Source organism: Lutibacter holmesii (genome assembly GCF_042679665.1).
Lineage (GTDB): Bacteria > Bacteroidota > Bacteroidia > Flavobacteriales > Flavobacteriaceae > Lutibacter > Lutibacter holmesii.
The window spans coordinates 173,014-230,684 of record NZ_JBHTMV010000001.1; the positions used below are offsets into that span (position 1 = coordinate 173,014).

At 29.7% G+C, this 57,671-nt stretch carries 55 protein-coding genes (2 of these 55 only partly in view); 31 read left to right on the forward strand and 24 right to left on the reverse strand.

The window, feature by feature from the left end:
* The 7 genes from ACFQ5N_RS00730 to ACFQ5N_RS00760 all read left to right on the forward strand — a co-directional run.
* Positions 1-474 carry the 3' portion of an ATPase gene (locus ACFQ5N_RS00730; RefSeq protein WP_386806900.1) on the forward strand. The gene continues 267 nt to the left of window position 1, outside the view, so 474 of the gene's 741 nt are visible here — the last part of the coding sequence; its start codon lies off the left edge, out of view; the stop codon is at positions 472-474.
* A gap of 611 nt (positions 475-1,085) precedes the next feature.
* Positions 1,086-1,883 carry a DUF1269 domain-containing protein gene (locus ACFQ5N_RS00735; protein ID WP_386806901.1) on the forward strand — a complete coding sequence of 266 codons (798 nt, stop codon included), beginning with the start codon at positions 1,086-1,088 and terminating at the stop codon, positions 1,881-1,883.
* A gap of 85 nt (positions 1,884-1,968) precedes the next feature.
* Positions 1,969-2,871 carry a phosphatase domain-containing protein gene (locus ACFQ5N_RS00740; protein ID WP_386806903.1) on the forward strand — a complete coding sequence of 301 codons (903 nt, stop codon included), beginning with the start codon at positions 1,969-1,971 and terminating at the stop codon, positions 2,869-2,871.
* A 24-nt stretch (positions 2,872-2,895) separates the two neighbouring features.
* The gene (locus ACFQ5N_RS00745; RefSeq protein ID WP_386806905.1) at positions 2,896-3,792 is read left to right on the forward strand and encodes a diacylglycerol/lipid kinase family protein; all 897 of its coding nucleotides are present in this window, start codon (positions 2,896-2,898) and stop codon (positions 3,790-3,792) included.
* Positions 3,793-3,798: 6 nt separating this feature from the next.
* On the forward strand, positions 3,799-5,532 hold the full coding sequence (locus ACFQ5N_RS00750; RefSeq protein WP_386806906.1) for an alkaline phosphatase family protein: 1,734 nt from the start codon (positions 3,799-3,801) through the stop codon (positions 5,530-5,532).
* A 6-nt stretch (positions 5,533-5,538) separates the two neighbouring features.
* Positions 5,539-6,306 (forward strand): porin family protein, encoded by a 768-nt coding sequence (locus ACFQ5N_RS00755; protein ID WP_386806908.1) that lies wholly within the window; start codon positions 5,539-5,541, stop codon positions 6,304-6,306.
* Entirely contained in the window at positions 6,293-7,048 is a 756-nt protein-coding gene (locus ACFQ5N_RS00760) for a patatin-like phospholipase family protein (RefSeq protein ID WP_386806909.1), read from the forward strand. Before ACFQ5N_RS00755 ends, ACFQ5N_RS00760 begins: the two co-directional genes overlap by 14 nt.
* A 41-nt stretch (positions 7,049-7,089) precedes the next feature.
* On the opposite strand, the gene ACFQ5N_RS00765 is transcribed toward ACFQ5N_RS00760, so the two are convergent.
* The 11 genes from ACFQ5N_RS00765 to ACFQ5N_RS00815 all read right to left on the reverse strand — a co-directional run bounded on the left by ACFQ5N_RS00765 (position 7,090) and on the right by ACFQ5N_RS00815 (position 21,060).
* Complete coding sequence (locus ACFQ5N_RS00765) at positions 7,090-7,824, reverse strand: DUF2490 domain-containing protein (protein ID WP_386806910.1); 735 nt, start codon at positions 7,822-7,824, stop codon at positions 7,090-7,092.
* A gap of 173 nt (positions 7,825-7,997) precedes the next feature.
* Entirely contained in the window at positions 7,998-9,515 is a 1,518-nt protein-coding gene (locus ACFQ5N_RS00770; protein WP_386806911.1) for an arylsulfatase, read from the reverse strand.
* A 264-nt stretch (positions 9,516-9,779) separates the two neighbouring features.
* Positions 9,780-10,982 (reverse strand): sodium/glutamate symporter, encoded by a 1,203-nt coding sequence (gltS, locus tag ACFQ5N_RS00775; protein ID WP_386806913.1) that lies wholly within the window; start codon positions 10,980-10,982, stop codon positions 9,780-9,782.
* A 564-nt stretch (positions 10,983-11,546) separates the two neighbouring features.
* A complete protein-coding gene (locus tag ACFQ5N_RS00780) occupies positions 11,547-14,207 on the reverse strand; it encodes a tetratricopeptide repeat protein (protein ID WP_386806915.1) in 2,661 nt (886 codons plus the stop codon).
* 64 nt (positions 14,208-14,271) lie between these two features.
* Complete coding sequence (locus ACFQ5N_RS00785) at positions 14,272-15,921, reverse strand: ABC1 kinase family protein (RefSeq protein WP_386806917.1); 1,650 nt, start codon at positions 15,919-15,921, stop codon at positions 14,272-14,274.
* A 148-nt stretch (positions 15,922-16,069) separates the two neighbouring features.
* Positions 16,070-16,756 (reverse strand): Bax inhibitor-1/YccA family protein, encoded by a 687-nt coding sequence (locus ACFQ5N_RS00790; protein ID WP_386806919.1) that lies wholly within the window; start codon positions 16,754-16,756, stop codon positions 16,070-16,072.
* Positions 16,757-16,881: 125 nt separating this feature from the next.
* Positions 16,882-18,291 (reverse strand): M48 family metalloprotease, encoded by a 1,410-nt coding sequence (locus ACFQ5N_RS00795; RefSeq protein WP_386806921.1) that lies wholly within the window; start codon positions 18,289-18,291, stop codon positions 16,882-16,884.
* 32 nt (positions 18,292-18,323) lie between these two features.
* On the reverse strand, positions 18,324-18,884 hold the full coding sequence (locus ACFQ5N_RS00800) for an HdeD family acid-resistance protein (RefSeq protein WP_386806922.1): 561 nt from the start codon (positions 18,882-18,884) through the stop codon (positions 18,324-18,326).
* A 36-nt stretch (positions 18,885-18,920) separates the two neighbouring features.
* Positions 18,921-19,628, reverse strand: a complete 708-nt coding sequence (locus tag ACFQ5N_RS00805; protein WP_386806924.1) for a DUF308 domain-containing protein — start codon at positions 19,626-19,628, stop codon at positions 18,921-18,923.
* A gap of 43 nt (positions 19,629-19,671) precedes the next feature.
* A complete protein-coding gene (locus ACFQ5N_RS00810) occupies positions 19,672-20,034 on the reverse strand; it encodes a CsbD family protein (protein ID WP_386806926.1) in 363 nt (120 codons plus the stop codon).
* A gap of 264 nt (positions 20,035-20,298) precedes the next feature.
* On the reverse strand, positions 20,299-21,060 hold the full coding sequence (locus ACFQ5N_RS00815; protein WP_386806928.1) for a hypothetical protein: 762 nt from the start codon (positions 21,058-21,060) through the stop codon (positions 20,299-20,301).
* A 150-nt stretch (positions 21,061-21,210) separates the two neighbouring features.
* Here ACFQ5N_RS00815 and ACFQ5N_RS00820 point away from each other — a divergent pair, with 150 nt between their 5' ends.
* The 3 genes from ACFQ5N_RS00820 (at position 21,211) to ACFQ5N_RS00830 (ending at position 25,849) form a co-directional block, all read left to right on the forward strand.
* Positions 21,211-24,750 (forward strand): sensor histidine kinase, encoded by a 3,540-nt coding sequence (locus ACFQ5N_RS00820; protein WP_386806930.1) that lies wholly within the window; start codon positions 21,211-21,213, stop codon positions 24,748-24,750.
* A gap of 10 nt (positions 24,751-24,760) precedes the next feature.
* Positions 24,761-25,417 carry a response regulator transcription factor gene (locus ACFQ5N_RS00825; RefSeq protein WP_386806931.1) on the forward strand — a complete coding sequence of 219 codons (657 nt, stop codon included), beginning with the start codon at positions 24,761-24,763 and terminating at the stop codon, positions 25,415-25,417.
* Positions 25,418-25,504: 87 nt separating this feature from the next.
* Complete coding sequence (locus ACFQ5N_RS00830) at positions 25,505-25,849, forward strand: hypothetical protein (protein ID WP_386806933.1); 345 nt, start codon at positions 25,505-25,507, stop codon at positions 25,847-25,849.
* A 1,229-nt stretch (positions 25,850-27,078) separates the two neighbouring features.
* Here the strand turns inward: ACFQ5N_RS00830 and ACFQ5N_RS00835 are convergent.
* Positions 27,079-27,210 (reverse strand): hypothetical protein, encoded by a 132-nt coding sequence (locus ACFQ5N_RS00835; protein WP_386806934.1) that lies wholly within the window; start codon positions 27,208-27,210, stop codon positions 27,079-27,081.
* 274 nt (positions 27,211-27,484) lie between these two features.
* Between ACFQ5N_RS00835 and ACFQ5N_RS00840 the strand changes: the two genes are divergently transcribed.
* The 7 genes from ACFQ5N_RS00840 to ACFQ5N_RS00870 all read left to right on the forward strand — a co-directional run bounded on the left by ACFQ5N_RS00840 (position 27,485) and on the right by ACFQ5N_RS00870 (position 31,516).
* Positions 27,485-27,889, forward strand: coding sequence for a DUF6943 family protein (locus ACFQ5N_RS00840; RefSeq protein ID WP_386806936.1), 405 nt, complete (start codon positions 27,485-27,487; stop codon positions 27,887-27,889).
* A 125-nt stretch (positions 27,890-28,014) separates the two neighbouring features.
* Positions 28,015-28,365, forward strand: a complete 351-nt coding sequence (locus ACFQ5N_RS00845; RefSeq protein WP_386806938.1) for an SLOG family protein — start codon at positions 28,015-28,017, stop codon at positions 28,363-28,365.
* Between the two features lie 179 nt (positions 28,366-28,544).
* Positions 28,545-29,168: a hypothetical protein gene (locus ACFQ5N_RS00850; protein ID WP_386806939.1), complete on the forward strand. Its 624-nt coding sequence runs from the start codon at positions 28,545-28,547 to the stop codon at positions 29,166-29,168.
* 3 nt (positions 29,169-29,171) lie between these two features.
* Positions 29,172-29,567 (forward strand): hypothetical protein, encoded by a 396-nt coding sequence (locus ACFQ5N_RS00855; protein WP_386806940.1) that lies wholly within the window; start codon positions 29,172-29,174, stop codon positions 29,565-29,567.
* Between the two features lie 20 nt (positions 29,568-29,587).
* Positions 29,588-29,854, forward strand: a complete 267-nt coding sequence (locus ACFQ5N_RS00860; protein WP_386806942.1) for a hypothetical protein — start codon at positions 29,588-29,590, stop codon at positions 29,852-29,854.
* Positions 29,855-30,081: 227 nt separating this feature from the next.
* Positions 30,082-30,795 (forward strand): hypothetical protein, encoded by a 714-nt coding sequence (locus ACFQ5N_RS00865; RefSeq protein WP_386806943.1) that lies wholly within the window; start codon positions 30,082-30,084, stop codon positions 30,793-30,795.
* A complete protein-coding gene (locus ACFQ5N_RS00870; RefSeq protein WP_386806944.1) occupies positions 30,788-31,516 on the forward strand; it encodes a hypothetical protein in 729 nt (242 codons plus the stop codon). Before ACFQ5N_RS00865 ends, ACFQ5N_RS00870 begins: the two co-directional genes overlap by 8 nt.
* Before the next feature lie 171 nt (positions 31,517-31,687).
* Here the strand turns inward: ACFQ5N_RS00870 and ACFQ5N_RS00875 are convergent, their stop codons facing one another.
* The 4 genes from ACFQ5N_RS00875 to ACFQ5N_RS00890 are packed head-to-tail and all read right to left on the reverse strand — an operon-like array spanning position 31,688 to position 33,244.
* Positions 31,688-31,861 carry a hypothetical protein gene (locus ACFQ5N_RS00875; protein WP_386806945.1) on the reverse strand — a complete coding sequence of 58 codons (174 nt, stop codon included), beginning with the start codon at positions 31,859-31,861 and terminating at the stop codon, positions 31,688-31,690.
* On the reverse strand, positions 31,848-32,090 hold the full coding sequence (locus tag ACFQ5N_RS00880; protein WP_386806946.1) for a hypothetical protein: 243 nt from the start codon (positions 32,088-32,090) through the stop codon (positions 31,848-31,850). The genes ACFQ5N_RS00875 and ACFQ5N_RS00880 overlap by 14 nt, the downstream gene beginning before the upstream one ends.
* A 3-nt stretch (positions 32,091-32,093) precedes the next feature.
* Complete coding sequence (locus ACFQ5N_RS00885) at positions 32,094-32,489, reverse strand: DUF5675 family protein (RefSeq protein WP_386806948.1); 396 nt, start codon at positions 32,487-32,489, stop codon at positions 32,094-32,096.
* Entirely contained in the window at positions 32,489-33,244 is a 756-nt protein-coding gene (locus tag ACFQ5N_RS00890; protein WP_386806950.1) for a hypothetical protein, read from the reverse strand. The genes ACFQ5N_RS00885 and ACFQ5N_RS00890 overlap by 1 nt, the downstream gene beginning before the upstream one ends.
* A 512-nt stretch (positions 33,245-33,756) precedes the next feature.
* Here ACFQ5N_RS00890 and ACFQ5N_RS00895 point away from each other — a divergent pair.
* The 6 genes from ACFQ5N_RS00895 to ACFQ5N_RS00920 all read left to right on the forward strand — a co-directional run bounded on the left by ACFQ5N_RS00895 (position 33,757) and on the right by ACFQ5N_RS00920 (position 42,028).
* Entirely contained in the window at positions 33,757-34,194 is a 438-nt protein-coding gene (locus ACFQ5N_RS00895) for a GbsR/MarR family transcriptional regulator (protein WP_386806952.1), read from the forward strand.
* 7 nt (positions 34,195-34,201) lie between these two features.
* Positions 34,202-36,547 (forward strand): TolC family protein, encoded by a 2,346-nt coding sequence (locus ACFQ5N_RS00900; protein WP_386806953.1) that lies wholly within the window; start codon positions 34,202-34,204, stop codon positions 36,545-36,547.
* 5 nt (positions 36,548-36,552) lie between these two features.
* On the forward strand, positions 36,553-37,653 hold the full coding sequence (locus tag ACFQ5N_RS00905; protein WP_386806955.1) for an efflux RND transporter periplasmic adaptor subunit: 1,101 nt from the start codon (positions 36,553-36,555) through the stop codon (positions 37,651-37,653).
* 12 nt (positions 37,654-37,665) lie between these two features.
* Entirely contained in the window at positions 37,666-40,779 is a 3,114-nt protein-coding gene (locus ACFQ5N_RS00910; protein WP_386806957.1) for an efflux RND transporter permease subunit, read from the forward strand.
* A 317-nt stretch (positions 40,780-41,096) separates the two neighbouring features.
* On the forward strand, positions 41,097-41,495 hold the full coding sequence (locus ACFQ5N_RS00915) for an ion channel (protein ID WP_386806958.1): 399 nt from the start codon (positions 41,097-41,099) through the stop codon (positions 41,493-41,495).
* Positions 41,496-41,638: 143 nt separating this feature from the next.
* A complete protein-coding gene (locus ACFQ5N_RS00920; protein WP_386806959.1) occupies positions 41,639-42,028 on the forward strand; it encodes a hypothetical protein in 390 nt (129 codons plus the stop codon).
* A gap of 48 nt (positions 42,029-42,076) precedes the next feature.
* Here ACFQ5N_RS00920 and ACFQ5N_RS00925 read toward each other — a convergent pair whose 3' ends face one another.
* The 3 genes from ACFQ5N_RS00925 to ACFQ5N_RS00935 are packed head-to-tail and all read right to left on the reverse strand — an operon-like array spanning position 42,077 to position 43,121.
* Positions 42,077-42,385 carry a hypothetical protein gene (locus tag ACFQ5N_RS00925; protein ID WP_386806960.1) on the reverse strand — a complete coding sequence of 103 codons (309 nt, stop codon included), beginning with the start codon at positions 42,383-42,385 and terminating at the stop codon, positions 42,077-42,079.
* An 8-nt stretch (positions 42,386-42,393) separates the two neighbouring features.
* Positions 42,394-42,903 carry a DUF4251 domain-containing protein gene (locus ACFQ5N_RS00930; RefSeq protein WP_386806961.1) on the reverse strand — a complete coding sequence of 170 codons (510 nt, stop codon included), beginning with the start codon at positions 42,901-42,903 and terminating at the stop codon, positions 42,394-42,396.
* 44 nt (positions 42,904-42,947) lie between these two features.
* Positions 42,948-43,121 carry a hypothetical protein gene (locus tag ACFQ5N_RS00935; protein ID WP_386806962.1) on the reverse strand — a complete coding sequence of 58 codons (174 nt, stop codon included), beginning with the start codon at positions 43,119-43,121 and terminating at the stop codon, positions 42,948-42,950.
* 345 nt (positions 43,122-43,466) lie between these two features.
* Between ACFQ5N_RS00935 and ACFQ5N_RS00940 the strand changes: the two genes are divergently transcribed.
* Positions 43,467-44,495 carry a sensor histidine kinase gene (locus tag ACFQ5N_RS00940; RefSeq protein ID WP_386806964.1) on the forward strand — a complete coding sequence of 343 codons (1,029 nt, stop codon included), beginning with the start codon at positions 43,467-43,469 and terminating at the stop codon, positions 44,493-44,495.
* 7 nt (positions 44,496-44,502) lie between these two features.
* Positions 44,503-45,267 (forward strand): LytR/AlgR family response regulator transcription factor, encoded by a 765-nt coding sequence (locus ACFQ5N_RS00945; protein WP_386806965.1) that lies wholly within the window; start codon positions 44,503-44,505, stop codon positions 45,265-45,267.
* Between the two features lie 121 nt (positions 45,268-45,388).
* Here ACFQ5N_RS00945 and ACFQ5N_RS00950 read toward each other — a convergent pair whose 3' ends face one another.
* On the reverse strand, positions 45,389-45,865 hold the full coding sequence (locus tag ACFQ5N_RS00950; RefSeq protein ID WP_386806966.1) for a hypothetical protein: 477 nt from the start codon (positions 45,863-45,865) through the stop codon (positions 45,389-45,391).
* 894 nt (positions 45,866-46,759) lie between these two features.
* Here ACFQ5N_RS00950 and manA point away from each other — a divergent pair.
* From manA to ACFQ5N_RS00970, 4 genes are all read left to right on the forward strand, one after another.
* The gene (manA, locus tag ACFQ5N_RS00955; RefSeq protein ID WP_386806968.1) at positions 46,760-47,962 is read left to right on the forward strand and encodes a mannose-6-phosphate isomerase, class I; all 1,203 of its coding nucleotides are present in this window, start codon (positions 46,760-46,762) and stop codon (positions 47,960-47,962) included.
* Positions 47,963-48,194: 232 nt separating this feature from the next.
* Positions 48,195-48,569, forward strand: a complete 375-nt coding sequence (locus ACFQ5N_RS00960; protein ID WP_386806969.1) for a hypothetical protein — start codon at positions 48,195-48,197, stop codon at positions 48,567-48,569.
* Positions 48,570-48,842: 273 nt separating this feature from the next.
* Positions 48,843-49,733 (forward strand): hypothetical protein, encoded by an 891-nt coding sequence (locus ACFQ5N_RS00965; RefSeq protein WP_386806971.1) that lies wholly within the window; start codon positions 48,843-48,845, stop codon positions 49,731-49,733.
* A 214-nt stretch (positions 49,734-49,947) separates the two neighbouring features.
* Entirely contained in the window at positions 49,948-52,290 is a 2,343-nt protein-coding gene (locus tag ACFQ5N_RS00970; RefSeq protein ID WP_386806972.1) for an arylsulfatase, read from the forward strand.
* A 404-nt stretch (positions 52,291-52,694) separates the two neighbouring features.
* Here ACFQ5N_RS00970 and ACFQ5N_RS00975 read toward each other — a convergent pair whose 3' ends face one another.
* From ACFQ5N_RS00975 to ACFQ5N_RS00990, 4 genes are all read right to left on the reverse strand, one after another.
* Positions 52,695-53,135 (reverse strand): hypothetical protein, encoded by a 441-nt coding sequence (locus ACFQ5N_RS00975; RefSeq protein WP_386806974.1) that lies wholly within the window; start codon positions 53,133-53,135, stop codon positions 52,695-52,697.
* 94 nt (positions 53,136-53,229) lie between these two features.
* The gene (locus ACFQ5N_RS00980) at positions 53,230-53,748 is read right to left on the reverse strand and encodes a hypothetical protein (protein ID WP_386806975.1); all 519 of its coding nucleotides are present in this window, start codon (positions 53,746-53,748) and stop codon (positions 53,230-53,232) included.
* 165 nt (positions 53,749-53,913) lie between these two features.
* On the reverse strand, positions 53,914-54,450 hold the full coding sequence (locus ACFQ5N_RS00985) for an HD domain-containing protein (RefSeq protein ID WP_386806976.1): 537 nt from the start codon (positions 54,448-54,450) through the stop codon (positions 53,914-53,916).
* 128 nt (positions 54,451-54,578) lie between these two features.
* The gene (locus ACFQ5N_RS00990; RefSeq protein WP_386806977.1) at positions 54,579-55,100 is read right to left on the reverse strand and encodes a hypothetical protein; all 522 of its coding nucleotides are present in this window, start codon (positions 55,098-55,100) and stop codon (positions 54,579-54,581) included.
* A gap of 682 nt (positions 55,101-55,782) precedes the next feature.
* Between ACFQ5N_RS00990 and ACFQ5N_RS00995 the strand changes: the two genes are divergently transcribed.
* Together ACFQ5N_RS00995 and ACFQ5N_RS01000 are read left to right on the forward strand one after the other, a co-directional pair.
* Positions 55,783-57,054 (forward strand): tyrosine-type recombinase/integrase, encoded by a 1,272-nt coding sequence (locus ACFQ5N_RS00995; RefSeq protein WP_386806979.1) that lies wholly within the window; start codon positions 55,783-55,785, stop codon positions 57,052-57,054.
* Between the two features lie 43 nt (positions 57,055-57,097).
* Positions 57,098-57,671, forward strand: partial view of a hypothetical protein gene (locus ACFQ5N_RS01000; protein WP_386806980.1) — the 5' portion only. 242 nt of this gene lie beyond the right edge of the window; only the first 574 of its 816 coding nucleotides appear in the window; the start codon lies at positions 57,098-57,100; its stop codon lies beyond the right edge, outside the window.

The following is a 57,671-nucleotide window of genomic DNA, read 5'->3' on the forward strand; positions in this document are numbered from 1 at the left end:
GGATGTGGTAAAACAACGCTAATGCAATTATTATTGCACTTAGCACCTCACAAAACAACGTATGAAATCATACCAACACGCAATATCATTTTTAGCTTTAATGCCGCCGGATACCAAACCCTGGAACGATACAACCAAACCAAAAACTACTGTTTTGACGATTTAGGAGTAGAACCAACAGGTAGTCATTATGCAAAAGACTGCAATGTGCTAGGTGAAATTCTATTATCAAGATATGATTTATTTTGTCATCCTAAAAAGATTACTGAGCAGCGGTCACTGAGCGGAGTCGAAGTGAATCGAAGTGTAGTTCCCGGATCTATACAAACAAAACATAGAAGCATAACCCATATCACCACCAACCTCAACACTAGAGAATTAGAAAACCGATACGGTAAAAGAGTAAGAAGCAGGTTAAGACAAATGATGAACGTTATAGCATTTGACTCAGATTCCATCGATAAAAGAGGGTAGTTCATCATTCACGAATACCAAAACAAATAAAAAAGGGATGAGTAATCTTCAACCTCATCACTTTCGGCAAAAACTAGAGATAAAAGAAAGTAATTGTAAACAATGGCCTATTTTTATTTCAGTACAAATTCAAAATTGTGAAGCGCAAGAGTAAACCAAAAAGCGCAGCGGCCTGGTGTCGATAGCGGAACAAATGTAGAATTTAATGAAATTAAAATCAGCCTATATTTTTGGTTACTTTTTCATCAATGGAAAAAGAAAGAGTATCTACTATAAATTTCCAGTAAAAAGTAAAAAAGGAACTGTAATTTTCAATCTCATCACCCCAAACAAAAACTCAAAATATAAACTTCCTGGGGCGCAAAATCACAAGTCGCTATTTACTCTCACCATATGGAACCTGTTAAAGTTATTCGCTAAGTATTATTAGGAATGAATTGTTGACTGAACTATGTTTTTGGAGAGCATTAAATATGTAAATCAGTATCTATAGGCGAATTACCTATTTTATCATTTTAGGTATTGCACTAAGATATACACTGAAATAAGTGGCGACATTTGTAAAAAAAAACAATTATAAAAAAATAAGCAATAACTTAATAAACTAAATTATGAACAGAATTATTATTTCAGTCTTTGAAAACGAACAAAAATCAGCAGAAGGATTACAAGAGTTAAAAAACTTACACAAGAATGGAGATATTACTATTTATGCTTCAGCTGTATTACAAAAAAATAGCGAAGGTAAAGTAGATGTAAAACAAAGCTCAGAACAAGGACCTATTGGAACTGCCATTGGCGGTTTAACAGGAGCTCTTGTTGGTATATTTGCAGGACCTGGAGGTTTAGCAGTTGGTACTGCGGTAGGAATGTATGGTGGTTTGTTCTATGACATTGATAAATCACTTTTTGATCTTTCTTTTATGGAGCAAGCAACTGAAGCTATAGAAACCGGTAAAACCGCCGTAATAATTGATGCAGAAGAAGAGTGGACTACTCCAGTTGATTCTAAAATAGAAGCTTTGAACGGTGTCGTATATAGAAAAAACAGATCAGATGTTGAAGATGATCAGTTAAGAAGAGAAGCTAAAGAATTGAATAAAGAAATTGATGAGTTGAAAAATGAATTGAAAGAATCTAATGAAGAAACAAAAGCTAGTATCCAAAAACAATTGGATACCGCAAAAGCTAAAAACAAAGCTTTAAAAGAAAAAATTGATGCTAAGTTAGCGAAACAAAAAGAAGAAAGAAATGCTAAATTGGAAAAACTTAAAACTCAAATGTCTGAAGTTCAAGACAGTGCTAAAACAAAACTAGAAAAGAGAAAAGAAGACTTAAAAGAAAATCATAAGGAATCAAAAAAGAAATTGGAGAAAATCTCTAAAAAGATTAAAGAGTATTTCAAATAAAACATCTCAAAAAGAGGGATGTTATACCCCCTCTTTTTCTATTGAAACAAAAAGAAATCTATCCTAAATTACTTAAATTAATAGTATGGCTATTGTATGGCATTTATCGGCAATTCAGTTTTCGCAAAAAACAGTTGTTTCAGGCGTTTTATTGTCACATCACAAATTTCGGGCAAGACAAACCGATAGTTGGTTTAGTAACGCTCGTCAAGTTATAGGTTCATATTTTAAAAATACTTGTAGAAATAAAGAAATTCTTGTTACAAATAAAAGGCACACTCTAAAAACTACTACCAATAAAAATGGTAGTTTTTCTGTTACATTTAATTTTAAAGTGGAAGGAGAAATATTCATACATTTTACAGATAAAACTTCTGTATTGTCAACACTCCAATCATACCCAATACTATTTAAAGATCCACCTTCTGGATTAAATGTTATTTCCGATATAGATGAAACTATCATGGTTTCATATACCAATACACTAGTTAAACGTTTTTTTACAACACTTTTTAAAACTTCAGAAAAAAGAGGTGTTATTTCATTTACTAAAGATTTGTTTGATTCTTTAAAAGATCAAAATCCACGCTTTTTTTATGTTTCAAAGAGTGAGAATAATTTGTTTAAAATTATTTCCAATTTTATACAATTTAATAACCTGCCAAAAGGGCCGTTGTTATTAACTCCATTTTTAAATTTTTCACAATTAGTTGGTTCCAAAAAAAATAGAGATTTTAAATTGAATACAATTGAAACATTGATAGAAAATTCCAAAAACGAACAATTTATCCTAGTAGGTGATGATTCTCAAAGGGATATGGAAATTTACACCGTAATTGCTAAAAAGTATAAAATGCTAATTTCAAATGTTTACATACGGCAAACAAAAAAAACAATTAGCGATAAACAAAAAACAGATTGGAAAGCCTTGCAAGAAACTGGCGTAAAAACTTATTATTTTAAACGGAATGAAGTATATTCATCTTAAACTTTACTAAACAATACTCTAATTATGAAAATTTTATTTATTGTAAATCCAATATCTGGGGGTGTTGATAAAGAACCATTTTTAAAAGAAGCAACTTCAATTTGTGATTTTTATGGAATAAATTTTAAAATATTTAAAACTACCGGAAAAAATGACGAACAAGAAGTTTTAAAAGTTTTAGAAAACTACAACCCAGATAAAGTAGCCTCGGTAGGAGGAGATGGAACTACATTATTTACAGCTATTGCTCTTTTAAACACAAATTACCCAATGGGAATTATTCCCTTAGGTTCTGCTAATGGTATGGCTACTGAGCTATTTGTAAAACTAGATCCTATAGAAGCTTTAAAAGATATTATTATGTCGCATATGGTTGCAGGGTTAGATATGTTATTAATTAATGATGAACATTATACAATGCATATTGGTGATGTTGGAATAAATGCAAATATAGTTGAAGCTTATGAAAAAGATCCAAACCGGGGAATGGCAACGTATGCAAAATATTTTATTGAAGAGTTAAAAGATTTAAAACCATTTAAGGTTACCTTAAATGCAAATGGAGAATCAATTACAACAAATGTGTTTATGTCGGCCATATGTAATGCCCGAAAATATGGTACAGGAGTTCCTTTAAATGTTGTTGGAAATCCGATGGATGAAAAATTTGAGATAGTTCTTATTGAACAAATAGACCTTCCATCATTAATTAAAGCTGGACTGTCATCATTTGACGAAAAATATTTCGATAATCAAAAGAGTAAAGTTATTGCAACAAAAGAAGCAGAACTTATTTTTGAAGAGCCTAGATTGTTACAGTTAGATGGTGAAGTTATCAAGAAGTACCATAAAGTTTCAATAAAAATGTTACCGGGAGCTATAAAACTAATTACGAATAAAGGAAACAAAAATATTAAATAAAAAAGCATGAAAAATAAATTCACCAAATTATTATTTCTAACTAGTATCGCTATTGTATCAAGTTTTTTCTCTTGTGCAGAAGGAAATAAAACAAATTCACAGGATAAAAAAATATATAAAAAAGAACCAAAACTAGTTTTACAAATTACGGTTGATCAATTAAGAGGAGATTTACCGTATCGGTTTTTAGACAATATGGGAGAAGGCGGATTTCGTTATTTATTAAATAATGGAATTGTATTTACTGATGCGCATCATTCTCATGCAAATACAGAAACTATTGTTGGTCATACTACATTATCTACAGGTGCAAATCCTTCTTCTCATGGAATGGTTGCAAATGTTTGGTTAAATAGAAGTACAGGTTATTTGTCATATAATATAGAAGATGGTCGTTATCCATTACTTTCAGAAAATGCAGATGTTAATAAAAAAACAGAAATTGATCCTACCCAAAGAACAGCAAGATCATCAGGTAGATCTCCATCAAACATATTGGTTTCTACATTAAGTGATGAGTTAAATTTATCTACAAATGGTGAAGCTAAAGTGTTTGGAGTATCAGTAAAAGACAGAGGAGCTATTGCTATGGCCGGTCAAGCCGGAAAAGCTTTTTGGTTTTCAAAATCTGCCAAACAATTTGTGACTAGTGCGTATTATTATAATGCATATCCTGAATGGGTTTCAACTTTTAATAAAAGTGATTTTACTAAAAAATATGGAAATCAACAATGGAATTTATTAAAAGACAAAAGCAACTATCTTTTTGGAGAAAGTGATGATCAACAATGGGAAACTAATTTTCCAGGGTTTGGAATTACTTTTCCTCACAATTATGGAGATCCAGCTTCTAAATATTTTGGAACTATTTTAACGTTAAGTCCTGCTGGAGATGAAATTACGTTAGATTTTGCAAAAACATTGATTGAAAATGAAGCAATTGGACAAGATGATATTACCGATTATTTATCAGTAAGTTTTAGCTCAACAGATTATGTTGGACATGTTTTTGGGCCTTCAAGTCTAGAAATGGAAGACAATTTGTTGCATTTAGATAGAACTCTTGCTGATCTTTTAAGTTTTGTAGATAAAAAAATAGGGTTAGAAAACACTCTAATTGTACTATCTGCCGATCACGGAAGTCCTGAAGCTGCTGGATATTTAACTTCTAGAGGAATTGATACTAAAAATATTAATACAGACGATTGGGATAAAAAGAATAGTATTGCTAGTTTAAAAAAACGTTTTGGAATTGGGCAAGAATTAATTAAAGACTATTTTCATCCATATGTATATTTAAATCACGAAGTAATTAAAAAGAATAATTTAAATTTAGAAGAAGTTCAACTGGCAGTTAGCGAAGAAATATCAAAATTTGAAGGAGTATCTGCTGCAGTTTCATCAACAATGTTAAATAAGGGATTGGTTCCAAATACATCAGAAATGAGATTTGTATTGAACAATCATAACTCAGAAAGATCTGGAGATATTTATGTTGTTTTTAAACCTCATTTATTTGTAAATGATTTTGACGGGTTAAGCGTTGCTTCAGCACATGGTTCACCTTGGAGTTATGATACTTTTGTGCCAATTATTTTTGCAGGCTACAATTTTAAACATCAACAAGTAAACAGAAAAGTTCATACAATTGATATTGCCCCAACATTAGCTAAAATGATTGGTAGTAAACCACCATCTGGTTCTGAAGGTACAGTTTTAGTTGAAGTTGTAAATAAATAGAAGAAGATGAAAATTCAAAAAGCGGCAATAACAATAGTTTTTTTATTAATAACAAATATTGTTTTTTCACAAGCAGCAATATTGGCATTATTATTTGGGGAAAAAGTAGCAACAGAAAAATTTAATATTAGTATGGAAATTGGTATCCCCATGAATTCCTTTAGTAATGTTGAGAATTCTAGTGCGGCAACAGGAATAAATTTTGGAATTGCAGGAAATGTTAAGCTATCCGAAAATTGGTATATTAGCCCGACTGCTTATTTTTTATCAAAAAGGATATTGAAAATTTCTCCAAATTCATTGATAATTGATAACCCTGAATTAAGTGAGTTGTACAAAGATGTTTCATCTGAAATATTAATAAATTATACCGATGTAAATGTTTTAGTGGCGTATCAACCAAATAGATCAAATTTTAGATTTGGAATTAGCCCACAAGTTTCTTTTTTTAACAAAGCGAGAGCAACTTTCAAAAATGATTTGGGCGAATTTGAACAAAACATTAATGAGTATACAAATAATATTGATTATGGGCTTATTGGAAATGTTGGTTATTTTTTAAAATCTGGGCATAAAGGAAAAGGTATTCACTTTAATTTAAGATACTATCAAGGTTTTACAGATGTTTTTACTGATAATTTTATTTCAGAAAAAAACAAAAGTAGTTATGTGGCTTTTCATATTAGTTTACCTTTTATAACTGATGAGTTAGCTGAAAAAAATAAAAAACCAAAGAAGAGTAAAAAACAAAAAAAGAAGAATGAAGAAATTTAATATTGGGTTAGTTTTAAGTGGTGGTGGTGCAAGAGGTTTGGCACATATTGGAGTATATAAAGCGTTAATTGAAGCAGGTAAGAAACCCGAAATTATTTCTGGAACCAGTATGGGCGCAGTTATAGGAGCCTTAATTGCTGGCGGTTATTCTCCAGAAGAAATAGAAGCCATAGCAATTGACAGAGGAAAATCTAAAATGTTTGAATTAAACGCTCCATCATTGAGTTTAGGTACTCATAAACCCGTTAGAAAAATTCTTATGGAATTACTTCCTCAAAACATTGAAGATTTAGAAATCCCTTTGTATTTGTCTTCAACCAATTTAAGCACTGGAGAAAATGAAATTCTTTCTAAAGGAAATTTATATGATGCTATAATGGCTTCAACGTCTATTCCCGTAGCTTTTAAACCTATAAAAATTGGCGAAGATTATCATGTTGATGGCGGGTTAACTAACAATTTACCGGCTTCTTATATTAGAGACCAATGCAACTATTTAGTTGGATCACATGTAAATCATAAATCTGAAAGAGTAGAACTAAACACTTTAAAAGATATCATTGAACGCTGTATAAGAATTGGAATTTATAATTCTGTACGAGAAGAAAAGAAATTATGTGATTTATTTATTGACCCTCCTAAGGTAAGAGAATTTGAGACTTTAGACTTTAAGCAGGTGCCAACAATAATAAATATAGGGTATGAAGCTGCTTGTAATTCTTTAGAACGAGATAATTGTTAATTTTAAGAGTTCTCAATCAATTATTGTAAATCCTATTTCGTTTATAGATTATGATAAACCCGAAAACGAAAAATTACATCGCTTTTGTAAAAGTTTTCATCTTTAGTAACTTTTGAATAATTATACCCTATTAAAAAAGCACCTTTCCATTTAGGTGAAAAAGCATACCCAATCCCAGGGGTAACCCGAATTCTATCGTTAAACTGCTGAACATCAATCAAATTCCAATATAAATACAGGCTAACGGGCAGGTAAAAACCCTTTCTAAATTCTGTTGAATTACCTTGAAAATAAAGTGTTAATGTTGGTTCATAGCTCAATCTAAGGCCAAAATTGTTTTTCCAGTTTTTAGTATTTAGTTCAAATCGTTCTTCAAGGTCAAAATTATGGTTTAACTTTAACTTATTAGTGTTTGGCCAAGTAAGACTATAACTTTGTACAGGAATAATTTCTATTCTATCAGAAACATAAAAGTTATTTGTATAGTAAACACCAAGTCCTGCAGAAAATTGCTCACTATAGAATAACTTATTCTTAATATTTTTTTTCCTTTTATATTTAAATTTACCTTTAATAAAATATCGGTTCCAAAGTTGAGGTGAATTTGTTCTATAACCTATTGTCCCTTCAAAATTAACCTTTTCAGATATTTTGGTGCTTGGTGAATAATCTGCCCAATATTGACTTGTAACCCCATTCTCAGTATCTTGACCTAAGATTTGAAAATTTGAGAATAAAGCTATAATAATTATAAATTGATAATGATTTAATTTCATAAAATGACTTAATTGTATTATTATGATTCTTTGTTTTTGTTTAAAAGAATTAAATTACATTAAGAAGCTCTTTTTTGTATGACAAAAAACATTAAAACAAAATCAAAAATAAAATTTCATTATAACACCGAATAATTTTGATGTTATAATGAAATCTATAAAATTCACTTTGTTTAGTTCATTTCTGTAACATTCCAAGTTGCTGGCTTTTGAGCCGGAGGGAATTCTTTAAAAGTACTTTTAAATTCCATCACATAGCTTCCTGCCCAACCAAACATAAAGATATGACGTGCATACCAATCTTGATATGAGTTAGTTTCTCTTGCTTTTTCGAATGGATCCATTCTTAAATCAAATAATAAAGGAGCTTTTAAACTTTCCAATTTGTAAATCCAAACTTCTTGACCAATCGCTTTTTGTTCCATATACATAGCTTTCCATCTGTCTCCAAATCGAATAGCTGATATTTCAGCAGCATCTGTACCGTAGATATAATATTCTCTTGGGTTTATATCAGTTTTACCACTCCAAAGAGGTAACATGTTATGACCATCTAAATGGTTTTTAAATGTTTTATTGTTAGATTTAAACGTACCTGCTTTTAATTTACTAGGGATATCTGATCCTCCTGCGGCAGCCAATAATGTTGGTACCCAATCTAAATGTGAGGTTACGTCATTAATAATAGTTCCTGGCTTAATACCATATCTTTCTGGGAAACTTGCCATAGCTGGCACTCTAAATCCACCTTCCCAGTTTGTCGTTTTTTCTCCGTGGAACCAAGTAACACCTGCATCTGGCCAAGTTGCTTGATGCACACCATTATCTGTTGTAAAAATTATAATTGTGTTATCATCAACACCTAATTCTACTAATTTATCATGGAACTCACCTACAATATCATCTAATCGAAGCATTCCATCGGCATAATCGTTTAACCCAGATTTCCCTTTGTACTTTTCGTCAATATGCGTCCAAAAGTGCATTCCTGTAGTATTCATCCAAGTAAACCAAGGTGTTCCTTCTTTAGTTTTTCTTTCCATAAAGTCAAAAGCTGCTGCTTGAAACTCATAATCAACCGTTTCCATTCTTTTTTTAGTCAATGGTCCTGTATCTTCAACTCTTCCATCTGCACTAGATTTTAAAACTCCTCTTGGACGTGGAACTCTACCATTTGCATCATTTGCTGGCCAATCTTCGTGCTCTGGCTCTTCTTCAGCATTTAGGTGATAAAGGTTTCCAAAAAATTCATCGAAACCATGTTTGGTTGGTAAAAATTCATCCTGATCTCCAAAGTGATTTTTTCCAAATTGACCAGTAGCATACCCAAGCGTTTTTAACATCTCTCCTAATGTCGCAGTTTGATCTTGAATTCCAACTTTAGCTCCAGGCAATCCTACTTTTGAAAGTCCTGTTCTTATAATGTGCTGCCCTGTAATAAAGGCCGCCCTACCTGCTGTACAACTTTGTTCACCATAATAATCTGTAAACTTTACACCTTCATTTGCAATTCTATCTATATGTGGTGTTTGATACCCCATCATTCCTTGACCATAGGTACTTAAGTTTGGGATCCCGACATCATCTCCCATAATAACCAAAATGTTTGGCTTTTTTTGTGCGAACAAAATAGTTGTTCCCAACAACATCATTAAAAATAATGATGGTAAATAGTTCTTTTGTGTTTTCATAATTGTTAAATTTTAATAGTTAAAAAATTGATTTTTATGTTTATGAGCTGATATTGACAAGCAAAATTAAAACTTGTGGTAAGTGAAAATTCTGCTTTATAAAATTGAGCTCAGCAATATTTATTTTTTTTAATACTTTTTTAGAGTATGTTATTCTGTTCTTATTTCTGATACAAAGATGAAGCAGATAACGTTCCTATATATTAGTATTTCACTTAATATTCATTTTTAGGTAAATTACCTAGTAATTGAAAATCCTATCACTTATTGTAACAGATCTAGAAAAAACTGAATAACTAGAGCATTTGAAATATCAATAAAAAATGCTCCTACAAGTGGAACTATTAGAAACGCCTTTGCTGAACCACCAAATCTCTTTGTGATGGCTGTCATATTTGCTATTGCCGTAGGAGTGGCTCCTAACCCTAATCCGAGATAACCTCCTGCTATTACTGCGGCATCATAATCTTTCCCCATTACACGAAAAACAACAAAAACCACATATAGAACTATTACAATCAATTGAGCAACCAATAGAAATAATATAGGCATAGCCAAATCAATTAGCGTCCAAAGCTGTAAGCTCATTAACGACATCGCTAAAAACAATCCTAAAGACACATCTGAAATCAATGCTGTTGACGGATTATCTACTCTATAATTTAACTTTTCATCAACTTTGCTTCCAATTATAGGAGCCACATTGGTGTAAATAATCCCCCCAAATAATGCGCAAACAAAAGGAGGCAATGATGCATTGACTTGTTCTAGCCCTTCTCCTATCAATATACCTAGCCCCATACTAAAAGAAATAGCTAGGATTGCCATCATCATATTGTCGTAACTAACAGTCATAATCTCTTCATGTCCCTCGCCTACTGTTCTTTCTTCTTTCACTACAGGCTTGAGATTATATCTTTTAATCAATTGAGCCGCTACAGGTCCGCCGGCAATACCTCCTAAAACCAAACCAAAAGTAGAACAGGCCAATCCTATTTCAAGAGCATTGGATATTCCGTGCTGTTCCATAAATTTAGGCGCCCAGGCAATTACAGTTCCGTGGCCTCCACTTAATGAAACCGATCCTCCTAGAACACCTACAGCATTTGAAAGTCCTGAAACCGAAACCGAAGCAATTCCAACAATATTCTGAAGAAAAAGATATCCTACTGCTACTACCATTAAAATCAATAGAGAAGCACCCCCTTTTTTTAATGTTTCAAATTTTGCTGATAAACCAATTGTTGTAAAAAAAGCGATAAGTAAACCATCCCTAGCGTCAAGGGTGTATTGCAATTCAAAATCAAAAACAAAATAGATTACAGCTGAAATAAGTGATGCTAAAATCCCACCTGTTACGGGCTCTGGAATGTTGTACTTTCTAAGAAACTCAATTCTCTTGTTAAGCAATTTCCCCATATAGAGTACTAAAATTGCAATGACTATTGTTCCATATCCTGATATCATAAGTGTGTTTTTAAAATTTTCATGGATTTAATTACATTGCAAAAATATATCAATGTAAAACCTTATTTATCAGCGAAATACCTAAACCAAACAATTAGGTAAATTACTTATGGTTACTTAAGTCCATAAAAAAACACCCAAAAGGGTGCTTTCATATTAACTAACTCAAATAATTTACTTTTTCTTTTTTACATAATTGGAAGTTTTACGTTTCCTGTATAATACATAATGTATATATTGATTATTTCGAATGATGCTCTTAAGTCTTCAATTAAATTTTTCATTGTTATAAGTTTTAGTGTTTAATTATACTTCAAAGATATGTAGATATAAAGGCTTATATATTAGCGAAATACCTAAACTAAATAATTAGGTAAAATACTTAAGAATTATTTAACCCATAAAAAAACATTCTCTATGTTAACAGAAGGAAGGAACCAATCTATCTGTTTCTGATATTGAGCTATAAACTAAATTTAATAAAGACTTCTGTTAATACTTGCTACTCACATCTTCTTGATGCTAATAATAATTGTATTTCTAAAAAGTTGGTTTTTCCGAATACTAATTTTCTTTATCTATTTCTACCAATATCGTGGTACCTCGACCAAGAACACTGTCAATTTCTAAATGGCCGTTAATAGCATCGAGTCTATTCTTCATACTTTTGAAACCTAAACCTTTTTCTTCTTCCTTTAAAATATGTTTATCAAATCCAACACCATTATCTTCAATCATTAATAAGTAAATGTCATCAAATTCTTTTAATTGGATGTCTACTTTGGTCGACTTGGCATATTTTGTAATATTATTTAACGCTTCTTGTAAAATTCTGTATAAAGCTATCTCTACTTGTTGGTTTGTAATTCTTTCAGACTTAAAGTTGTGGTGAAAATTAAATTCTGTTTGGTCATTAGAATTATTCATGTCATTTACAAGGCTTTCACAAGCTGGCAATATTCCATAATCTACAATAGCTTTTGGCATTAAAGTATGTGCTACAGTTCTTGACTCATTGATTCCTTTTTTTAAATATTGCCAACCAAGATCGAATTTATCTTTAATTTCATGCTTCATTCCTTCAATGTCTTTCTTCAGGCCATTAAAATTCAAAAAACTAATGGTTAATGTTTGTTGCAAACCATCGTGAATGTCTTGTGATATTCTGCTACGCTCTGCATCTTCGGTTCTTAAAATAGCTTCTAGCATTTCTTTGTTTTTCAATTTGCTAGCAGTTATATCTACATGGGTTCCTACAATTCTAACTGGTCTATTTTTGGCATCCTTTTCAACAATTTTACCTTTTACCTGTATCCAAACAATTTCTCCATTTTTTCCAACTAAACGATATTCATCATTTAGATATTCTTCATTATTTTTAACGATAAATAACTGGTGTGCTTTTCGTATTTTCTTTTTTTGTTCTTCAGAATGCATTAAGTTATAAATACCTTCTCTAGATTCTGGAAATTCATAGGGCTCAAATCCTAACATGGTATAAATTGCAGGGCTAAATCGCATGGTGTCACTTTGTACATTGTAATCCCAAATACCCTCGTTAGCTGCCTCTAAGGCATAAGCATAACGTTCATCACTCTCTTTTAATTCATTATTGATATCAATAATTTTCTGAGTACGTTCCTCAACAGTTTGTTCTAAATTTTCATTTAAATTATTAAGCTCTTGGTTTTGGCCTTCAATAGTGTTTTTTTGCTTTCGAATTAATCGAATTCTATTGAAAAGCATTACTGATGCCACAACTACAATAGCCAGAATTATTAATAAGAATAGACGTTCTTCTTTTGTTTTCTCTAATTTGGTGTTTTGAATTTCTTTTTGGCTTTCAAAATAAATACTGTCTCGCAATGCTTTTTTATCGTACTCATACTTAAACTCTTGACCAATAATTGCTCGTTTATTTTTTTCAGATTGAATACTATCATTTGTGGATATATATAACTTGTATGACTCCAATGCTAGTTTGTCATTTCCTAAAGAATCATATAATTGAAATAAATCAAAAGAAGCATCTCTAACCTCTGCAATAAACCTATTTTTTGAAGTCTCTAAGCTTTTGTTGAAATAAACTAAAGCCTGTTTTGTATTACCAATAGCTTTATAGTACAAACCCAATCCTCTTTGTGCCATAGCAATACCTAAAGTATAATTTATCTCTTCAGAAATAGTTAATGAACGTGATAAGTTTTTATAAGCATCTGGATAGTTTTTGAGGTGTATTTGAATTTTACCTATTTCTCTTAGCGCACGACCTATATACGCTTTATTACCAATTTCCTCAGAAATTAAAAGGCTTCTGTTTAAATATTCAAGTGCTTTATCTTGGTCTTTGTATTTTACAGAGGCTTCACCCAAATTTGCTAAAACCTTAGCAATACCTTCTTTATTAATTAATTTTTCATTTAGTTCTAATGCCTTATACGTATGCTCTAAAAATTGTTCTTTATTTTCCAGGTCGTAATGTGAACTTGCTATATTGATATGGTCTGTGGCAGCATTTGCTTCATCTCCATTTTTCTCATGAAAGGCTAATTGTTTCTGGAATAATTCTATAGCCATAGACAAATCACCTTTTCTTTTCTTTAAAAGTGCTAAATTGGTTAAAGAAGCACTCCTATCTAGTTCTAGTTCTTCGTATAAGCTAATACATTGTTCAAAACAGGCTTCTGCAGCTGGGTAGTCGTTTTTATAAATATAAACAATACCAATGTTGTTTAGGTTATTTGCCACTTGTTCTTTATCGTTTAACGCTTTTGATACTTCTATTGCTTTACGATAATAAACAATGGTACTATCATACTCAAACTTTTTATTAGTAACCAACCCAAACCTGGTATATGCTAGTGCAATACTTGAACTATCTCCATTTTGTATGGCAGTTTCAAAAGCTTCAGTATTTATTCTATTGGCAGTATCAAAGTCTCCTTTTTTATAATATACAGACCATATTACTCGTTTAGATTTAACTTTATATTCCTCAATTCCTTTTGTGTTTGCAAACTCGTAGGCTTTTTGAGCATAAAACAGGGAACTATCGGCGTTTGTTTTATTATACTTTTTAGCATATTCAGTTAACGCTTTTGCACGATTGAAATCTGACTGTTTTTCATCATCCCAAACATTCCGTAAAGAATCTAACTTATGCTGACCAAAGCATGGGCTCACAAAAAAACCAAGCACAAAAATTAATAGAATGTAGTGTTTCATTATGTTAATATATAAATTTTAAAATATAAATGAATCCTCTAAAGAATTAATTAAATAGTTCTAATTATTCTTTTTCACTTTTGTTAATCTGTTTTATGAGTCGGTAACTTAAAATAGATGCAATAACAACCCCTATAATTCCAAATATTGAATACCCATTAAAAACGGGAGGTACTTTAAATGACCAAAGCATTGCTGATCCTAAGAAAATTGCTGAGGTAATTAATCCCATAACAATTCTGTTGATTGATTTTTCTAAATTTTTATGATCCAGACTTATATTGAAATTATCTGTATTTGCTTTTCTAATTAATTTATCCAAAGCATTTGGAAATGATTCAGCAATATGCTCCCATTGATGCACATTCTTTATCATTTTTTTGACAAATGTTTTAGGAGAAAGTCGTCTCTCTAATATTTTGTATTGATATTTTTCGAATAAAATGGCAATATTAAAATCTGGATTTAACAAACGTGAAGAACCTTCTAATAAAGTTACAACACGCATTAAACTCGACATGTTTACTGGTATGAAAATATGATGCTCCTGAATAATTGAAGTTCCTTCTTTAATGGCCGAACTCATATCAAATTCATTCAATGGCACCCCTAAATATTTATCTATAAACTCATCTATTTGATAGGTTAACGTATCATAATCAACACCTTTAGGTAGTGTAAACATATTAAAAATGGTATTTTTAATATGCTCTGCATTTTTTTGAGCCACTCCAATAATTAATTCTTCAAAAATCGCATTGGTTTTAGCATCTAATTTATGAACCATTCCGCAATCGATAACTCCAAGAGCACCATCTTCTTGAACTAATAAATTCCCAGGGTGAGGGTCTGCATGGTAAAATTTATCTCGAAACATCATCTCCATAAAAACATCTGCACCTTCTTCTGTAAACGTTGATTTTGATTCTTGATCCCAATCTAATGTATTCACTTTATCCAATGAAGTTCCTTCTAAAAACGTCATGGTTAAAACAGTTTTCCCAGAATATTCACGAAACGGAATTGGAAATACAACCCTATCATCGTTTTCAAAATTATTGGTGAATTTTTCTATATTTTGAAATTCTTTTACAAAATCTAACTCATCCAACATAGTTTGCTTGAACTGTTTGGCAAGCTGTAATGGGTGCATTAATTTTAAATGGCCACCGTGTTTTTCAGCTGTACTAGCTAGTTTCAGTAAAATTTCTAAATCTTCATTAATTCTATCCTCAATATTTGGGTGCATCACCTTTACAACAACCTCTTCTCCGGACAATAATGTTGCTTTATGCACTTGTGCTATTGAAGCAGAAGCTATGGGTTTTACAGAAAATTCCTGAAATAAATCGTTAATTGATTTTATCCCAAATTCTTTTTTAATTTGCGCTCTTACTTTTGCAATTCCATCAGCTTTTGTAGCCGATTGTAGCTTACTCAATTCTTGTGCAACTTCTTCTCCTACAATATCCGATCTTGTACTTAATATTTGACCAAATTTGATAAAAGTAGTACCTAATTCATTTAATGCCATCCTAATACGAACAGGTTTAGGTAGATGAAGAACATCCTTACCTGAATCGGTTTTTAAATATTTTTTGATTTTTTCATTGTCAAAATATTTAAGCCAGTCTACAATATCATATTTGGCAAGAGTTGAAATAATTTCTTTCAACCTTTCCGAATTATATCTTGAATTTATTGAAGTTTTCATAGATGAGAAATATTATATTATTGAATTGTAAATTTAGTATCATTAAAAGGGTTGGCTATAAGAGTAATACTTATGTTTTTAATTTAGGTAATTTACCTAAACGGAAAAGCACCCAAAATCTGGATGCTTTTAATTTTATGTGATCGTTTTATTGGTATTTTCGATCTCCAAATAAGTTGATGAAATATTGAAAAAGATTTATAAAATCTAGGTACAACGTAAGAGCGCCCATAATTGCTTCCTTTTTATTTTCATCTGTTCCTTCATTACCAATTACATTGAGTTGTTTTATTTTTTGAGTATCATGTGCTAAAAGAACAATAAAAATAAGAACACCTACATAATTAGAAAATTGAAAAATCACTTCATTATGTAGGAATAAATTTGTTAAGGTCAATATAATAAGTCCAACAAGAGCCATAAAGGCAAAATTCCCAATCTTAGTTAAATCTGTTTTCGTTGTATAACCAACAACACTCATTACTGCAAATGTCCCCGCAGTTACTAATACTGAAGTAGCAATTGAATCACCTGTAAATAGTTGAAATATGAACGAGAATGTAAAACCGTTTAATACAGCATAAAGTATAAATACAAGGCTCGCCATTTTTGCACTCATTCTTTTTACAGCACTACTCAAATAAGCTACACAAGCAAATTGAGCAATTAGCAATCCATAAAAAAAGATGTTGTTTTGTAATAGTGGTTGAAAAATAGCTGAATTTAAATAGGTGAAATAAGCAATTATTCCTGTAATTGAAAGCGCAACGGCCATCCAACCATAAACTTTTGTTAAGTAATTATTTTGTTCTGTAATAACGTAATTTGTTTCCATTTTATTTAGTTTTATTAATTTCTAAACAAATGTCATTTAAAACTGCCTTTTGACTCTTAGAGAAACTCTTAAACAAAAAAAATAGGCGATTCGCCTATTTTTTTTGTTTACTAAAATGGAGTTGCTTAGTAAGGATAAGATTTAATAATTTTTATTTGCTCTCCTCTTTTTAATAGCTCTTTTGATGTTTTTGCGTTGATAACACTAGTAAGATCAATCGTTAAAATATTTCCAGTTCTTTCACTAAGTGATTCAATGGTTTCGCCCTCTTTAGCATGTACTATATGCATTCGGTTTACTTTAACATTGTTTTTTTCTTTAGCTGTTAATTTTCTTAATGAATGTACCGTTTGCTCTAATAGCTTTAGTTCTTGATGTGTTGCAATACCCATTATGTTGAACAACTTATCATTTAAAGGCATCCAAAGTGCATAGGCATAAACAGTTGCATTTGCAGTTTTGTCTTGAAATGAAATTAAAAAACCATTTTTATCACCTATCTGGTATAATTGTGAACCTGTCATTTTCCCCTTGTATTCCGATTTTAAATTTTCAATAAATTGTTTTGCGGAATTTTCTGGGCTAATAGTTGGGTTTACTAAGGTTACGTGTATACCCGACTGCTGCGTATTGTTGTAGGCTGTAATACCAGCGTTTTGATTATCAATAGTCCATTTTTCAGGGAATTCTATATAAAAATCTAGATCTGGATGTATAAAAACATTTTCATTTACCACTCCTTTACCTGGACTTTGACCAAATAATGTTCCTTCAAATTCGTTTAAAAAGTTAGAAGAAACTGGTTCTTTTACAAACATATTCAACTCAGCAATTTCAGATTGTATTGCCTTAGTTCGATCTGGTGTATATGGGTGGTCGTTAAAATAACTTTTTTGTTCTTCTTGTTGTGTAGCCACCTCAACAGTTTTAGACAACCTAGTTAAAGCAGTAATCATAGCATTTGGATTGTAACCTGCCTTTGCGGCTAAACGAATGCCCTCTTCATCAGCTTCTGTTTCTGACTTCCTTCCGTAGGAAGCAAAAAGTAAAGAATTAGAAGTTTCAATTGGAGCGTTAAATAAAGCGCCCAAATCTTCATCAATAACACCAATCAAATTCCCTGGAATTTCAAGTAATTTTGGAAAAATACTTTTCTTCAGTTGTTTAACAGAATGACGATTGTTTGAGTGTATTATTTCGTGACCTAAAATACACGCTAATTCATCTTCACTTTCTAATATTGGGATAAGCCCTGTTGTTACATATAAATACCCTCCTGGTAAAGCAAATGCATTTGGTGAAGGATCTTCAACTAAATGAAATTGATATTCAAACAAAGGATTTTCTAATTCCGCAACCAACCTGTTTCCAACTCGGCGTACATAAGCGGTTTTATCAGCATCTTTGTAAATGCCCATTTCTGATTCCACCATTTTGGCATTCTGTTCTCCTAGTAATTTATCCAATTCTACATTTTGAGCGTAAAATGGAACGGAAAATAGAAATAAAAGTAAGGTGATTGCGATTTTTTTCATTTTTATTTATTTTTTAATTTTATTTGAAAATATTAAGATTGCAGTTGAGCTGTTTTGTACACTGCTTTTCCTGTTAATGCTAAAGTAACACCATCAATTAGTAATTTTACTCCTAAGTAAATTCCAATAACATAAGTACTAGCTTCAGGCCAATTCATAAAAACGAGTACTCCTAATCCAATTCCTATTATACCACTAAATAACAAATACATTCCACCTCCAATTGGTATTAAAGAAAATGAGTAGACTAATTGTGTTAAACCATCAACAATAAAATAAATAGCCATTACAAATGTTAACGCTTCTAATCCCATATCTGGATTTCCAACAACCCAAGCACCTCCAACAATCATAAGAATTCCATATAAGTAACGAGTTAAAAGTGATCCCATGGAGAAAGAAGTAATTGCAAATAGTAGTCTCAATACTCCTCCAATTATCATAAATATTCCTATTGCTGTTACTGATACTTTTCCAAATCCTTCAGGGTAAACCATAGCTACAACACCTAGTATGGCCATAAGAATTCCCAATATCATTATACTTTTAAACGATTTAGTAATTACGCTTGTTATTATCTTTTTTGTTTTCATTTTGTGTTTGTTTTAAAGTAATTTTAACTAACTATATTATTTGTTTGCTTCGTAAGTTTCGAAAGCTTTGTCAATTTTATTTTTTTCTTCTTCGTTTAATTCAGTATAACTCTTTACAATTTCATTCTTTAAGTTGTTGTACTGAGATTTTACTCCCTTTTTAAATTCACTAACTTTATCTACAGTTAATGACTTTACTTTTTTTAGTTTAAATGCTAGTGCAATATTCGCTACCCCATAAATAATTAGTCCAACAGCTGTTAACACGAGTACTGTGAAATGGCCTATTATTGGAAGTAAAATCATAAAAGAAGAAATACTGATAAGCGCTACCCCAAAAAGTAAAAACCAGCCCCAATCTAAAATTCCTAAATTCTTAAGATCTAACGAAGCTCCAATCATATTTACACCTCTAAACAATAACCAAAACCCAACAAATACTGGAAGTAAAACAATTGAGATAACAGGATATGATATTAAAATAATCCCTATAAGAACTTCAAAAATCCCTCCGGTTAAATACCAACCCCAACCTGATAAATATTTTCTGTTTGTAATTGAAAACAAAACATTCGAAAATCCATTAACGAATACTAAAATACTGAATACCCATGCTAGGGTTAAATAACTTTCTTGAGGTGTGTAAAACACATAGATACCACCTGCGATTAATACAATTCCTGATAATAAAAATAACCACCAGTTCTTAATTGTTGCGATTGATTGTGAAATAATATTTGACATAATAATTGTTTTAAAGTGTTAATTGATTTTATTTGTTCTTTTCTTAAAATTTACCCATAAATTCTCTAATCTGAGCATTTACATCTTCTTGGGTTTTATTGTATTTTTCTTTTAACTTATCTGCAAATTTTTCAAAATCCTGATCGATTTTTTTTACATCGTGATGTGTCAATTTATCCCATTCCAATTGCATTTCTTTTTGAACTTCTTCAGTTTTGTTTTCAAAAGCTTTTTTTGCTTTTTCATACTGTGCTAAAGCATCTCCTTTTTGCTCTAATAATTTTCCACTTGCTTTATCAAGATTTCCTTCAATTTCCATTTTTTGGTTATGTGTGGTTTTACCTAACCATATTTTTGAATCTCCTTGTACTTGATTTAATTTTCCTTTTAATTGATTCGTATTCATAATATTGTTTTTTTTATTTAAAATTTTATTTGTTTTTGTTTCTTTTAACACTACAAAGATTCAACTTTTATGAACTCTAACAGTTAGTCTATCACCTAATCATTAAATTTAGGCGAATTACCTATTAACAAAACTTAGTCGCTCTTTGTTGGGTTATTCTGCTAAAGGAAAAAGCCCAGAACAAATGTTCCAGGCTTTTTAATATTCTTTTAATTTCCACAGATAAGCATCTGTATAAATTAGCTATTGTTTAATGGCTATAAATTAAAACTGCATGTTCAATGCTGAATAAAACTGAAGTAATGGTTGGTTAGGCCCTTTGTGTAAAACCGAATACTGAGGTTCTATAAAAAAGTTAAGTACTGTTTTATTTATCTTCAATACTTTTCCTACACCTATTCCTAATGGTACATTATAGTTTCCGTTATTTAAATTAAAATTCCACGTTGGTGCAGTTCTAAAATAAACCCCTTTTCCTGCCTGAATAAATGCAAAAGGCTGAAATGCAAAGAAATCCACATCTTTCCTATTTGAACTTCCCGCAAAATCTGTTCTCCAAATTGCTAAAGCTCCTGTTTGAAATTGAGCAGAAACTGCTGCGAAAACAACTGCTGCTGCACCTGCGGTCCACTTTCCTGTTCCTAAATAATCAGATGTTGCCGTTGGAGCAGATACTGAAGGTCCAATTCCAAATGTAAATTTTGGTTTTGAAACGGCTAAATAAGCAGCGAAAAGATCTACATCACCTAAGCCAGATTCGTCCAACCCTGTTTTATCACTTGAATAGGTTCCTACTGGAACTGAAGCTCTCCAAAGTACGCGTCCGGTTGGAGTTGCGAAACGTAACCAGTAAGTACTAGATGTTGCTTCACTATCACCCGATAGATTAGGTGAATAATACTGTTGCATATTAAATGCGGTAATACTTGCCAATGGGTTATTGGCTTGTGCCTTTTCTTCATCTGACTGTGAAAATGAAATTACTGTAAAAAGCAAAGAGACTGTTAATAATAGAATATTTTTCATTGTTTAAATTTTTAAAGTGTTATTGTTTATGACGCAAATATTTAACGATTTCACGTTTTAGCTATTGGTTTTTTACTTAAATAAATAAACTAGGTTTTTTACCTGTTTTATTGATTGATATAAGTTTTTATTTTCATTAGATTTGTTCTAATGGCAAAATCTATTGCACATATCGGATTAAATTCAACTAAAGGCTGTTTTTTAAAGATTCTTTTTTTTATAGTAATTTGTTTCTTCAGTAGTGATTTATACTCTCAAACAAAAGGTTTAGATCTTAATATCCCCATCTCCCACTATGAGCATAAATCCTGGAGTAAGATTAACACTACACCTATTAATAGAGTTTTTAATTTTGAACAAGACAGTCTTGGTTTTTTATGGATGGGGACTGATAGAGGGTTGTTAAGGTTTGATGGGACATCTGTTAAATCCTTCAATTACAAAGATTATCCTATTTTTAAAAATGATAATATTCGTTTTGTTAAAATGGGAAAAAATAACACGCTATGGATTGCGAATAGAAGGGGTGTTTTTTATTTAAAAGACAATCTTATTAAAGAAGTAAAACTTAATAATAAATCTATCACTAAAGTTCTTTCATTGGTGATTGATAAAAATAACAAAATCTGGGTTTCAAATACCTATGGAGGTTTATTCACTATTGATAATTTTAAAGCTAAGGAAGAGCACCTTTTTGATAATAGTGATATTAGAGTGATGAAGGTTTTTTCCGGTCACGATAATAGTATATGGGTATCTGCAAGGAATGGACAGTATACGAGTCTTTGGAAAATGAATGCCAATAAACAATTTATTCAAAAAAAAATAGACTCCCCATTAAACAGTCCAGTGGATGGTTTTTCTGAAAATAAGTATGGCGTATTGGCCATTATCAATATTAATGGTAAAGTTTATAAAATAGCCGGTGAAAATGTAAGTCACATCCATACTGTTAAAGACTATAATGATTATTCAAGAGCTATTAAAATAGATGAAAATGGCGCTATTTGGTTTGGTGGTGAGGGCTTACATAAATTATATAAAGGCAAATTAGATAATTTTCACCAGGCAGATGGACTTGGAAACAATCGCGTTCAATCAATATTTTTCGATAAAGACAAAAACTTATGGGTAGGTACTTTTTCTGGATTGGATTATTTTTCTAAAACTCCATTTAAAACAATTCAATTAAAAGGAAATAAACCTATTAGAACAATATGTGTTTTAGAAGATAATGACCAAGAAGTATTAGTAGGTTCCAAAGATTTTGGGTTGTTAATTGAGCGTAACAACAAATTATTAAAAATTGATGGATTAAATGAACTTGGTGCTACAATACATTCTTTATGTAAAACAAACATTGCAAATGAATACATAGTTGGAAGTCTTAATGGACTGTTTAGAATTCAAAAAAAGAATGGTAATTTTAGAGTTATTCATCAATATTCTTCAAAAATTGTGTCAATTGCCTTTATGAGAGCAAATGGAGAATTGTGGTTTATGGAAACAGACGATCAACCCAATAATCCTAACAATAAAACAACTTATGTTATCAAAGATGGCAAAAAACATCAAATTTCAACACTAGACCATTTAAACGTACTCTCATTATTTGAAGATAGTAACCTTAAGTTGTGGATTGGCACCATGCAAGGATTATATTTCTGCGATGTATTGAATGAAAGTTGTTGCGCCGTTAACAAAAATCTTTTTTTAGAATCTAAATATATCATGAACATTGTTGAAGATGCATTTGGAACTGTTTGGGTTGGAACTTATGGAAGTGGACTTGTTGAAATTAAAAGCGAAAAAGAAAATTATTTAGATACCAGAAATAATTTACCTGAAAATCAGGCCTATTTACACTTTGCAGCAAATAAAAAAGGTTTGTGGTATTTTACCAGAGATAAAAAAAATGGAAAATTTCAAAGAATTATTTTGGATTCTATCAATAATCAAGAGGAATTTATAACTGAAGAAATTTATTCTGTCCCAGGTATTGTAAATGTAGAAGGAATTTCTGGGTTTCCCACTTTCGTTCAAAAAAGTGATCATAGTTATGTTTTAGCTTCTTCCAATTCTTTATTAAAATTTGACCCAATGAGCGTGGTTGATATCCCTCCAGTATTTCGAATGGATAAAGTTTTAATAAATAATGTTGAGATCAATTTGAACGATCTTTCAACAATTGAAGCGGATGCTATCAATTTTGAATTTCACTATTCTTCTTTAGATTTTGTTCGGGGTGACAATCAACTATTTGAATATAAACTAGAAGGGTTTGATAAAAAATGGCAACAAGCAGGTGCTAGAAAAGTTGCTTATTATTCTAATTTACCCGCTGGTAATTATAGTTTTAAGGTACGAGTTAAAAATTATGATAATGTTTATATTGAAATGCAAAGTCCACTATTGTTTTCAAAAAAACAATTTTGGTATAAAGCACCATTTGTGTATTTCATTTATTTTATTGTAGGCGCAAGTATTATTGTACTCATATTTCGATTGCGATTGAAATCTCTTAAAAGACAACGCAAAATATTGCAGAATAAAGTAGACCTTAGAACTAGAAAACTACAAGAATTAAACGAATCCTTGGAAGAGATTATTGCTAAAAGAACGGAAAAAATAACAAAAATAAATAAAGAATTAACCGAAAGTGATGAGCGTTACAAATACGCTTTAGAAGCTACTAACGAAGGGATTTGGGATTTAAATATTGTAAATAATGCTATTAAATTCAGTCCTTCAATATACACTATGCTAGGTTATAAACCTTATGAGTTTAAAGAAAGTAGATATGAAATTTATAAAAGGATTTCAAACGAAAGCGAAAGGCAAGAACGTATTGATATTCATAACGAATTGATTTCAAAAGGTAGTAACAATCAGTTTTTAGATGAATATAAAATAAAGAAAAAAGATGGAAGTGAAATTTGGGTTCAAATTAAAGGAAAAGTTGTTGAAAGAGATAAAAATGGGGCTCCTGTTAGGGTTGTTGGAACACAAATAGATATTACGTCCGAAAAAAGAAAAACTCAAGAAATGTTAGAAGCTATTTTAAAAACAGAAAACATTGAACGAAGTAGAATTTCAAGAGATTTACATGATGGCTTACAACAAACATTAACAATAGCTTCTCTTAATTTTCAAAGTGCTAAAAAAGAATTATCAAAGTTTAGCACAATTGCCATTAATAAATTTGAAACTGGATGGGAGTACCTTCAAAAATCTATTTTAGAAAGTCGCTCTGTAGCACATTCACTAATGCCTAAAGCAATTATAGATTTTGGAGTAATATCAGCTTTTGAAAGTTTAATTAACCAAATTAATGCAAGTACGGAAACTACAGAATTTAATTTTTTTCATAATTTTAAGAAAGAAAGAATAAAAAATCAAGAAATTGAAATAACTTTATACCGTATTTTACAGGAATCAACAAATAACATAATCAAATATGCAAAAGCTAAAAATGTTTCGATTCAGTTAAAAGATTACGACAATATGTATATGCTTACTATTGAAGATGACGGGATTGGTTTTGATGTAGCAACCACAAATAAAAATGGAAAAGGATTTGGCTTTCAAAGTATGAGAAATAGATTGGAAGCTATTGATGGATTTTTAGAAATAGAAAGTAGAATAGGGCAGGGTACCACAATAATAATTGAAATTAATAAAATCATTTAAAAAAATGAAAATGAAAAAAATTAAACTTTTTTTAGTAGATGACCATAAAATGATCCGTGAAGGATTGAAAAGTTTTTTAGCTGAACTTGAAGATTTCGAAATTGTTGCAGAAGCTGAAAATGGTATTGATTGTTTAAACCAATTAGAAACTGTAAAACCCGATGTTGTTTTAACCGACTTAAATATGCCCGAAATGGATGGGCTAGAGTTGACCAAAAATATTAAAGAAAAATACCCAGATATAAAAGTAATTGCTTTAACAATGTTGGGAGAAAGCCAACATATTAAACAAATGTTATCCGATGGAGCGATGGGATATTTGCTAAAAGATTGTAGTGAAGAAGAATTAATTAAAGCAATAAAAAATGTTTATAACGATGGTACTTATTATTCTCCTGAGGTAACCAATATTATTTTAAATAATATTCGAAAAATTAAACCTGTAACCTCAAAAGTTGTTACTGAAATGCCTTTAACTGATCGTGAAAAAGAGGTGCTTTATTTAATTCTAAAAGAAAAATCGAATAAAGAAATTGCCGAAGATTTATTTGTTAGTGTGAGAACAGTAGATGCCCATAAAAGAAATTTACTCGATAAAACAGGTAGTAAAAATGTGGCAGGTCTAGTACTTTACGCTATTGACAGAAAGTTATTTGATGACATATAGGTAAATCACTTAGAGAGTAATTTAGGTTATTTACCAACGGCTATTTTCTAATACCCACATACATTTGTACACTATAATAAGTACACAATGTTAGTTGGTAAAGAAAATAAAATAAATTCGAAAATTGTAGATGAAATATCTTATGTGTTTCCCATAGTTTTTAAAAACTATGAAGACGTTATGAGAGATATTGATACAATGTATCAACCAAGAATTCTTATTGTTAATTTAATGGATGTTGGCCAAGTTGAGGAAGAAGTTATTTCTAAATTAAAAGAAAAATTTCCCGAATTAAAATGTATAGCCTTGCATTGCTATCAATCATTAGAAATGATTCAAAAGACTCTAGATAAAGGTTATGATGATTATATTTCAATTTTTGACTTATCCGAAGGTTTTTTAAAATTATTGATTGAGCAAAAAGTTGTTTAATGTGCAATGCTGTTTTTGCTACTTTATGGTTATCTTTTCCTACTTACTTTATAAAAAGTAAATCATCGTAATGCGTAACCAATTGTACTTGCAATTTCCCCAAATTTAGGAGGTGTTTATAATAATCTCTTAAGTTATGTTCATTCATGATTTTGAAATTTATGGCTAAGCTTCTGCTTTCATCGCTATTTTACCTTCTTAAATACTCGTATTACATCACTATAGAGCATATTTCATTCCGTTAGCACTTCATTTCATAAAGCTTCCAATTCCTAACAGTAAGAGCTTGAAAAAAAGCCTGTCTTGAGCTTAGTCGAAGGGCACTTACTTTTGCCTCTGCGCTTTTTAAATCCGTTTCCATAAAAATAAGCACTACAAAACAGAATATTCCGCAGGTAATAAGGTGTTCGCAATACGCTCCATTTTGTTTCATAAAATATATCTGCAAGGTAAATTATAGTTTTATATGTCATTTCGAGCGCAGTCGAGAAATCTCCCTAAATAAGTTACAATCACATTCAAAAACCTTGCATATACCATAAATTGCACTAATCGTCCACAGTCCTCATTTAGCACAATTTATTTATTGTATTACACACAATACACGTATTGCTCACGCATAGCTATCTTTTGCCCCTAAAACCCATTAAGGTATAAATACATAATTATTAGGGGCAAACCGCTATTACACAATTTTGGCTCGCCTGCTGCTCACTTCGGGCTAAAAAAAAGGGTGTCACAGTTTTTGATTGCAGCCATTTTGCATATAATTTAACCCCTCCTTATCACTCGCGTTTAAACCATATTGCAAACGCACACAAGAGCAAAGTATTCCGTTCATCATTCATCGTTTAGGCACTCCGCTACATTCAATAAATAGTATAATTCAATACCTAAATAACATATTGTAAATAAGTTATTCTTTACAAACTAAAGCGAAGTGCACATCACTCTTCATTCTTCACTACATAAATTGCCCTTGCCTTTCCCACCGCATCAAAAACACCGCCACCCTTGCGTGTACCACGTAGTTGTTGCACGTACTTATGCCGATGGCAACGTACTTTTGCCCCAACACCCTTCGTTCAACTCGCCGGCGGCTCGCCTAAATGCTATCGCATTTTTGCTACGCAATTACCTGCTATTTTAGATTATTATACATTCATCAATCTTCTTTTTTTAAATTAACTTTAAAAACGGTTTTTAATAGATAATTTGTTGCTTCTTCATCAGTTATAAGCACCTTCTTTTTTTTTAGGTACTTTAATTTCTTTTTTAGGATATAATCTGTTTTCAAGCGCAATTAGCCTATTTTCAATATCAATTAATTTATCTAAAATAATTTTATTAGAGGTCTTCATAAAGCACAATTTAGGTCTAAAAAATAAAAAAGTTAGCAAATATCGGTTGTTCCCTGCAGCAGCCGCACTTATGTAATCAAGCTCAAGCCCTAAGGGTTTTGATAAAAATCTCCACCTCACAACTATTCGTTTCCAATTTTTAATAAAAACACAGGTAGTATTTTCACCAAAAAGCTTGACAACATTTGCCACACAACCAAGCGTACTGCTATCTTTTTTCTTTCTCTTCCAAAAAAATATATGCGCGAAGCGTATAATTTTTAATTGGAATACTATGTCAAATTTTGAACTAAAAACGCACAAAGCAGGAAGAACCTACAGCGCACCGCATTTTTTTATTTTAAACAAAGGATTGAATAGTGGCAAGCCACTAGATCAGCCTTGCCCTAATTGTTTTGTAATTACAACACCTTCAGAAGAAGACCGGGAATCATTATATTACCTATGCCTATCACTCAAAATAGGTCGATTTTTCAACTACTATTTAAAAGGAAGTGTAATTCCGTTTATATGCATAAACGATACACGTAAAGTGCTCAATACGGCCCTTCAAAACTATGAGCAACAACAATGGAAAATAAAAGTGGAGAAACTCAAAAAAATCAATGCTTTTGAAGAAAACCTACAGCAACAACTCACAACAATTTCAAAACTGAAAATTGCATTGCTGAGGTCCTAAATAAAGAACGTCATCCCGTAGATGTTACACTGAGCTTTTGACGAAGTGTTGACCTGGAATCTCATTTTAAACTGTCATTCTGAGCGCAGTCGAAGAATCTCATCCTTATAAAACGTTAAAATCATATGAAACTAATAATAGCTGGAACCCGAACCTTCACAAACTACCAAAAATTAAAACAAGCTTGCGACCACTTCCTCCAGGATCAAAACAATATTGAAATTGTATCTGGAGCCTATTACAGAGGAGCCGACAAACTTGGAGAGCAGTACGCAAAAGAAAGAGGATACAAACTCACACAATTCCCTGCAGATTGGGATACATTTGGAAGAGCTGCAGGACCAAAACGAAACCAACAAATGGCTAATTATGCTGACGCATTAATTGTCTTTTGGGATGGAAAAAGTAGAGGTGCTAAACATATGATTGAATTAGCAAAAAGAAACCATTTAAAAGTACAGGTTTGTAATTATTAGACCAAAATGACATAAATCATACTTTAAAAAATGAATTTGGTATAAATTAGTAGTACAAAAAATTGCAACTAATACAATTATCTATTTAAAATTAAAGTATTTGTTTATCTGATCAAGATAAATGATAATCTTTGATTTTGAATATGTTATAACAAGTTGTAGCCAATTAAAACGAACTAATGAACAAACAACAAACCAAGATTTTACTGACTAAAATACTTCCTAAATTCATTATAATTGCTCTCGTTATTTCTGCTATTATTGCATTTTTTGCGATTAGAATATTAGGAGCAAATGCGGAAAAAGAAGCGAATGAATTTTGGGAAAATCCTAAAAACAAAGAAAAAATTGATAAAGCAATTAATTCTAATAGTTCAATCCAAGAAAATAATTTTAAACAAGTCCGTGATATAATTATTAACACATTCGACTGGAATATTCATAAATATGATAATAGTACAAATCCTATTTCTGTTTCATATTTAACAATAAATAAAGGTCAAAATGAAATTTATGTAATGTCAATGAAAGGAGAAAGATTTGAAACCTTAAATGACTTTGCAGATTATCAAAAAAAAAGTGTTTTAGAAAACTATACAGATAATAATATAAAATTCAAAGAAAGATTAAGTACAAAATTTAAAGCTCTAGAATCATTAACTGATGTTTTTTCGATAAATCTAAAAGATAAAAACTTCAATGTTGCTTCACAAAATTTCAAATACAAAAACAATTACTATCACATCCAACATTACATTATTCAAGATTGGAAAAAAATGATAAGTAACATTCAATTAAATTAAACTATGAAAAAAAACACTTTAATTATCTTAATGCTAATTTTAGCCAACAGTTCGTATTCACAATCAACATTAAATGAAAAAGTAAACCAAATAAAAACTTTTTTTCAAAAAAATTGTCTTGCTGAATCTGAAAAAACAGTCTTTTATAATAAAGCAGAAAAAATATTAGAATTTGATGGTTATCAAGTGCCATTTATGAACATAAAAGCTGTTTATAGATTTAATGACCAATATTATAAATATAGTGATTTTGTATATTTTGAGTGTAAATTTGATAACAAATGCATAATTGACCCTAAAAATAGTGGGCATCTTGGTTTTTCAATTCCTTTCGCTTCAAAAAGTAAAGCTTATGAGTTTATAAATTTAATATCAGAACTTCGGGAATTTTATGAATAATAGAAATGATAAATGGCAAATTGAAAAACATTTTGGATGTACTTCAACCCAATAATACAGGATACGTTAAATTAAATCCTGATAAAGAAATTTATTTTGGAAATAAAAGTCAATATCCTATTTGGAAAGGAATACTAAATGATCTTAAAATCGAAATTATTTTGAAAAACTCTGACTCTTATACAATTGAAAGCTACGATTTTATTGATTTCCCAATAAGCGAAAAGAATTTAAAAGAAAAAATAGTAAATTGGATTGATGAATATATAAATGAAAAATGGAAATAACAACTGGCTACAACAATGGCTATAAGTAATTGCTTGTTTCGCCTACTTCTGAAAATCCTCGCGGATTTTCAGTTTGGTGTGTACTTGCAAAGTTAAGTGCTAATCCACACAACTACTCATAGCCGAGACCGTTGGCAATAATTATGAAATCCTGCGAAATTTTGAGAAAGTGTTCTTTCAATTTCGGTAGTTCTATTCTTTAAAATACTTTTGGAAAAAAGTATAAAATGAACAAAGAAAAAAAACTTCTAGAAAGATTTAAGAAATATAATTGGAAAGAATGTAAGCTAATTGGAAAAGTTAAATCAGTAACTACTATAAAACATAATTTAATTGAAAATTTTAGTGAATTAGTTGAGGACAATAATATTTATGAGTTAAATAAAAATGAATATATAAGTTTTAATACAAAAGGCAATGTAATTGAAAGTTCAGCATATGATAATAGAGGTATTAGGACTGTTTTATTAATTCCATCTTATAACTCAAAAGGTCAATTGAGCGATTACAACTATTATGACAATAATGACAATCTAATGTCACAATGTTTATTTGAACATCTAAAAGACGGTAATACAATAGAAGAATGGATAGATGGTAAAACTGTTATAGAATATCATTTACGAAAAAATATTATAGAACAATTAAGCTATGACATTGAAGATAATTTGGTTTGTAGAGACACTTACAAATATGACAAAGAAGGTAATCTTATAGAGTTCTGTAACGATTTGGGCAAAACCAATTATATTATAGATTTAATGGGAAACGAAATAGAAAAAACTCAATTTGATTTAGATGGTAGTCTTTGTGAACAAAAAAAATACAAATACAAATTAGATGAAAACAAAAATTGGATAGAAAAAAATGAATTTCTAATTGAAAACAATTCTGAAATACTTAAAACTATCTTTGAACGAGAAATTATATATTATGAATAAAATAAATTACAAAAAGGCATTTAAAGAGTTAATTCAAACAAGTATAGAAAATAAACAATACGTTGGATTAGGTAACCCTAATGCAAAAATATTATTTATTGGAAAAGAAGCTGGTATGCCAATTAACTCTTCAATAACTCACGGAAGTGCAGATTCTTGGATAAACCAAAACACTGATTATTCTAATAGATTTATGCCAAAAGACAATGTCAAAAACCATAGACATACTTGGCAAAAGTATCAGAAATTGTTTGACAAAATATTTAATAAAGTTGAAAACCGATCTGACAAAAAAGAATATGAAATTACATTTGTTGAAAATGTGTTTACTACTGAATTAAGTAATCTAGTAGCACCAACTACTAATAAAGCAAAACAATTGGATGGTTTTAAAACAGAATTAGAAAAGAGGAAAAAACTTTTTTGGAAAAGTGAATTTATTAACAATTTTCCAATAGTTCTTATCACTGCTTCTGACAACAAATATATCGAAACATATCCAGGGGAAGTATGTGAACTATTTAATGTTAGTTTTAATAAAGAATTAATATGTGCTAAATCTGATAAAATCTGGTTACATTATTCAAATACAAAAACACCAAAAATAGTAATTCACACTAGACAACTTACTAATGGAGCTTCTAATGAATTAATTGATAAAATTTCTGAATTAATAACAGAATTTATAAAGAAAAACTCAATAAAAATAAATGTAAAATAACTATTGCCAACAACTGGTATAAAAAAATGCTAAATTCAATAAAATAGAATGTTTCTAAAACATAAAAAAAACTTAAATTTAAACATCGGAAAATTACGTTTTCAAAAACACAACTTTTCATATTCAAACCCGTTAAAAAACAAAATGCCTGGCTAAAAATAGCTAGGCATTTTATTTGTTTCGAAACAACCGTTTCAAAGCAAAAGAAACAAAAAAACTAACTACTGCACCAATAACGGCCATTACAATAGTAAAAACCACATCGTGCAAACTAATATTGAATACAGTAGATAACAGTGTGCCCCCAAACACACCGTGTTTTAGTTGTAAATTATTCGTTGTCATTGTCTTTACTTTCAGAATCAGTTTCATTGTCAGAAACAACCGCTTGGCTTACAGCTGTAGCCACAGTTCCGGCAACAGTTAAATAAGAAGCTACAGAAATAACAATAGCAGGTAAACTAATGGGTGCTGCAATAATAACACCGCCAGCAGTGGCCAATGCAATGCCTATATTTCTTAGTTTTCTAAAAAATGTAGGAGTCTTTTTTGTATATCGAGTAGTTAATTTCATAATTTAAGATGTGATGGTTAATGTGATGGTTTCTTTTCGGTCAAATGCTTGGTAGCAACTAGAAATTATTTTTTGAAATAAAGGGGTAGATTTCAATCCTTTTCCAATTCCAGTCAATGTGGAAACTGGCGCCAAACAACCTTTCAATTCCTTTTTTGCATCATTGGCTGGGTGTATTAAAATCAAACTTCTACCAGGAACATTTTCAATCAGTAAATGATGTTTAAACTTTTTTGAAAATCGAGGTTTCAAATTGTAAACACCTTCGGGAATACAAGAAATGTTTCGCTTGTTATCTATCCAAGGTAATTCAATAACAAAACCTAAGAATTGTCCTTTATAAAAGAGGACACCATTTGTGCCCTCTTTTAAATAGGTTCTGTTTAATAATAGCGTCATTATACAGTGTCAACATCCGTTACAGATAAGGCATTGTATGAACCATTTTTCAACGGATACATTTCACCATTTACTTCTTGGTAGAACTCAATTCCCAACACCTGAATCACAGGAAGTGTAGAATTCGCAGTAATCGTTGCCGATAAATCTATCGCAGCACCTAGCGCACTGTCATACGGTAAAACCGCAGTTTCATCACTTTCAAAAGTAGAAACTTCCGCAGAAAAATCTACCTCAGCAGCTCCCATAACCATTTTAAAATGCGTTGTTCCAGTTGGTGCAGCAATACGCACACTTGGAGCAAAAGCGGCTATGCTCACAGTTGCTTCTCCAGATACACGATCAAACGCATTTACAAAAGGCGTAAATAATGTGGCGCCCAATTTCCCATTGGTGTTAAATTCAAATCCAACCAACAGATCTAAATTTCCATCGGCAACAGTTCTCAATCCACGAGCATTTGTGCTATCTGTTTTTACAATTTTCAACAAATCAGTAGTCAATCTACTAACTACTCTTTTGTCTTTTGCGTTTTGTAGCAACACACGAATTGCATTACGCAAAACTTTACCACCTTTTCCGGCAGTACCAAATTCTGCACCATTTTCACGCGTTCTTTGAAACGCAGGATCATTTGCAATTCGTGATGCTTCCACACCACCCTTTTCACGAGCCAAATGCCCGTCAGACGTTTTGTAAAAGGAAATACCTCCAATAGTTCCTTTCAACTTAATAATTCCAGTTTGTTTAGCCATACTATTTAAAATTTTTAATTCTCAACAAAGCAACTTATCTTTATAAAAGAAATCAAAAACAACAATCCGTTCATTCCGAAAAAAGTCTTTTTGATACAAATTATGGTGTATAGACAAAGTATAGGTAGTAGTAGGATAAAGTATGGATAGTGTATGAAAATGAAGATTATAAGAGCTTGCATATACCCAAAAGACATTCAATGCATCACTGGCAGAAGTGAACGCTATGGTCGTAAGCTATTAAATAAAATTAAAGTTCATTTTGGTAAAGAGAAACATCAGTTTATTACTATCAATGAATTTTCAGAGTACTCTGGTATTGAGGTGGATATCATAAATGAATACATATCAAACTAAATATATAGTTGCACAACTCCTCACAAATGATTATCTGGCTAGGAAAATGATAATTTTAGACTAAGGTATCTAAATAACGGTTTTAATATTTTAGCATAATTTATTTGGTTTCCAATAAAGGAAACCTATATTTGCATTTTTAAAAATAGTATCTCATGGACATGCTGGAGCGATTTGCAGTGACATATAAAAATGATGGATTACCTCCTTTAGTTGGGAAAATAATAGGCTTGTTATATATTAATAATCAAAAGTATTTCACGTTTAGTGATATACAAGAAGGCATTGGAGCGAGTAAAGGCGCTACTAGTAAGGCTCTTAAATTACTATTAGGTCTAAATAGAATTAATTTCAAATATTCAGATGAAAATAAAAAAAAGAGATTGTTTTTTTTAGATATAAAAGGGGTCTATTTATTTATGAAAATAGTTATGAAAAATTATAGCGACCAGAATCAATTATTAAAAGAATCATTAGATTTGCGAAACAATGAAAATGAAGAATTGAATGGTTTTATCAATGAGTCAATTAAGTTTAATGAAGAAGTTTTAGATTTTTTGAATAAAAAATCGATTCAATATTTTAAAGAATAATCATCTTATGAAAAAAATAGTTGTATTTTTTCTCTTTTTTACGTGTATATTATTTTCACAGAGTAAAAAAGAGGTTATAGTAGGTATACTTGCCGATAATTCAACATCAGAAACAAACATACTATTAGAAGAACTTAAAACGGAAGTTAAAAGTGTTCTTGGTGCAAATGTAGAGGTCAGTTTTACAAAACAATTGGATAATAATTTTAGTTTAAACACCGCTAAAACCAATTATCAAACACTTGTAGATAGTAATGCTGATGTTATTTTATCTTTTGGAACTATCAATAATATAATGTTGTATAATGAGAAGGTGTACCCTAAACCAACAATTGTATTTGGATCTATAAATAATGATTTTATGGATTTAACAGAAAAGATTAACAAGACAGAAGTTAATAATTTATCTTATGTAATTGCCCCGTTTTCATATAAAGATGATATAGAGATATTTAATTCGTTATTTGAATTTAAAAAGTTAGGTATTATTGTAGAAGAGCACGTTATAAATGAGTTACCTATTAAAGATTTATTGGATACCTATTTTTTGAATAAAAATCAAGAGTATAAGCTTATTCCAATCCCTAAAGAAGGAGAAGATTTAACCTATAGCCTTGATGATGTAGATGCTGTATATTTTGCTGGAGGAAACTATTTAGAAGAAAATAAAATAAACGCTTTAATAAAAAGTGTAAATACCAAAAAATTGCCATCATTTACAGCCTTTGGTATTAAAAATGTGGAACGTGGAATTTTAGCAACAAATCATACAGATTCAAACTTAAGTTCTTTTTTTAGACGAATCGCTTTAAATATTGAATCAATAGTTGATGGAAAAAATGCTTCAGATCTTCCAGTTTTTAAAAACTACGAGAAAAAATTAACGATTAATTATGCTACGGCAACTGAAATAAATTTCCCTCTAAGATACTCACTCATTGCTCGAGTAAATTTTATTGGAGAAAAGAATGATGATTTAAAAGATGATACATCTAAAATGTCTCTTTTAGAAATGTTAGAAGTTGTATTGGATGAAAACTTATCTCTTAAGGCAGAAAAGAAAAATTTGGACCTAGTTGATCAAGATGTTAAAAGTTCAAAAAGTAATTATTTACCAGATTTATCTGTTTCAGCTGGAGGTGTTTATATTGATCCAAAAATTGCTGAAATCTCAGCTGGGGAAAGTCCAGAATTTTCAACTTCAGGCGCTGCTGTTCTTAATCAGCTTATATATTCTGAAAGTGCTTCTGCGAATATTGACATTCAAAAAGAGCTTCAAAAATCTCAAAAAGAAATTTATAACTCGAGTCAATTAGATGCAGTTTTAAATACTTCAATAGCCTATTTTAATACACTGATTTTAAAAACAAATACCCAAATTCAAAATCAAAATTTACAGATAACCAAACAGAATTTAGATTTTGCTGAACAAAATTTTAGGATTGGTTCTTCAGGGAAGGCGGATGTATTAAGATTTAGAAGTCAACTGGCTCAAAATACACAAAACTTAATTGAAGCTAATAATGATTTAGAACAATCTTTCAATACAATAAATGAATTATTAGGTCAAAGTATGAATACCAAAATTGATATTCAAGACTTAAATATTTCTGATGATATTTTTGAAAAATACAATTATAATGAGTTTTTTGAATTATTAGACTACCCAAATCTCAAACAAAAATTTGTTGATTTTTTAGTTGAAGAAACAAAAAATAATGCGCCAGAATTGAAATCTATTAATTATAATTTGAATGCGCTTAAGCGTAATTATAAACTGTACGATAAGGGAAGATATATACCGACGGTTTCTTTACAGGGACAATACAGTTTGGCAATGTCCCAATCCGGTGCCGGTTCTTCTTACCCTGTTGGAGCGCCGAATATTCCTGATGGAACTTATAACGTTGGATTGAATGTTTCTTTACCTATTTTTAAACAAAACTTAAATAATATTAATAGACAAACTGTTAAAATTCAAGAAGATCAATTATTGATTGAACAGGAAAATACGTATTTAAATTTAGAAAAGAATATCCATGACATTGTACTGGATTTAATTAATCAAATTGCAAATATTGAAATCTCTAAAGTATCAGAGGAAAATGCAAAACAAAGTTTAGATCTTACTCAAAATGCATATAAAAATGGTGCAGTTTCAGTAATCGAATTAATTGATGCTCAAACAAATTATATACAAGCACAATTATCTAAATCATCAGCAAACTATAATTTCTTAATAACATCAATGCAATTAGAAAGAGCATTTGGATATTTTTTCTTAATGAATAACGATGTTGATAATCAAGCATTCTTCCAAAGAGCAAAACAATACATACTTAATAAAAACTAAAAATTATGAAATTCAAATCTTACATTATAATCACTTTAACTATTGTTTTTAGTTTAAGTTCTTGCAAAGAAAAGGTTAAAGAGCCTGAAGTTGTATTAAGATCTGTTAAATACCAAATTGTTGGGACTTCATCAGCTCAAAATATAAGAACATTTAGCGGAATTGCGAAAGCAGGTGATGAAATTGAACTTAGTTTTAGAAGTAATGGTATCATAACAAAATTAGATGCAAAGGTTGGCCAAAAAGTAAAAAAAGGTGACTTAATTTCAAAGTTAGATAATGTTCAAGCTAAGCTAGCTTATGAACAAGCCGTTTCATCTGTGAATACGAATAAGTCAGCAATGATTGCAGCCAAATCTAACTTAGAAAGAGTGAAGTCTATGTATGAAAATGATAGTAATTCTTTAAGCGATTATGAAAATGCAAAAAATTCTTACCAATCTGCATATGAAAGTTACATCTCTTCAATAAGAAATAGAGACATTCAACAATCACAAATTAATTATGGCTATATAAAAGCACCTACAGATGGAGTTATTGCTGCTAAAAATAAAGAGTTAAATGAAAACGTAAGTGCAGGAGAAGTAATTGTTGTTTTAAATGCAGGGGAGTCTATAAATGTTGTTGTTGGTTTACCTGAAAACGTAATTAATAAGGTGAATTCAGAAAAGGAAACAAAATTATCTTTTTCAGCAATTGAGAACGTTTCTTTTAAAGGTCATGTGATAGAAGTATCACCTATTCTTGATGCTAACTCAGCAACATACCCTGTTAAAATAGAGGTTGATAAGCCAAGTAGTAAAATTAAACCTGGTATGGCGACAAGTATTACATTTGACTTTAGTACAGCTTCAGTAGTAGAAAATGTAAATTCATTGGTTGTTCCTTTAAGTGCTGTTGGTGAAGATAAAAACGGAAATTTTGTTTTTAAAATTGAGTCTACAGATAATAAAATAGGTAAAGTAATTAAACAAACGATTGAAGTTGGTAAGTTAGATCCTTCAGGTATTATTGTTAAAGAAGGCCTTAAAAAAGGAGATAAAATTGCCACTGCAGGTTTACAAACATTACTTGATGGACAAAAGGTAAGTCTTCTAAATAATTAAAATATTGTATACATGAATCTTACACAATTTTCTATAGATAAAAACCGCGTAGTATTAAGCATACTTGCTGTTGTAATTGTAATGGGTGCAGTCTTTTATCAATCTCTGTCAAGAGATAGTATGCCTCCTTATACTATTAGAGTAGCATCAGTAGTAACCTCATTTCCTGGAGCAAGTCCGGAAAGGGTTGAAGAATTAGTAACAGATAAAATTGAAAAAGTTGTTCAGGAATTACCAGAATTAAAAAAAGTAAGTAGTACATCAAGAACAGGACTTTCAGTTGTTCAAGTAGAGCTTAAAATGGAAGTTGGCCCTGATGAGTTACAAGCTGTTTGGAATAGATTAAGAAGAAAATTATCGACTGTTCAAGGTTTACCATCTAATATAACACCTCAATTACAGGATGATGGTATTGGTGAAGTATTTGGTATTGCACTTGGAATTGTAAGTGATGGGTTTTCATATGTAGAGATGAAAGATTATGCTGATGACTTAAGAGACGATCTTATTAAATTAGAGGATGCAGCTAAAGTTGAGATTAATGGCGTTCAAGATGAAAGAGTTTTTGTAGAGTTTGATAATGGTAAGTTAAAAACGTATGGTCTAACTTCTAGTAAACTTCAAAGTATCATAAGTTCAACTAATATATTAAGCTCTGGAGGTACAATTAATGTAGAATCGCAAAGAATTATATTGGAGCCTACTGGTAATTTTGGAGAGTTAGAAGATATAAAAAGTATGTTGATCCCTATTGGGGATAATGGTCAAGTTGTAACTTTAGGAGATATCACCAATATAAATAAAGGGTATGTTTACCCATCAAAACAAAAAGTTAGAATTAATGGTAAGGATGCAATTTCTATTCATATTTCTCTAAAAGAAGGCGCAAATATTATAAAGCTAGGAGAAGATATTGATGTGTTATTAGAAAAATGGCAACAAAAACTTCCTGTTGGACTTGAGGTTTCAAGATTAGCATCAATCGACAAATACATTGATTTAAAAATTAGTGATTTTGTAGGGAATTTAGTCCAAGCAATTTTTATAGTACTAGCAGTAATGTTATTTTTTTTAGGAATAAGAACAGGGTTAATTATTGCAAGTTTAATTCCTATTGTAACCATTACAACTTTAATGATAATGGGGCTATTGGATGTTGGATTAAACCAAATTTCATTAGCAGCCTTAATTATGGCGTTGGGTATGATGGTAGATAATGCAATTGTAGTTGCTGAGTCTATAATTGTAAAAGTTGAAGATGGAATGAGTGTAAAGAAAGCAGCCATTGAATCTTGTACAGAATTATTTACACCCCTTTTAATATCGACACTTACCACTTCAGCTGCGTTCCTTTCCTTTTATATGGCAGAATCAGTAATGGGTGATATCATGGGACCAATTTTTGTTGTAATTACAATAGCATTAATATCATCTTGGATTATTGCCTTAAGTATTATCCCTCTTTTTTGTGTTTATTTTTTAAAAATTAAAAAGAAAGAAAAAGGAGGTAAGGTTAGTTTTTTAGATAAAATAATATACTTTCTAAAAAGCAAGTATAAGGATCTAATTTTACTGGCATTATCCTGGAAACGTTCGGCATTGCTTAGTATTGTTGTAATGTTCTTTTTATCATTATATGGTTTTACCAAATTAGCATTTGTGTTTTTCCCTGACAGTGATAGAAATATGATTACAATTGATGTTAATTTACCCGAAGGAACAAAAATTGAAAAAACATTAGAAACTATTAAATCTATTGAAGAGTATATAACGAAAGAGTTAAAAGTGAACGAGAGCCGTACGGATGGTATTGTAGATTGGTCAGCATATATTGGAAAAGGCCCTTCATCTTATGACTTAGGTTATAATGCAGATGAAGCGAATTCTAATTATGCGCATATTTTAGTGAATACCTCTACTTTTTTGATAAATAATGAAATGGTTAATAAATTGGATTCTTATTGCTTTTCAAATTTTCCTAATGCAGATATAAAAGTTGGACTATTAGGTTCTGGCGGTGGAGGAACTCCAATTGAAATAAAAGTTTCAGGGGATGATCCAGATAAACTAGCTAGTATTTCTGAAGAAATTAAATCAAAACTTTTTTTAATTGAAGGAACGAAGAACATTAAAGATAATTGGGGACCAAAAGGTAAAAAAATTGTTATTAATATAGATCAAAGTAAGGCACAAACAGCAGGTGTTACAAATAAAGATATTGCAACTTCATTGCAAACTGTTTTAGATGGGTTTACGGCTGGTGAATATAGAGAAGGTGATAAAACAATTCCAATTATTTTGCTTAATAATAAAAGTAAACAGCAGTCACTATCTTCAATAGAGTCATTAAATGTGTACGCTCAAAATTCAGGGAAGAGTATTCCTTTATTACAAGTTGCCACAATTGAACCATATTGGCAATACTTAAAGATTAAAAGACTTAACCTGAACAGAACTATAAATGTTTCTAGTGAATTAACAGATACAGGTAATGCTTCAGATATTGTTGCAGAAATAACCCCTTGGTTAATTGAACAAAGTGAAAATTGGGGTAGTGATTATACGTACAATTTAGGTGGAGATGCTGCAAATTCAGCTGAAAATATGGGAGCAGTTGCTAAATATTTACCAATTTCGGCGTTTATCATTATTATGTTACTTATCATTCAATTTAATTCATTCAGAAAGACGATAATGATTGTTAGTACAATTCCGTTGGGTGTTATTGGAATGGTTATTGGGTTGCTAATTTTTGGAGTACCTTTTGGTTTTATGGCTTTTTTAGGTGTTATATCATTAGCAGGTATTGTAATTAATAATGCTATTGTTTTAGTAGATAGAATTGAGATTGAAGAAAATGAGTTGAAACGTAAATCTCAAGACGCCATCATTGCTGCGTGTTTACAACGATTTAGACCAATTTTATTAGCAACTTTTACAACGGTCTTAGGTCTAGTGCCTTTGTACCTTGGAGGAGGTGAAATGTGGGAGCCAATGGCTGTAACTATTATGATTGGGCTTTTATTTGGAACCGTAATTACGTTATTATTCATCCCTGCATTTTATAGCATATTATATAAAGTAAACTATAATGGATATAAGTTTAACGAAGAATTGTTAGGTTAATATTGTTTTGTAGGTGATTTAGCTTAAAAGTTTAAAACATAAATAAGATGATGGATAACCTCTTTTTAAACAGATATAAGATATTCTTTTTTAGTCAGATAGCTGTATTATTTGGCTCATTATTGTTTCCTTCTATTTTTATTAATGATTTAGTATCTACTATATTATTCCAAATTAATTTGTTAGCAGGAATACTACTTTTGTCAAAAAAGAAAAAACTAATGTGGTTTTCAATTTCAGTTTTAATTATAACCACGGTAATTCTAACGTCTAATATTATTAAAAATGAAAATGGTTTGATGTTTAATTTTATAAAAATGTCAGCATATTTTCTGTTCTATGCATTGGTCACAGTGGAATTAATAAAACAAGTATGGAAATCTTCGGTAGTAAATGGGAATGTAATTATTGGATTAATAAGTGGTTATATATCAGTTGGTTTACTTGGTTTTTTTATTTGTATTTCAATTGAAATGATTTCTCCTGGTTCTTTTCTTGGATTTACAGAAGGTGGTACATTAACTGAAAATGCAATGTACTACAGCTATATTACGTTACTTACAATAGGTTATGGAGATTTATTACCAGTGTCTTCTGCAGCAAAAAATGCAGCTATTCTTATTGGGTTAACAGGTCAAATCTACTTGGTGGTTATCACAGCAATAGTAATTGGAAAGTATATTGGTCAAGCAAAAATAGTAAATAAGGATCAATAGGGAATTCATTGAAAATTTCTATCTTAGAAAATATTTAGCGCGTAATTTGAGGTTTGGCATTATTGGATATGTAGTTTTATCAAAACACATTATTACATATTTAATAGGAATTTCTTTATGAATGAATCAAGTAAATTTTAATTATGAGATATATAAACCTAGTAGTGTTGGTCTTGTTAATTGTTTCTATGAATGTTTATTCACAAGAAAATAATGAAGAATTGTTTTATTCAATTGAAGAAAACGAATATATAAAAGATTGGTTTTCTCAGGAAGTTGAAAGTATGCAGATGACAGATGATGTAAAGGAAGCATATTACGATGTAATTATAAAATATACTTCGAAAATGGATGAATTAGGTGATGAAGAAGAAAATTATTCAAGTGAAGATTTCAGAGTGAAACTTTCAAGTATTGTAGATGAAATGAATTTAAATATGAAAGAGGTGCTTACAACCAGTCAATATAAAATTCATGAAAAAAATTTTAAATTAATACTTTGGAATATTAAAATTAAAAAAGGTTGGGAATAAACTTATAAAAGTGAATAATTTCCTAAATGGTTTTTATTTCGTGAAAAATTATTCACTAGAGATATGAATTCTATTTAATTGAACTGTTTTGCCAGACATACAAATAGTTGCCACCTCCTTTATTTCTTCATAATCAAAAGATACTTTTAATCCATTTGATTTTTCAAAATTAAATTCTCTAATATTTAGTGGGTTTAAAAGTTGGCCATTATCTAATTCAATTAACCAGGTACAACCACTCAAATCTGACATGTCAATTAGTTTCCCATTAACAAAATTATGATGCCCACTTTTTGAAATACAAGAAGAAAAAGAAATTACTGACAAGGCTAAAAGTGTGTTTAAAATATTTTTCATAATCTAAATTATTTTACTTTATGAATAATTCCATCATAACAAATCGTACTTCTATTACTTCCAAATATAGATAAGGAGGCTGTTCCACCTATGTAAACTTCTAGCATTATATTGAATGCTTCTAAATTTTTATAACCTTTAAATTTGATGCTGATTTTTTTCTTAACATCGTTATAAAATACTTTATAACTTTCAATTGCATTGTTTATTTTTATAGACCCGTTACCGTAGTTTCCTGCATTTGAATGAAGAACTCCAAAATAAGGTAAAAAAGTATTTACACAATCATTATCAATTTTTAAATAATCTCCTTCTCCCTTTATGCTAATATTTGCACCGCCCATTGGGTTAACCTTTTCAGCTTCAAAAATATATGATTTAGATTCAATCAAGTTAATCATATTTAAATACTCTGCTTTAGCCTTAGTTTCTTTTATTTTTTTAAAAGAGAACTTTCCCTTAATTGAATTTTTTATCAATGGTAAAAACAATAAAAAATCTTTAAAATCTCTTTTCATAATAAATATATTTTTGTGTTATTTTTTAATAGGTAGTTTAGAAATTAATTTCTAATGGCAAAAGCTGCAGCGGAACCTAAACCTTCCATAGTTGCATTCACTTTGTGGAAAAATGTTTTTACTTTATTTGTTACATTAAAAGGATTAATTGTAATTATCAAAGCTTTCTCAATTTTGTTTGTAGTTCCTGTTTGTATCATTTTAACTTGTGCTTTCATAATGTTTGTTTTTAATATTTGTATTGTTATTATGCTACAAATGTACTTACATAAGGGAGTTGAAATATGGACTAATTAGGTGAAGTGTCTAAATTTAAAAGTGAACTGTACATTTGCAAAAGTGAAGTGACTTTTTTTTTGAAATTCAAAAAAGTTGACTTATTAAAAAAAAGCGCCTAATAAAATATTGTTTCAATGGAGCAATAGTACACTTAAGGTGCTTTAAAAGACGATTCACTTTAATAAAAAGATGCTGCTATATTATTGTAAGATATATTTGAGCTAATTTTAAAAACTGTAACTTTGAGTATTCAATTATTATATAAACTTTCAAAACAAAAAAGATTGACATTAAATAAAGTTAGTGGGTTTCTAATTTTTATAATAGCATTGGCTGTTTCAATTCTAATGACCCTTCCGCGCGCATTGTCTTTATTTGAAATTATTAATTATCAAGGAAGTGAACATGTAAATGCTTCTATCGCAGATGTTCTTTTAAGGTTCATCTATCTTTTAGGAGTCTCTTATCTAATTCTTCAGTTTAACTCAAATTGGTGGTATCAATTCAAAGTGAATATTTCGTTGTTTTTAGAAATTGTAATAACTTTTATTCTACATATAGTATTCTTCTTTTTCTTTGTAAGATTTTTCCTGTTTATTTATAAACTAATTCTTGGGGTCAATCCAAATCAATCTGAAACAGGATACATTTATTTTGGATATGTAATTGTTTTTATAATACTCGTATTTGTAGCAAAAATATTAAGGTATCAGGTCTTTAGAGAAAATGATAAATTAGAGAAAGAAATATTAAAACAACAAAGTGTTCAAAGTGAACTAGCTGCACTTAAAAGTCAAATAAATCCACATTTTTTATTTAATTCATTAAATTCTTTAAGCTCACTTGTAAGAGAAAATAAGGAAGCCAAGACATTTGTTTCTAAACTTTCATTCTTATACCGTTATATTTTACAAAGTGGTGAGAAAGATTTGGTAAGCTTAAAAGAAGAATTGAAGTTTTTAGATAGTTATACGCATTTAATTAAAACAAGATATAGAGATAATTTTAGTATAAATATTGATATCCCAAATCAATTTTTGGAGTGGGAATTACCAGTTTTAACATTGCAGTTATTAGTTGAAAATACCGTAAAGCATAATGAGATTTCTGTAAATAAACCTTTAACTGTTACTATTTTTATTGAAAAAGAATATCTTATAGTTGAAAATATTATAAATCCTAAATTAACAACTATAGGTAGTTCTGGACAAGGCTTATCGAATATAGATAAGCGCTGTTTCTTATTAAAAAATAAACATATTTTAATTGAAACTGTAAACAATAAATTTGTAGTAAAAATACCATTAGATTAATAATTATATGAAAGTTATAATAGTTGAAGATGAAATTTTAGCAAGTGAAAACTTGTCGTATATGCTAAAGGAAATAAATTCTGATATTGAAATTTTGGCGGTGTTAGATTCTGTTAAATCATCAATTAAGTATTTAGAGAAAGGAAACAATGCCGATTTAATATTTATGGATATTCATTTGGCGGATGGTACCTCTTTTGAAATTTTTGAACAAGTTAAAATTAAAACACCGTTAATATTTACCACAGCTTATGATCAATATGCAATAAAAGCTTTTAAACTAAATAGTATCGACTATATTTTAAAACCAATAGACGAAGAAGAATTAGAAAATGCTATAAATAAATACTTGGAATTGGCTGAGGTTAGTATTCCTGCAGATAATATCCAGTTAGAAAATGTGTTAAAGTTGTTGAATTCTGAGAAGAAATCATTCAAATCCACTTTTTTAGTTCAAAGTAGAGATGAGTTAATTCCTTTAAAAATTTCAGAAATAGCTTATTTTTATATAGAAGTAGGGATTATTAAGGCTATCACTTTAGATAATAAATCATTTATTATTAATGAAAAACTGGAAAGTATAGTAGAAGATATTGATACTTCAAAATTTTATAGAGTAAACAGGCAATTTGTTGTTAATAGAGAAGCTGTTTTAAAAATCAAATTTTATTTTAATGGTAAATTAGTTTTAAAAACAACCCCACCTTTTAAAGAACAAATAATTGTTAGTAAAGCAAAAGCTACAGAATTTAAAAACTGGATGAATAATTAAAAAAGTATTAAAGCTATGCTAATATTATGAAATATAGTTTTTAAATAGTTAGAATATCACAAAAAAAACACTCAATATTAGAAATATTGAGTGTTTTTTAGATTTAATTGTTTTCTAAATACTATTTATATACGTTTTTAACGGTATTTAGATCTTGTTTTTTAATAGATTTTTCATAATTAACGGGAACCTCTATTGTTAGAAATTTATCTTTTCCATCTGAGTCTTTACCTTGATAAAAATTAAAAATATAAGGTTCATCTTGAAGAACATGAATTGGAATTGAAAAGATTGTTTCTCTAATACTTGGATTATATCCAATTCCATCATCTACATATGCAATAGGATAAATTAGTCTCGATGTTCCTTCGTAGAAATAGTCAAATTGTCCATAATGGTAATAGCTACTATTTGGTAATTCTATTGTTACCTCAATGTCATAGAAACTTCCGTAGTCAAATTCATCTGGAAGATCTGCACTTATTGTATTTACATACTCAAAATGGTAATCGTGGTCGTTGTCGTCGTCATTGCTACATGATATAAAAGATATACTAATAGCAATAATGATAATTAGTGAATACTTAAGATTTTTCATCATATTTAGTTTTAAAATTCTATTCAAAAGTACAGTTACATGTTTTTTTAATTAGATAATTTTGAGTGAACAGTCCTAAATTTCATTTGAAACAACTTTAAACACAAATGAAATGTTTTTTACATAAAATAAGCAGACGTTTGTAATTATAATATGGTAGTTTAATTAATGTTACTAGTACAATTACCATATTATTTGATTTTAATTATTGCTATTTCTTAATGTGAAAATCTTTTATTTGTCTTAAGATATAAAGCCAAGTGTTGGTGGAGGTATTCGATATAAGCATACAAAAGATTAAGATACTTTGTTACATTTTGGCGCTGGTTTTGGAGAAAATGGAAATAGCGGTATCTATTTTGGGGTGAATCAAGCGTACTAAATAAAATCAAATTACATTTTGGAAAAGAGAAACATCAGTTTATTACTGTGAATGAATTTTCAGAATACTCTGGTATTGAGGTGGATATCATAAATGAATACATATCAAACTAAATAAAAAGGGGCAGATTCGGTGTCACTTAAATAGGGAAGGGCTGAAGGTGTTAAAAACATTGGGGTTCCGTGAATGGTTCTAGTTCCTTCCTCTCTGCGAAAACAACATAAAAAGAAATCAAAAAACAACAAAACCCTACAAACACTACGTTTGTGGGGTTTTTCTTTTCTACGAAATAGTATAAAACACCATAGAAATCCAATTAAATAGGGGTAATTCGGTGTCAGTTAATTTAAGTTATCAATTGTCAATTATTAGTCCTAATAAAGCTAGGTGTCTTATTATTTTCCGAATTTAATAAATGAATCATAAAATTTTAAAAATGAATGTTCAGAAACTTTAAAAAATATATAATAAAACTTAAATTTGATTTTTAAAGGATAATAAATACAAAGTGCATGTCAAAAATTGGAATATTAGAAGGCAAAATTCAAAATTATGTTTGGGGAGGAAAATCATATATTTCTGAATTGTTAGGATTTGGAAAGAGCAATGTTCCTTGTGCTGAGTATTGGTTAGGTGCCCACGTTAGTGCTCCTTCAATTTTAAAAACTTCCGAAGGAGATTTACCTTTGAATTCCTTTTTAGAAAAAGATTCAGCAAAGGTTTTAGGAGACGAAATTAATGCCAAATTTGGGAATTTACCTTTCTTGTTTAAAGTGTTAGATGTAAATGATATGTTGTCTATACAAGTGCATCCAACTAAAAGCGAGGCTGAAAAAGGATTTAAATTTGAAAACGAAAACGGAATTCCTCTAACGGCACCTTATAGAAATTATAAGGATAACAATCATAAACCTGAAATTATGGTTGCATTGAGTGAATTTTGGTTGTTACACGGTTTTTTACCTAAAAATAAATTAATTGATGTTTTAAAGAATATTCCTGAATTTAAGCATTTTTTACCTGTGTTTGAACAGGATGGATATTTTGGTCTTTATAAACTTGTAATGGAGCAAACTGTAGAAGAAAGTAATAATACATTACGCTCTTTGGTAGCTCGTTTATTACCGTTATATAAAGCTGGCAAGCTTGATAAGTCAAGTGCTGATTATTGGGCTGCAAAGGCTGTTACTACTTCAAGTGAGAATTCAAATTTAGATAAAGGAATTTTTTCTATATATTTTTTTAATATTGTAAATGTTCATAAAGGTGCAGCTGTTTTTCAGGATGCTGGTGTTCCTCATGCGTATTTAGAAGGTCAAAATATTGAATTAATGGCAAATTCAGACAATGTTTTACGAGGTGGTTTAACTCCAAAGCACATAGATGTGCCTGAATTGTTAAAGCATATTGTTTTTGAAGAAACAAACCCAAATATAATGATGGGAGAATTGCAGAATGATGGAATAGAGCGTATTTATAAAAATCCGGCACCTGATTTTGAATTGAGTCAAATTGCTATTTCTTCAAAAGAAAAATACAACTCAATAGCTAAAACAGCCCAAATTTTAATTGTTATTGATGGTGAAATTATAATTGTTGAAGGAGATACTACATTAATTCTAAATAAAGGGCAAGCAGCATTCTTAGAAGCTGAAAGTAACTATTATATTACAACTACAAGTTCAGCAATTGTGTATAAAGCTACTGCGCCATAATTTTTTATAATTGAATTCTGAATTTGAGAAAATGTAAAATCACTAGGGTTTTACTGCTTTTTCATATTTCAAATTTAAGTAACAAAACTTGATGTATTCGAATTTTATTCTATTTTGATGATTTTTTGATATTTGATAAAATTTTTAAATAATATATAAAAGTCCTTTTTTGTCCTCTTTTAAGAAATTTACATATAATATTTTTACTTGATAATTTAAATACTTACTTATTTTGAAAAAATATACATTTATTTTAGCACTAATTTTTAGTGTTTGTTTGGGGAATATTGCTATGGCTCAAGAAGGTGTTTCAAAAGGTGAATTATTAAAAGCATTAAATAATGTTGATGAGCTTGGATTATCTAAAGAAAAATCTTCTGAATTAAAAAACTTTAACAAAGGTTTTGCTGATGATGTTTTTAGCATTACTGACAGTGATAAGTCAAATGATAAAAAGATTTTAGAATTAAAAAACCTTAGAGATAAAGGGAGTAAAGATTTAAAAAATATTTTAGGTGAAGATTCTTTTAAAAGTTTTAAGAAATCTGTTAAAAAGGAACTTAAACCTTTAAAGAGAAAAACTAAATTATTTAAATTTATCCTTTAAAGTTAGATTTTAATTATTGTATAAAGACTTGTTTTCTATAACTATAGAAGACAAGTCTTTATTGTTAAAAAGAAATCTATTTTATTAGAAAATAAATATTAAGAAGAAGCAGTTTTGATGGAGGTGAAGCAATTGTAGGTTAAGCTTAGGGTGCTATAATTTATCAAAATTCTATTTGGTAGACTAATGTTATTTTAATTAGAAATTTAAGTTTAGTTTAGGTATTTAGGTGTAATTATTTTAAATTTAAACTTAAATTCCCCATATATATTTATGAATAACCAAAGAAATATAGAAGGTTTTAATCAGCAACAATTCAACAACCTTTTTAATAGTGCACTTGTTAATAATTTACCATATTTATTCTGGATGTATGAGTTAATAGGTAATGAGTATAAACTTATTAAATGGAATAAAAACCAAGAGATTTATACAGAATACAGTACAGAAGAATTGTATCATAAAAATGCATTAGATTTTTTTGATGATCAAGGTAAAACAAGTGCGGCTAAAGCTATTACAGAAATATTCGAAAGAGGAAGTGCTAAAATTTTTGAAAATTTATTAACTAAATCAGGAAAGACAATACCATATTGCTTTGAAGGTTATTTATTTAATTTTGGAAGTCGTCAAATTTTTATAGGGATAAGCATTGATGTTTCCGAAGAGTCTGAAACTAAAAAGAAACTAAAATTAGTAGAATGTGAAAAAGAAAGACTTCTAAAAATTGACCAGGAAAATAAAAAAGAATTACAATCATACACCGCTAAAATTTTACGTAATAATATTGTAAGTAATAAGTTAAGTCGACAAGTTGATATCATATTAGCTAAGAAGGATATTAGTAATTGTAGAGATGAAATTTTAAAGTTGAAAACCATTATTGATTCTCAACAAGTTTCAACATATAATTGGGAAATGTTTCAGTCGAAATTTGATAAAGTGTATGCAAACTTTTTTGATAGTTTAAAAACAAAACATCCTGAATTAACAAAAAGTGAATTGCAATTTTGTTCATTTGTAAAAGTTCAAATATCAATTGTAGATATCGCTTCATTACTAAATATTTCTATGGAAGGGGTGAAAAAGAAAAAATATAGGATACGTAAAAAATTGAGTTTGAATAGAAGTGATTCCTTAGAATTATATTTGTTGAAATTTTAAGTTGTTGTAAAAGTTCGTTTTAGTTGAAGCAATATTTACGTTGTTTTTCTTTTTAAACTTAAAACAATATACTAATTGTTTATTTCTTGTAAATTCAATAATACTTTATAATTTAAAATGTCACATAATTATTAAGAGTATTATGTCCTTTTTTGTCCGCTTTTTGTATTTTATGATGTATAAATTTATTGATTAATTATTAAAATAAATTCAAATGAAGACAAAATTATTTTCAACACTATTTTCATTGGTGGTAGTTTTTTCATTTATGAGTAGTTGTACTCAAGTTGAAAAAGATCAACCAACAAAAGAAAATTCATTGCCAAAAGAGCTCTCAGAGTTTAAAGGTAAAATAGGTAAAACGTATGCTACTTCTGAAGAGTATTGGCAAAACCCTCCATCACCACCAGAAGGCGCTCCTAATGTAATTATAATTTTGCTAGATGATGTAGGTTTTGGGCAAACAAGTACCTTTGGAGGATCTATTCCAACACCTAATTTAGATAAATTAGCTGACAATGGATTGTTGTACAATCGTTTTCATACAACAGCTGTTTGTGCGCCAACTAGAGCCTCTCTGTTAACTGGTAGAAATCACCACGAAGCAGGTTCAGGTTTCTTGGTAGAGTGGGCTACAGGGTATCCAAGTTACAATTGTTTAATACCTAAAAGTACTGCAACTATTGGTGAAGTTTTAAAAGGTAATGGGTATCCAACAGCTTGGTTTGGAAAAAACCACAATACTCCAGATTGGGAAACATCTATTGCAGGCCCGTATGACAGATGGCCAACAGGTTTAGGTTTTGATTATTTTTATGGATTTAATGCCGGTGAAGCACATCAATATTATCCAGCAATTTATGAAAACACGGTTCCGGTTGAACCAAATAAATCTCCAGAAGAAGGATATCACTTTATGACCGATATGACAGATAAAGCTATCTCTTGGATGCAACAACAAAAATCTATTGCTCCAGATAAACCTGTTTTTATGTATTTTGCGCCTGGTGCTGTTCACGCTCCTCATCACGTTACTAAAGAGTGGAGAGATAAATTTAAAGGGAAATTTGACCACGGATGGGATAAAGAAAGAGAAATTGTTTTTGAAAGACAAAAGGCTCAAGGAATTATTCCTGAAAATTCAATATTACCTCCACGTCATGAAGAAATACCATCTTGGGATAGTAGATCTGAAGGTGAAAAGAAATTATACTCTAGATTGATTGAAAATTTTGCCGGGTATATGGCGTTTACAGATTATGAAGTTGGTAGGTTAACTGATGCAATTAATGATTTACCAGATGCTGATAATACAATGATTATTTATATTGTTGGTGATAATGGAGCAAGCTCAGAAGGTGGATTAGAAGGAACAATAAATGAAGTGAAAGGTTTAAGTGGAATTTCTTCATCATTAGAAGAGAACCTTGAGAAAATTGATGAAATTGGTGATCCTTCAACAGAACCACATTACCCTGTTGGTTGGGCTTGGGCAGGTAACACTCCTTTCCAATGGGTAAAACAAGTTGCTTCTCACTTTGGAGGATCTAGAAATCCTATGGTGATAACTTGGCCAAAGGTAATTAAAGAGAAACATGGAATAAGAGACCAGTTTTTACATGTGGTAGATGTTTTACCTACAGTTTTAGATGCGGCAGGTATTGAAATGCCAACGTATGTGAAGGGAATTAAACAAAAACCAGTTGAAGGTAAATCGTTTATGTCAACTTTTACAAATGAAAATGCTGCTGAAATAAGACATACACAATATTTTGAAGTGTTAAGTAATCGTGCAATTTATCATGATGGTTGGATTGCTACGCATCAACATACTTTACCTTGGCGTCAAGATATTGCGCCTGGTTATGATAATGAAGTTTGGGAATTGTATAATTTAAAAGAAGATTTTACTGAAGCGAATGACTTAAGTAAAGAAAATCCTGAAAAATTAAAAGAAATGTTAGCTCTTTTTGATTCAGAAGCTGAAAGAAATCATGTGTATCCACTAGACGATAGAGGTGCAGAAAGATTGATTTCTCCAAAACCTTCACCTGTAGGAGATAGAACTAGTTTTGTTTTTCATGAAGGTGCAGTTAGAATACCAGAAACAGCCGCGCCAAATTTAAAGAATAGATCTTTTACTATTGAAGCTACTGTAACAGGGAAAAATGCAAATGGTGTATTATTGGCTTCTGGAGGAGGTTCAGCAGGTTTATCTTTTTATGTGAAGGATGGAAAACCAACATTTACGTACAATTGGTTTGACACAGAGTTGACAGATATTGTTAGTAAAAAATCAGTTACAGGTGAAAAATCAGTAATTAGATTTGATTTTGAATATCAAGGCGGAAAAGAACCAGGAAAAGCAGCAATTGGTAAAATTTATTTAAATGATGAATTGGTTGCTGAAAAGGAAATTCCTAAAACTGTTGCGGGAAGATTTGGTGTAGACACTTTTGGTGTTGGAATGGATACTGGTTCTCCAGTTACACATCATTATAAGCCACCTTTTGCGTATACAGGTCATATAGAACAAGTGAAAATAGAACTTAAATAAATTTAGCAAAATTTATTAAAAAAAGACTGTTATTACTAACAGTCTTTTTTTTGCTATTTAATTGAATTATTCTAATTGAAAAGTATTATTTTTAGTATGATATCATTTGTGGTAAAGTAATTGATAAAACTAAAAAGCCCATAAAGATTACATTTATGGACTTTTGGTAAGAATTGTGATTCTCTTAGCGGAGAATTAAACTCTTGAAATAGGTGTTTTGCTTCATTATAGTTTTAACTATATAAATTCTCAAACTTGTAAGTGATCTGAATTTTTAATTGTTTCAATCGTTACTAAAAAAATATGTTATTGGAGTCTTCTAATATTATTAAATCCGTGCCATTTTGATTGAACTATACAGTATATCAATTAACTTTATTTTTTATTAAATTCATAAACAAAATCTATTCATAATAAATACTAAATTTCTTATGCTGAAAAGGACCAAATAAATTATTAATAATACTATTTTCAAATTTGGTTGATTCTAATTTTTTAACTTTGTCCCAAGAAACGAAATACAAATGCTTATGAGTATTCTTGAGATATAATTTATCTGAGTCAATGATTTCAATCGTTATTTCGTCTTCGAAGGAAAACATTTTTTCTATAATAATTTTATTTTGAGTTATGTTAAATCTTTTCTTTAAAACCAAATCACCATTAAAATCTATCTCTTTAAAGTCTGATAAATACATTAAAAAATCGTGTTTTGCAGCAATTCTCACTTCTCCTCCCTTTAAAAATAAGAAAGAATTAAATGAATATGATGATTTATTTCCTTTTAATCTACGATCATATATTTCTATTGGTTCTTCAATATAATATCCATTAAATTGTATCATAATCTTAAGGTTTAAATGTTTTTGCAATTTTTCATCAAGTTGCTTGTGGGTTCTTACGTTTAAGTCATTGTGTTGTTTGCAGATTTTTGAATTCTTAATTTAATTTAAACTCATTTTTTTGGTTCAATAATTTTAATTCTTTGTGGTAGTTTTCAATTCTTGATTGTGCGTTTCCGTCAATTATTAAAATGATAATTAACATTGAAATGGTTGTAACGCAAATTGCTCTCCAAGTTGGTGTATTAATTAATAGGATTAATAATGCTGCTACTATAAGTGCTATTGGAACTACTTTAAATACAACTTTAAATTGCTTTCGTGTACTTTCAGAACGTTTAATTTCAGACTGATAAAAGGCAGTTTTATTGGTGTTAAAATCTTTTTCAAATTGTTTAACTCTTTGAATATTAGTGTAGTTAGTGCCGCTGCCAATTATTAATAATAATATGCCTGCTACTAACGTTGGAATAATATATGCCTTTGCTAAATCTGTTTTTCCTAATTGCCAAAATCCAGCACTTGCGATTAAAAATCCAATGGCGAAGAGAATAAAGAAACGAGTTGAGAATACTTCGGCTTTAGCCCATTCGATTGCTAGTTTTAATAGGTCCATAGTTTTTTATTTTAGGTGTGATCAACTGTTTTGGGTTTGCTTTGTTGGTGTGGTTAAACACTAAAGTTAGTAAATAAAACTCAGATAGAAAGTACGCAAGGATTATAGTAAGTGGGCGAGAACGAGCAATTACTTATAAGCATTGTTGTAGCTAGTTGCTATTGTTTACTTTAAATATTTACGGTAGTCTATAATCTTAGTTTGCAATCTCTGATTTAAATAGTTGTTTTTATTTTCTAAGGTCTGATTTATAATTTCAGCTTCTTTACAGTAACTTGTTTTTTTCTCATTTGTCCAGTAATATGGAGGTTCCTGTAAATTAGTTATTCTATCAGCAAGTTTTACAATTGCAACTTCTTTAGTTAACTTATTGATTCTTTTTAGGCTATCTTTCATTTGCTCTAATTTTGAAGGTAAGTTCTCATTTTTAGTTAGAGCCGATACGCCAATTGCTACTTTTTCTCCAAACTTCTTTTTTAGTTCATCAAGTTCAGTGTCAGTATCTTCAATCGTATCGTGTAATATTGCTAATTGTATTGCTAAATAAATATCAAAATCTTGTTTCTCGTTATAAGCAATCAATACTTCCATCGCTACATTGGATATATGAAGCAAATAATTGGAGTTTGTTCCTGGCATTTTTTGGTTTTTGTGTTTCTCTCCTGCAAACTCAATAGCTTTTTGGTATTTGTCTTGTATCATAATTATTAGAGATTTTTAGTGATTAATCTTTAATAGGATTTAAAACTAATTTGTTTATGGGATTGTGTAATCTTCAATTGGTTACAATGGGCTAGTATAAATTATTTGCTTTGTTAGCCATATCTTTTTTAGAATTCAGTTCGAGAGGTTCCTATTTTAATAAAATCAAATTTTTCATTATATTCTGAACTATTTAAAATCTTTTTCAAATCGTTTTTTGAATTTTTATTTCTTAAAAGTATTTCAAAATAATAATTATTGCCTGACTTTTCAGTAATTTTTAAGTAGTTTTTGTTTCCGAATATTGAGTGAGATGTCCAGCTTCCATAATCCATATATTTCAGATAAATACTTTCAAGTTCATTCAGAGTAATAATTTTATTTACACCATTCTTATTGAATTCAATTCTGTCAGTGGTAATTTTTAAGTAGCCTATTTTTTTTGGTTTGATAAAAGACTGTCCGAATAGAAAATAAATTCCTGATATATAAATAGAAAGTGCTAAATATTTTAGATAAATGTTTTGATTCTCTTTGTCATATAGGAAAACGTAAAAAGTTGAAATCAAATATAGAATACCAAACACGATCATAAAGATTTTATTGAATTCCTTTGTTTTTACTATTTCAGTTTTAAATTCTGTAGTCATGTCTCAAATTATGGCTAATTCGTTATATAATTGTTTTATATCAGTTTAACCAAAACTATTTTAGGGTAAATGTGGGTTTTAGTAATGCTACTCAAATATAAAAATATCATTTTTATATTAATGAACTTTTGAAATAAAGTGCTGTAACACCTTATTGCCCTTACAAATGTTTGTATTTTGTTGTGATGTTTGTTTTGGAAACGACTTTTATTTAATGATGTAAAATGGAGTGAGAATGAATTTTTCATATATTAAATATGCGAAAAATAAATAAATTATAAGTTTGTAATGTTAATAAAATTAGGGTTTTAGTGAAATTCGGTGTCAGTTTGGATTATTTGAAACTGACACCGAATTAGCCCCTTTTTATTTGTGTTTAGATGGTATTTATTGTTAAAGTAGTAAAACGAAAAAGCCCATAAACATTACATTTATGGGCTTTTGTTGAGAATTGTGATTCTCTTAGCGGAGAAAGAGGGAACGCATATGATGCAAAATTACGGATCCTATCATTACTTATTTTTATTGAAAATATGTCTTAACACTCAATGTTTACAGTTGTTTTAGGTGTGTTTGATATTTGTATGAGTTTGTATTAGTTTGTTGTGGTATTTTTTTTACCGTACAAAAATCGTACAAATAATATTAAATGAGCTACATTTGTATTGTTAATTAAAACGATATGGCCTCAATAAATTTTTTATACCGCTCAAGCAAGTCCGAAGCTCCTTTAAATTTAAGATTATTATTTAGGTTTAATCAGGTGGATTATAATTTTGGAGTAAGGACAAAATTAATAGTATCTAAGTATTATTGGATGAAGCAGCATAATTTAAAGCGTTCAAAGGATATAGAGATATCAAATAGAATTGTTGAAGTAAATGCAGAAATAAATAATATTAAAAAACATATTCTTGCTGCATTTAAAAAAGTAATGAATCCTGAAACTATTAGCAAAGAATGGCTTGGTACTCAATTGGATCAATATTACAACCCAATCCAGGAATCTAAGAATGTTCCTATTGATTTAGTTGGCTTCATTGATTATTATATTGAACAACGGAAAGATGAAGTCACCACTGCATCTAAAGTTAAATTTAATGTTATTAAGCATAAAATGGAGAGGTTACAATTATCCTTGAATAAAACCCTTTTTATCAATGATATTAACCAAGACTTTAAAAGTGATTTCGTTAAATATTACAAATTAGAGAGTTATTCACAAAACACGGCTCAACGAGAATTAAATATAATCAAAACCTTTTGTAAATATGCTAGAAGTAAAGGGGTAGAGGTTCATCCTGAACTAGACGCTTTAAAGTTAGAAAAAGAAAAAACTGTTAAAATATATTTATCTTTTGAAGAACTTGAAAAAATTGAAAATGCCGATCTTGAAAAAGATTATTTAATCAATGCAAGAGATTGGTTAATCATTAGTTGCTATACAGGTCAAAGAGTTTCAGATTTTATGCGTTTTAATAAAGAAATGATACGTCTTGAAAAAGATAATGAAGGAAATGAAAAGTCGTTAATAGAGTTTGTTCAAAAAAAGACAAATAAAAAAATGACAATTCCTTTACATAACAAAGTTTTGGAGTTGTTAAGTAAAAGAAATGGAGATTTTCCTAGGCCAATTTCAGATCAAAGATATAATGAGTTTATTAAAAAAGTTTGTGAAGTTGCAGAAATAAATGAGCAAATTGAAGGAAAGAAGCAACTAAATATATCAAATGATCCAAAAATATCTAAAATACGAAATGTTGAAGGTGTATATCCTAAATGTGACTTAGTAACAAGTCATATTGGGAGGCGTTCATTTGCGACTAATTTTTATGGTGATATCCCTACTACGTTGTTAATAAATGTGACTGGGCATAGTACAGAAACAATGTTTTTGAATTACATTGGGAAAAGCAATAAAGATTTAGCAATGGCATTAACAAAATACTTTTAAAAGTAAATAATTTTTGTATTTTTATAAATATAAAATCAAGAATTTGAAAGAGAGTAAATATTACAAAACTTCGAATGAATATAAACAACTCAAGCCTTTCACAGATAATCCTTGCAGTGGGGATTTAGATTATACTTATATTGTTTTTAGGATTAGTGATGCATTTTCTAAACTTCAAGATTTTTCAGAAAGAAAAATTTTGAGCTATGATAGATTTGATTTTTTTGGAGCTTTTACAGAATTGTTTTTTTATACAAAGATAAAGGGTAATTACATTTTAAAAAACTTAAAAAGAATAGAACAATATTGGAAGTTGATAGATGAAATAACACATAAATTTGAAAAAGGAACTTTTAAAAATCTTTCTGCGATAGGGGGGTATCAAGAATTTAGTTATAATTGCAGTGAATTAGTAAGTGTTTGTTGGTTGATGCAAAAAGATTTCAATGAGTTTTTAATTTTTGAAGAACTTGACAATCGCGATAATAAAAAAGGAATTGAAAAGATTGAAATTCAAAGTGATTTGTTAGATGAAGAAGCTGAAAAAAAAGAAATTCTTAACCCTTATCCTCAAATTTTTTTAAATGGAGAAATTTATAATGGATTTGTTGAGTATG

Excerpts from the sequence above, each read along its gene's own strand:
- ACFQ5N_RS00995 (WP_386806979.1), top strand. The coding sequence starts at position 55,783 with ATGGCCTCAATAAATTTTTTATACCGCTCAAGCAAGTCCGAAGCTCCT.
- ACFQ5N_RS00975 (WP_386806974.1), bottom strand. The coding sequence starts at position 53,135 with ATGATACAATTTAATGGATATTATATTGAAGAACCAATAGAAATATAT.
- gltS (WP_386806913.1), bottom strand. The coding sequence starts at position 10,982 with ATGATATCAGGATATGGAACAATAGTCATTGCAATTTTAGTACTCTAT.
- ACFQ5N_RS00950 (WP_386806966.1), bottom strand. The coding sequence starts at position 45,865 with ATGAAAAATCTTAAGTATTCACTAATTATCATTATTGCTATTAGTATA.
- ACFQ5N_RS00755 (WP_386806908.1), top strand. The coding sequence starts at position 5,539 with ATGAAAATTCAAAAAGCGGCAATAACAATAGTTTTTTTATTAATAACA.
- ACFQ5N_RS00910 (WP_386806957.1), top strand. The coding sequence starts at position 37,666 with ATGAATCTTACACAATTTTCTATAGATAAAAACCGCGTAGTATTAAGC.
- ACFQ5N_RS00820 (WP_386806930.1), top strand. The coding sequence starts at position 21,211 with ATGGCAAAATCTATTGCACATATCGGATTAAATTCAACTAAAGGCTGT.
- ACFQ5N_RS00790 (WP_386806919.1), bottom strand. The coding sequence starts at position 16,756 with ATGGAAACAAATTACGTTATTACAGAACAAAATAATTACTTAACAAAA.
- ACFQ5N_RS00835 (WP_386806934.1), bottom strand. The coding sequence starts at position 27,210 with ATGAAGACCTCTAATAAAATTATTTTAGATAAATTAATTGATATTGAA.
- ACFQ5N_RS00855 (WP_386806940.1), top strand. The coding sequence starts at position 29,172 with ATGAAAAAAAACACTTTAATTATCTTAATGCTAATTTTAGCCAACAGT.
- ACFQ5N_RS00945 (WP_386806965.1), top strand. The coding sequence starts at position 44,503 with ATGAAAGTTATAATAGTTGAAGATGAAATTTTAGCAAGTGAAAACTTG.
- ACFQ5N_RS00905 (WP_386806955.1), top strand. The coding sequence starts at position 36,553 with ATGAAATTCAAATCTTACATTATAATCACTTTAACTATTGTTTTTAGT.
- ACFQ5N_RS00865 (WP_386806943.1), top strand. The coding sequence starts at position 30,082 with ATGAACAAAGAAAAAAAACTTCTAGAAAGATTTAAGAAATATAATTGG.
- ACFQ5N_RS00880 (WP_386806946.1), bottom strand. The coding sequence starts at position 32,090 with ATGAAATTAACTACTCGATATACAAAAAAGACTCCTACATTTTTTAGA.
- ACFQ5N_RS00965 (WP_386806971.1), top strand. The coding sequence starts at position 48,843 with ATGAATAACCAAAGAAATATAGAAGGTTTTAATCAGCAACAATTCAAC.
- ACFQ5N_RS00760 (WP_386806909.1), top strand. The coding sequence starts at position 6,293 with ATGAAGAAATTTAATATTGGGTTAGTTTTAAGTGGTGGTGGTGCAAGA.
- ACFQ5N_RS00795 (WP_386806921.1), bottom strand. The coding sequence starts at position 18,291 with ATGAAAAAAATCGCAATCACCTTACTTTTATTTCTATTTTCCGTTCCA.
- ACFQ5N_RS00735 (WP_386806901.1), top strand. The coding sequence starts at position 1,086 with ATGAACAGAATTATTATTTCAGTCTTTGAAAACGAACAAAAATCAGCA.
- ACFQ5N_RS00870 (WP_386806944.1), top strand. The coding sequence starts at position 30,788 with ATGAATAAAATAAATTACAAAAAGGCATTTAAAGAGTTAATTCAAACA.
- ACFQ5N_RS00780 (WP_386806915.1), bottom strand. The coding sequence starts at position 14,207 with ATGAAACACTACATTCTATTAATTTTTGTGCTTGGTTTTTTTGTGAGC.
- ACFQ5N_RS00825 (WP_386806931.1), top strand. The coding sequence starts at position 24,761 with ATGAAAAAAATTAAACTTTTTTTAGTAGATGACCATAAAATGATCCGT.
- ACFQ5N_RS00900 (WP_386806953.1), top strand. The coding sequence starts at position 34,202 with ATGAAAAAAATAGTTGTATTTTTTCTCTTTTTTACGTGTATATTATTT.
- ACFQ5N_RS00850 (WP_386806939.1), top strand. The coding sequence starts at position 28,545 with ATGAACAAACAACAAACCAAGATTTTACTGACTAAAATACTTCCTAAA.
- ACFQ5N_RS00885 (WP_386806948.1), bottom strand. The coding sequence starts at position 32,489 with ATGACGCTATTATTAAACAGAACCTATTTAAAAGAGGGCACAAATGGT.
- ACFQ5N_RS00765 (WP_386806910.1), bottom strand. The coding sequence starts at position 7,824 with ATGAAATTAAATCATTATCAATTTATAATTATTATAGCTTTATTCTCA.
- ACFQ5N_RS00930 (WP_386806961.1), bottom strand. The coding sequence starts at position 42,903 with ATGAAAAGAGATTTTAAAGATTTTTTATTGTTTTTACCATTGATAAAA.
- ACFQ5N_RS00840 (WP_386806936.1), top strand. The coding sequence starts at position 27,485 with ATGTCAAATTTTGAACTAAAAACGCACAAAGCAGGAAGAACCTACAGC.
- ACFQ5N_RS00800 (WP_386806922.1), bottom strand. The coding sequence starts at position 18,884 with ATGAAAACAAAAAAGATAATAACAAGCGTAATTACTAAATCGTTTAAA.
- ACFQ5N_RS00990 (WP_386806977.1), bottom strand. The coding sequence starts at position 55,100 with ATGACTACAGAATTTAAAACTGAAATAGTAAAAACAAAGGAATTCAAT.
- ACFQ5N_RS00805 (WP_386806924.1), bottom strand. The coding sequence starts at position 19,628 with ATGTCAAATATTATTTCACAATCAATCGCAACAATTAAGAACTGGTGG.
- ACFQ5N_RS00980 (WP_386806975.1), bottom strand. The coding sequence starts at position 53,748 with ATGGACCTATTAAAACTAGCAATCGAATGGGCTAAAGCCGAAGTATTC.
- ACFQ5N_RS00935 (WP_386806962.1), bottom strand. The coding sequence starts at position 43,121 with ATGAAAGCACAAGTTAAAATGATACAAACAGGAACTACAAACAAAATT.
- ACFQ5N_RS00830 (WP_386806933.1), top strand. The coding sequence starts at position 25,505 with ATGTTAGTTGGTAAAGAAAATAAAATAAATTCGAAAATTGTAGATGAA.
- ACFQ5N_RS00845 (WP_386806938.1), top strand. The coding sequence starts at position 28,015 with ATGAAACTAATAATAGCTGGAACCCGAACCTTCACAAACTACCAAAAA.
- manA (WP_386806968.1), top strand. The coding sequence starts at position 46,760 with ATGTCAAAAATTGGAATATTAGAAGGCAAAATTCAAAATTATGTTTGG.
- ACFQ5N_RS00785 (WP_386806917.1), bottom strand. The coding sequence starts at position 15,921 with ATGAAAACTTCAATAAATTCAAGATATAATTCGGAAAGGTTGAAAGAA.
- ACFQ5N_RS00745 (WP_386806905.1), top strand. The coding sequence starts at position 2,896 with ATGAAAATTTTATTTATTGTAAATCCAATATCTGGGGGTGTTGATAAA.
- ACFQ5N_RS00770 (WP_386806911.1), bottom strand. The coding sequence starts at position 9,515 with ATGAAAACACAAAAGAACTATTTACCATCATTATTTTTAATGATGTTG.
- ACFQ5N_RS00750 (WP_386806906.1), top strand. The coding sequence starts at position 3,799 with ATGAAAAATAAATTCACCAAATTATTATTTCTAACTAGTATCGCTATT.
- ACFQ5N_RS00970 (WP_386806972.1), top strand. The coding sequence starts at position 49,948 with ATGAAGACAAAATTATTTTCAACACTATTTTCATTGGTGGTAGTTTTT.
- ACFQ5N_RS00985 (WP_386806976.1), bottom strand. The coding sequence starts at position 54,450 with ATGATACAAGACAAATACCAAAAAGCTATTGAGTTTGCAGGAGAGAAA.
- ACFQ5N_RS00890 (WP_386806950.1), bottom strand. The coding sequence starts at position 33,244 with ATGGCTAAACAAACTGGAATTATTAAGTTGAAAGGAACTATTGGAGGT.
- ACFQ5N_RS00875 (WP_386806945.1), bottom strand. The coding sequence starts at position 31,861 with ATGACAACGAATAATTTACAACTAAAACACGGTGTGTTTGGGGGCACA.
- ACFQ5N_RS00740 (WP_386806903.1), top strand. The coding sequence starts at position 1,969 with ATGGCTATTGTATGGCATTTATCGGCAATTCAGTTTTCGCAAAAAACA.
- ACFQ5N_RS00895 (WP_386806952.1), top strand. The coding sequence starts at position 33,757 with ATGGACATGCTGGAGCGATTTGCAGTGACATATAAAAATGATGGATTA.
- ACFQ5N_RS00920 (WP_386806959.1), top strand. The coding sequence starts at position 41,639 with ATGAGATATATAAACCTAGTAGTGTTGGTCTTGTTAATTGTTTCTATG.
- ACFQ5N_RS00915 (WP_386806958.1), top strand. The coding sequence starts at position 41,097 with ATGTCAGCATATTTTCTGTTCTATGCATTGGTCACAGTGGAATTAATA.
- ACFQ5N_RS00810 (WP_386806926.1), bottom strand. The coding sequence starts at position 20,034 with ATGAATACGAATCAATTAAAAGGAAAATTAAATCAAGTACAAGGAGAT.
- ACFQ5N_RS00815 (WP_386806928.1), bottom strand. The coding sequence starts at position 21,060 with ATGAAAAATATTCTATTATTAACAGTCTCTTTGCTTTTTACAGTAATT.
- ACFQ5N_RS00925 (WP_386806960.1), bottom strand. The coding sequence starts at position 42,385 with ATGAAAAATATTTTAAACACACTTTTAGCCTTGTCAGTAATTTCTTTT.